The 40,515-nt window shown below is 47.6% G+C and carries 35 protein-coding genes, 1 tRNA gene, 1 rRNA gene and 1 pseudogene (1 of these 38 cut by a window edge); 8 read left to right on the top strand and 30 right to left on the bottom strand.

The features are described from left to right. The 14 genes from NSB25_RS18770 to NSB25_RS18835 all read right to left on the bottom strand — a co-directional run. On the bottom strand, positions 1–6 hold the 5' portion of the coding sequence (locus tag NSB25_RS18770; protein WP_103241260.1) for a hypothetical protein. It extends 210 nt beyond the left edge of the window; 6 of the gene's 216 nt are visible here — the first part of the coding sequence; the start codon lies at positions 4–6; its stop codon lies beyond the left edge, outside the window. 7 nt (positions 7–13) lie between these two features. Beyond that, complete coding sequence (locus NSB25_RS18775; RefSeq protein WP_103241261.1) at positions 14–676, bottom strand: hypothetical protein; 663 nt, start codon at positions 674–676, stop codon at positions 14–16. Continuing rightward, positions 673–1,245 carry a hypothetical protein gene (locus NSB25_RS18780; protein WP_103241262.1) on the bottom strand — a complete coding sequence of 191 codons (573 nt, stop codon included), beginning with the start codon at positions 1,243–1,245 and terminating at the stop codon, positions 673–675. Before NSB25_RS18780 ends, NSB25_RS18775 begins: the two co-directional genes overlap by 4 nt. Positions 1,246–1,256: 11 nt before the next feature. Further along, positions 1,257–1,553, bottom strand: a complete 297-nt coding sequence (locus NSB25_RS18785) for a hypothetical protein (RefSeq protein WP_103241263.1) — start codon at positions 1,551–1,553, stop codon at positions 1,257–1,259. 19 nt (positions 1,554–1,572) lie between these two features. Continuing rightward, positions 1,573–3,336 carry a DUF6094 domain-containing protein gene (locus tag NSB25_RS18790; protein WP_207656182.1) on the bottom strand — a complete coding sequence of 588 codons (1,764 nt, stop codon included), beginning with the start codon at positions 3,334–3,336 and terminating at the stop codon, positions 1,573–1,575. After that, positions 3,326–3,622, bottom strand: coding sequence for a hypothetical protein (locus NSB25_RS18795; RefSeq protein ID WP_172455209.1), 297 nt, complete (start codon positions 3,620–3,622; stop codon positions 3,326–3,328). Before NSB25_RS18795 ends, NSB25_RS18790 begins: the two co-directional genes overlap by 11 nt. 162 nt (positions 3,623–3,784) lie before the next feature. Continuing rightward, a complete protein-coding gene (locus NSB25_RS18800) occupies positions 3,785–4,567 on the bottom strand; it encodes a ThiF family adenylyltransferase (RefSeq protein ID WP_103241265.1) in 783 nt (260 codons plus the stop codon). Beyond that, positions 4,564–5,865, bottom strand: a complete 1,302-nt coding sequence (locus NSB25_RS18805) for a hypothetical protein (RefSeq protein ID WP_146040130.1) — start codon at positions 5,863–5,865, stop codon at positions 4,564–4,566. The genes NSB25_RS18800 and NSB25_RS18805 overlap by 4 nt, the downstream gene beginning before the upstream one ends. Positions 5,866–6,038: 173 nt before the next feature. Beyond that, positions 6,039–9,215, bottom strand: coding sequence for a helicase-related protein (locus NSB25_RS18810; protein WP_172455210.1), 3,177 nt, complete (start codon positions 9,213–9,215; stop codon positions 6,039–6,041). A gap of 330 nt (positions 9,216–9,545) precedes the next feature. Continuing rightward, entirely contained in the window at positions 9,546–10,988 is a 1,443-nt protein-coding gene (locus tag NSB25_RS18815) for a phosphoadenosine phosphosulfate reductase domain-containing protein (RefSeq protein WP_103241268.1), read from the bottom strand. Further along, positions 10,969–11,211: a hypothetical protein gene (locus NSB25_RS18820; RefSeq protein WP_103241291.1), complete on the bottom strand. Its 243-nt coding sequence runs from the start codon at positions 11,209–11,211 to the stop codon at positions 10,969–10,971. The genes NSB25_RS18815 and NSB25_RS18820 overlap by 20 nt, the downstream gene beginning before the upstream one ends. A 169-nt stretch (positions 11,212–11,380) precedes the next feature. Further along, the gene (locus NSB25_RS18825; RefSeq protein ID WP_103241269.1) at positions 11,381–11,659 is read right to left on the bottom strand and encodes a hypothetical protein; all 279 of its coding nucleotides are present in this window, start codon (positions 11,657–11,659) and stop codon (positions 11,381–11,383) included. Next, positions 11,656–11,802, bottom strand: a complete 147-nt coding sequence (locus tag NSB25_RS18830; RefSeq protein ID WP_172455211.1) for a hypothetical protein — start codon at positions 11,800–11,802, stop codon at positions 11,656–11,658. Before NSB25_RS18830 ends, NSB25_RS18825 begins: the two co-directional genes overlap by 4 nt. Positions 11,803–11,866: 64 nt before the next feature. Next, positions 11,867–12,091 carry a sporulation initiation factor Spo0A C-terminal domain-containing protein gene (locus tag NSB25_RS18835; protein ID WP_103241270.1) on the bottom strand — a complete coding sequence of 75 codons (225 nt, stop codon included), beginning with the start codon at positions 12,089–12,091 and terminating at the stop codon, positions 11,867–11,869. Positions 12,092–12,339: 248 nt separating this feature from the next. Here NSB25_RS18835 and NSB25_RS18840 point away from each other — a divergent pair, with 248 nt between their 5' ends. After that, complete coding sequence (locus NSB25_RS18840) at positions 12,340–12,669, top strand: helix-turn-helix domain-containing protein (RefSeq protein ID WP_172455212.1); 330 nt, start codon at positions 12,340–12,342, stop codon at positions 12,667–12,669. A 217-nt stretch (positions 12,670–12,886) separates the two neighbouring features. Here NSB25_RS18840 and NSB25_RS18845 read toward each other — a convergent pair whose 3' ends face one another. Then, the gene (locus tag NSB25_RS18845) at positions 12,887–14,707 is read right to left on the bottom strand and encodes a PsbP-related protein (RefSeq protein ID WP_172455213.1); all 1,821 of its coding nucleotides are present in this window, start codon (positions 14,705–14,707) and stop codon (positions 12,887–12,889) included. Continuing rightward, positions 14,694–15,560, bottom strand: coding sequence for a zinc ribbon domain-containing protein (locus NSB25_RS18850; protein WP_172455214.1), 867 nt, complete (start codon positions 15,558–15,560; stop codon positions 14,694–14,696). The genes NSB25_RS18845 and NSB25_RS18850 overlap by 14 nt, the downstream gene beginning before the upstream one ends. A gap of 129 nt (positions 15,561–15,689) precedes the next feature. On the opposite strand from NSB25_RS18850, the gene NSB25_RS18855 reads away from it, so the two are divergent. Beyond that, positions 15,690–16,037: a helix-turn-helix domain-containing protein gene (locus NSB25_RS18855; RefSeq protein WP_103241274.1), complete on the top strand. Its 348-nt coding sequence runs from the start codon at positions 15,690–15,692 to the stop codon at positions 16,035–16,037. A gap of 28 nt (positions 16,038–16,065) precedes the next feature. Here the strand turns inward: NSB25_RS18855 and NSB25_RS18860 are convergent, their stop codons facing one another. Continuing rightward, positions 16,066–16,392 carry a hypothetical protein gene (locus tag NSB25_RS18860; protein ID WP_242982550.1) on the bottom strand — a complete coding sequence of 109 codons (327 nt, stop codon included), beginning with the start codon at positions 16,390–16,392 and terminating at the stop codon, positions 16,066–16,068. A 465-nt stretch (positions 16,393–16,857) separates the two neighbouring features. Here NSB25_RS18860 and NSB25_RS18865 point away from each other — a divergent pair, with 465 nt between their 5' ends. The 6 genes from NSB25_RS18865 to NSB25_RS18890 all read left to right on the top strand — a co-directional run bounded on the left by NSB25_RS18865 (position 16,858) and on the right by NSB25_RS18890 (position 23,728). Then, complete coding sequence (locus tag NSB25_RS18865) at positions 16,858–18,210, top strand: hypothetical protein (RefSeq protein WP_103241276.1); 1,353 nt, start codon at positions 16,858–16,860, stop codon at positions 18,208–18,210. Between the two features lie 200 nt (positions 18,211–18,410). Continuing rightward, positions 18,411–20,414: a hypothetical protein gene (locus tag NSB25_RS18870; RefSeq protein WP_103241277.1), complete on the top strand. Its 2,004-nt coding sequence runs from the start codon at positions 18,411–18,413 to the stop codon at positions 20,412–20,414. Then, positions 20,389–20,781 (top strand): hypothetical protein, encoded by a 393-nt coding sequence (locus NSB25_RS18875; RefSeq protein WP_146040131.1) that lies wholly within the window; start codon positions 20,389–20,391, stop codon positions 20,779–20,781. The genes NSB25_RS18870 and NSB25_RS18875 overlap by 26 nt, the downstream gene beginning before the upstream one ends. Continuing rightward, complete coding sequence (locus NSB25_RS18880; protein WP_103241279.1) at positions 20,774–21,721, top strand: hypothetical protein; 948 nt, start codon at positions 20,774–20,776, stop codon at positions 21,719–21,721. The genes NSB25_RS18875 and NSB25_RS18880 overlap by 8 nt, the downstream gene beginning before the upstream one ends. A gap of 222 nt (positions 21,722–21,943) precedes the next feature. Next, positions 21,944–22,120 carry a hypothetical protein gene (locus NSB25_RS18885; protein ID WP_172455205.1) on the top strand — a complete coding sequence of 59 codons (177 nt, stop codon included), beginning with the start codon at positions 21,944–21,946 and terminating at the stop codon, positions 22,118–22,120. An 87-nt stretch (positions 22,121–22,207) separates the two neighbouring features. Beyond that, on the top strand, positions 22,208–23,728 hold the full coding sequence (locus NSB25_RS18890; protein ID WP_242982549.1) for a recombinase family protein: 1,521 nt from the start codon (positions 22,208–22,210) through the stop codon (positions 23,726–23,728). Between the two features lie 63 nt (positions 23,729–23,791). On the opposite strand, the pseudogene NSB25_RS29740 reads toward NSB25_RS18890, so the two are convergent. The 13 genes and pseudogenes from NSB25_RS29740 to NSB25_RS18955 form a co-directional block, all read right to left on the bottom strand. Then, positions 23,792–27,646, bottom strand: a pseudogene (locus NSB25_RS29740) (DUF6908 domain-containing protein); the annotation flags it as partial. 1,520 nt (positions 27,647–29,166) lie between these two features. After that, the gene (locus tag NSB25_RS29745; RefSeq protein WP_306817656.1) at positions 29,167–29,583 is read right to left on the bottom strand and encodes a TnpV protein; all 417 of its coding nucleotides are present in this window, start codon (positions 29,581–29,583) and stop codon (positions 29,167–29,169) included. An 822-nt stretch (positions 29,584–30,405) separates the two neighbouring features. Further along, complete coding sequence (locus tag NSB25_RS18905; RefSeq protein ID WP_103241281.1) at positions 30,406–30,615, bottom strand: hypothetical protein; 210 nt, start codon at positions 30,613–30,615, stop codon at positions 30,406–30,408. 8 nt (positions 30,616–30,623) lie between these two features. Further along, positions 30,624–31,358 (bottom strand): hypothetical protein, encoded by a 735-nt coding sequence (locus NSB25_RS18910; protein ID WP_103241282.1) that lies wholly within the window; start codon positions 31,356–31,358, stop codon positions 30,624–30,626. Between the two features lies 1 nt (position 31,359). Continuing rightward, complete coding sequence (locus NSB25_RS18915; RefSeq protein ID WP_207656183.1) at positions 31,360–32,031, bottom strand: hypothetical protein; 672 nt, start codon at positions 32,029–32,031, stop codon at positions 31,360–31,362. Beyond that, positions 32,032–32,655 carry a hypothetical protein gene (locus tag NSB25_RS18920; RefSeq protein ID WP_103241283.1) on the bottom strand — a complete coding sequence of 208 codons (624 nt, stop codon included), beginning with the start codon at positions 32,653–32,655 and terminating at the stop codon, positions 32,032–32,034. Then, complete coding sequence (locus NSB25_RS18925; protein WP_103241284.1) at positions 32,645–32,965, bottom strand: hypothetical protein; 321 nt, start codon at positions 32,963–32,965, stop codon at positions 32,645–32,647. The genes NSB25_RS18920 and NSB25_RS18925 overlap by 11 nt, the downstream gene beginning before the upstream one ends. Further along, complete coding sequence (locus tag NSB25_RS18930) at positions 32,958–33,296, bottom strand: hypothetical protein (RefSeq protein ID WP_103241285.1); 339 nt, start codon at positions 33,294–33,296, stop codon at positions 32,958–32,960. Before NSB25_RS18930 ends, NSB25_RS18925 begins: the two co-directional genes overlap by 8 nt. 194 nt (positions 33,297–33,490) lie before the next feature. Continuing rightward, positions 33,491–37,648: a SpaA isopeptide-forming pilin-related protein gene (locus NSB25_RS18935; protein WP_242982551.1), complete on the bottom strand. Its 4,158-nt coding sequence runs from the start codon at positions 37,646–37,648 to the stop codon at positions 33,491–33,493. A gap of 274 nt (positions 37,649–37,922) precedes the next feature. Continuing rightward, positions 37,923–38,840, bottom strand: coding sequence for a ParB/RepB/Spo0J family partition protein (locus NSB25_RS18940; RefSeq protein WP_257479296.1), 918 nt, complete (start codon positions 38,838–38,840; stop codon positions 37,923–37,925). Further along, positions 38,818–39,639 (bottom strand): ParA family protein, encoded by an 822-nt coding sequence (locus NSB25_RS18945; RefSeq protein WP_257479295.1) that lies wholly within the window; start codon positions 39,637–39,639, stop codon positions 38,818–38,820. Before NSB25_RS18945 ends, NSB25_RS18940 begins: the two co-directional genes overlap by 23 nt. 390 nt (positions 39,640–40,029) lie before the next feature. Next, a tRNA-Asn gene (locus NSB25_RS18950) sits at positions 40,030–40,101 on the bottom strand. Between the two features lie 308 nt (positions 40,102–40,409). Continuing rightward, a 23S ribosomal RNA gene (locus NSB25_RS18955) occupies positions 40,410–40,515 on the bottom strand; the annotation flags it as partial.

The raw sequence follows: 40,515 nt of genomic DNA on the forward strand, positions 1-40,515 counted from the left end.
AAACATATCCGTATCAACTGCTCCTTCCTTCTATGAAATCATTCAAAACCCTCCCGCTTGGTATCAGCACGTCACTGTAATAAAATGCCGGTTCCTTGTCCTTTAACAGTTCCAGCAGATCCCGCATTTCCAGCCCCGGCTTATTCAGAGAATGGTTAAAGTGGTCATTGTTGTTCGGCATCGCCATAATATAGTAGGGCAGGCTTGCCAGGGTATGCAGGCTTTCACATTTTGGAAATGTATTATTCCCTGTGCAGAGATAGAAGCCGCTGACATTTGACAGCGGGTAATGGAACATCTTTGTATCCGGCTTTAACCTGCCATCGTTTTCCACTACGCCAAGCCTGCAGCCACTTATGCGCCCTTCTGCCGAAAGCCTGAACCCGAATACCAGATGCGGCAGGGGAAAGTTTTTATATTCCGTGCCAAAATAACTGATATCCGCCCTGTCTTCCGTGTAGAGCAGCACAACGCCCCTGCTCCCGTCATCATATATGCTGGCCGATATACAGCCCTTCGGGAGCAGCCCGGTACGGACAGCCCCTCGGACCATGCTCTTATCAATACATTTTACTAAAGTATCCGGGGCAATCTGTTTGAAGTTCTTAATGCCCCCTGAATCCCGCTCAACCATAACCCTGCCGTCATCGCTGATCCGGATGACCGTTTCACTCATGCCGCCTTCACCTCCTCTCCCGGAAGCTGTACAATGTCTGCTTTCTTTTTCTGCAGAATATCCCTCAGCCGCATACAGGCATCCGAAAACCATTCATAGATTTCAACCAGCCCGTAGGCCAGCCACCCCAGGTCAACATAGTCATCCTGATAGATAAATATGCCGATCCTGCTGTGGAACGGGCGTTTCGGTTCCGTATGCACCATGAACCTCCAGTCCAGGCAGTATGAGAAATTTAAGTGCCTCCCTATTTTCTGTCTTGCCTCCTGGATATACGGATTCTGCCCATCAGGAATTTTATGGGCTTTGCCATACTCGCCTGCCAGTAGGCAGAAATCGACGATCACCGGGTCTGACAGCACATGGATTTCCATGCCATGCCTTTCATAATACTGGCAGTAATAGCTTTCAAAGATATTTTCTATCAGCCCGTACATATTTTCGTAATAGACATCATAATCCACCGTGTCAAAGAAGTTCGCCTCTGCCACCTCATACCTGCCCATATCATAGAGCCTTTTGGCGATGTAAAGGGTATTCAGTATTTCATCAAACCCGTCTATGACCATACGCCGCACCTCTATACAAATGCGGAAACGGCAGTATGCGGCGGTATATTCTGTAAAATATGTGCCAGCGAATCCGCCTTCCTTACATTTTCCTCCAAGGTTTCTGAATACAGCTCCCGTATGGAATCTATGTCGTCCACTTCAAAACTGCCGAAATCCACTTCCGACAGACGGACATCCCTGCCTTCTGACAGCCGCCCGTAAATCCTCTCATAAAGATACCGGGTGCCCCTGTTCATATCGGGTAGCTTAAAAGCATCCGCCTCCTCAATCGCGAACACAAGCTGTTTTACACTTACCGTAACCATTGCTTTTCCTCCATATTTTTTAATAATCTTCCGGCATCATCACCGTTGTATGTGACCGGTCGGACTCGGTAATGATCCAGAAATGCTTGCCGCCTTTACCGGTATAGGCGGACAGGATGCGTTCCCCAGATTTCAGCGCACCGTCATTCGCACGCCAGTCGGACCTGCTGACCTCGCCCCAGTCGCCGGACTGGTGGCGGGAAAGGCCGGCATTGATATCCGCACTCGATAAAATATCCTGTGCATGGGCTGTAATGACAACCCTGCCTAACGGCACTCTGGATTTTATCCCTGCTGATATTCTGCCCGGAACCACGTCCCTGTTGTTATCGCTGTCATTTTCTGTGTCCGCATTTCCTCCATAATCCGAAAGGGACAGGAACCCCTGCGGGGTCAGCAGGTTGAATATCATCTTGTTGGAGCGTGTTTCGTGGACCGTCGTTGAAGTCAGGTCGCCCCTGCTGTTCAGATTTTCTTCACTGCTGACACTGGTTTCTTTTATAATGCGCCCTTTGATGATATGCGGCGTATCACATTCCACCAGGCCGTTGATCAGCCCGGAACCGCCGATCAGGCCGACCTGCCCAAGATTCAGGGGCAGGAGAGGCCGCTTTTCGCCGCAGTCCAGCTTGTTCTTCTCAAACATCCTGGAAAAGCTGGTTGATTTCTTCATCTGTTCCGCCAACTCCGCCACATTAAACTCGGCGCCCTTGAACAGTTCCACTTTCTTTGCCACATCGGGAAGGGTGTAACGGTTCTCCGGCAGTTCCGTAAGTTCCGGCAACTGATCAGGCTGGAACGCCAGGGATGAAAGCCCTGCAGCCTTCTCAGAACCATCCTGCCGTTTCCTGCGGATACCCAGGACAGCTGCCTGCTTGAATCTCTGGAACTCGCCGCCTGTAAATTTCCATACCGTCAAATCCTCAAAATTATCACACAAAATTCGGCATATGTCAGGTGTCAGTCGATAATAAGGGATAATGTAGATTAATAACCCGCCGTAAAGCAGATGGGAAAGGGAATCAACCAGAAATCTTTTCTCATTCCGGGTATTTGCCCCTCCCTCTGTCATTACTGACAAATACGGCGGATTCAGCAGCATAAGATGGAACGCTTCATTACTGATCCGGGAACGGAAATAAGAACCGAAACCGACACGGTCCAGCCGTGCCAGTGACTCCTCCGCTCTGTGCCTGTCAAGCTCCACTCCGTAGGTCTTACAATTCTTCCCCTCTGCCAGCGTATGCAGCGCTAGCCCGCAGCCGCAGCACGGGTCCAGCAGGTTTGCTGTAACCTCCTCTGGAAATTCAATGCCGTGAGTCAGATACCTGACATGCTCCAGATCCGTAGGATAATAGCCCATCTTAACGCCTGCCATCAGATGTCCGATGACCGCAGCGCTGGTGGTCTTTGCTTCGGTATTTCCTGCAAGGGGCAGTTTTTCCAGATAATCAGACAGGAACCCGCACAGCCTTGTATAATCCGGCGTCATGAGGTTAAATGCCTTTACGGACTCACTCAATTTTACGGAATAATCCGCCATCTGCGCCAGCTCCATCTCAAGCAAAGACAGCGCCGCATAACGCAGGGCTGACAGTACCCTACCCTGCTGCTGTTTCAGGTCATTGTATGCTTCACGGGCTTTTGCCCTGTTTTCCTTATATTTTTCCATACGCCTGCGCAGTACCGGAAGCTCATTGACGGCCTGCCTGACAGCGCGGGCGGATTCTTCCAGTTTTACAAGGGCGTAATGCTGCCCGCCGTTTTCTTCATCATGCTGCATACTCTGCCTCCTCCTTTGACGGTTTCCGCAATGCCAGCAGTATGTCCACCAGCTCCGCATATTTCCCGGAAGCGAACATATCTGCCGGAAGCCACTGGTTTCTCTCTCCGGTGTAATCTTTCATATGGGAAATCTGCCTATATAAAAATGACTGCCGGCCCATAGAGGACTGAAACAGCTGAAGATACAGACCATTCCCTTTGCTCCACATGCCCATAAGGGTAATCTCCCCGGATACGGCAATGCCGCCATAGTTATTCGTTACTTTAAAATCCTGAAAGCCCAAATCCCTCCCAAGGGCACGTAAAAATACTGCCGACTTTGTATGGAACTGTTTTTTTGCGCCATTCGGCCCACTTTCCCGATCACCGAAAATGTATCCCAGATTCTGCGATACGAGGCCATGTATGGTTTTCATGTTTTTTTTCTGTGATTGTATTGACATCTTTTATGCCGCCTTTCTTTTTTGATTCTCCGGTTCCTTTCTTTTCCCTGACAGAACAGGCTTCAGGTTCACCGTCCTTGTGGAAAATGTGACGTTCTTTACCTCGATGCTGCCCAAGACAAGAATGTTATAGATGTATGCCACAACAGCCGCAGCCGCCATGATATTTGCCGTAATGCTCTGGGGAGCGGATACCGCCGCCTCCGCACATGACAGTTCCGTAGGAAATTTATCGGTCCTGTCCAGCACATCGGGATAAACCTCCCCGACGGGCTTATAGGAGGTCCTTCCCCCACGGCGTATCCCACATACCACCTGCCCGGTGTATTCCCCGTTGCCGCTGTCAATATAGACCAGCTCCTCTGATTTCCGAAATACCTGATGGCAGAGCTGGCGGCTTCTGTTGTTATCCACAGCGCCGATCAAGATAGGCAGTTCCTGCGGATATTTTTCGGAATCCATCCACACAGGGCGGCTCTCCGGCTTTACCAGTTCTGAAAGCATTTCCTCACTTTCAACAAATTCCGGAATGTACTGCGCTTCCATGCCAAAAGCGGAAGCATAGCGTTCCGCCAGTACCTGCGCCTTATTCTTCCCAAGGTCGGCGGCTATGAAGTTCTGCCGGACAAGGTTTTTCTCCTCAACAAGATCGCCGTCAGCAATGATTACTTTCACAGGCCGGTCAAGGGCATGGAGCAGCCTGTACAAATGCGGCGCAATATGCCCTCCTGTCCCGCCTGCCCCAAGCATGACGATTTTCACAGGCCTCTCAAGAGCGAACCTCATAAGATACCCACCTTCTTCCTGAGCTTTTTCCCCAGCTTCCCGCATTTGGAAGCCGCTTTATGGATCATTTTTTTATGGTGTTTTTTCACCTCCACATGCTCCTCCCACTCGTCCGGATACGGCTCCTCCATCAGCTCAAAGACTTCCGCAGGGTCGATATCCAGGAACTTTCCCCCATTGGAAATCCGTGTCCTGATTTCCGGCACAGGGCTGTCCATCCTTCCGACCACCGTGTACAGCCTGGTCGCCCTCTCGTCATGGTCGTCAATCGTAGAGAAGAATGCGTCCATCCGGTTATGGGAATGGATATCCATGTAATGGATATAGCGGTCGCACATATATTTCTCGCTGATCCGGCCCTCCACGGAAACTTCCGTCACAACCTGCTCCGGCGCATCGGCTATAAATTCCTGTTTTTCCTTATCCCAGTAGATATTGAGCAACGCTTCGCTCTCAGAATCATTGCTGATATAATGGCGGAAGAAAGCAAATACCTGCATCGTCAGCTTCAGCGGGATACGGGGCAGGGCAGGAGTGAACCCTGCCCGAACCTCAGAAAGCATGTCGCATCCGGCCGCCGTTGTGACAAACCTCCCCATCTCTGTATCCCGGATCTCATACACCCTGCCGTCACGGGACGGTACGATGGAAATCACTTTCCCGGCTTCCTCAGCCTCCTCCAGCGTAGCAAACACGCCTTTGTACTCTGCCGCTGTGCCTTTGCTCTGGGCGGTAACGCGGGGCTTTGCCTTGCAGACCGGATTCTTGTCCTTCGCTTTCTTCAAGCTGTCAAGGAACTCCTTGGATGCTTCCATGTCCGATTTCATTTTGCCGATACTGGTTCCCTTCGGGTCGGCAACGCTTTTGGTAATCTTGCCGTACTCCACCGTCCATGACACCCGCTTGCCGTCATCCAGTTCCGGGAAATCACCAGCTTTCTCAATACGCAGTTCATCAAAGGTCATGGAAGTATCGCTAATCGTCTCCGTTGCACCCGCATAGGCGAATACAGGCGGCTTTTCCTCCAGGTTCGGCTCTGCTTTCGCAGGTTTGGATTTCGGCGCATTTCCAGCCTCCGGAACAAGAGCCTTTGCCACTGATTCCTTGGATTCCTTCTCTGCCTGTTTGGAGGCTGTGCTGTCCGCTTTCGGCTGCTGGGCAGAAGCACTTTCCCCAGCATCATTTTTAACAGCAGTTCCCTCCTCAAGTAATTCCTCATCCATTGCAAACGGGTCAAAATCCTCGGCTACAGGTGCGCTCCCCAGGTCAAATAAGTTGTTGTTTTCCATGTTTTCCATATTCATTTGCTCCTTTTCTTATTTTTTATAATGACAGCGCTCCGGGAGAAGTTCCCTGAGCGCTGTTTTGATATGTTTTTTGTATGCTCCCTTGCAGATCATAGAATCAGACAGATATACGGTTATGTTCCTGCTATATAAGAATATCTCCCATAAGCAATATGCCGTTCCATTCAGGCCGCCATTGATTCCATAGCGAAATCATACAGCAGACTGTCTGTTCCCTTTACAATTCCATCCCATTCCGCCCTTCCCGGTCTGGTACTGTTTACAAAGGAAAGCAGAGCAACCGTTGGAACCGGCGCATTTGTACTGTATATGGTCATTTCCGATGTATCGTCTATGATATTGGAATATCCCTGATATACTGGCATATCTGCATGGATGACCGTATTATCATCAAAGCCATCATTTACATCCGCAGTATCTTCCGCAGCAACTCCGATATCTGCCTTTTTATCCGTGATTTCAAGCACAGCTTGTGGCTGGACAGGTTTCAGGATTGCCATCTTCTTAAATACGGCTCCCAAGTCCTCCACTTCATCTTTTATGCCCTGTGTCAGTTCACGGGCCAAAGCCGTTGTCATGTCCGCACAGTCAGACATTGCCGCAAGCCCTTCATCCGTAAAATTGCCCTCAATAATGCCAGCAACGGCCAGCTTTGACGCCATCAGCCTGACCGCACGGTTCTGCATGGTTCCCTCGTAATAAGAGAAATAAACCTCCACCCGCGGGGCTTTCTGGTTGATGCGCCACGACCGTCTGGAGGACTGCCGCAGGGTAAACAGGTTGTAGGAAATGTTGTAGTAATAAATCGTGGTAAAATCGTTTAAATCAAGGCCGGTTTCCACAAGGCTCGGATTGGTAATCAATACCTGAATCCCGTCCCTTACCTGGTTTTCCACCCATTCCTCCCTCTTATTCGGCGGGACGGCGACAGTCAGGATTCCCACCCTGTACCCGTTTTCTGTAAGGAGATTGAAAAGTTTTTCCTGGGTATCCGTCCTGATCCAGCTGGTGTAGATAAGGACACGCCCGCCTTCCTCAACTTTTTTCTGTACCACTTCCAGCACGGAATAATCTTTTTCATGCAGTTCCTGAAAGCTGGATGTGTCTTTCGGCACAATCAGTTCATCGCCGGTGACCGGATGCAGGATTGGCTTCTGTCCATAAGGCTGGTCAGGATAGACCGTCAGCAGCCCTAAATAAGCGGACATCACTTTCTTAGAAATATCCTTCTGAGAACGCAGGATATTTTTGAATCCAGCCTCCAGACGGCGGTATTCCCGTGCCACATCCTCATTCATCTGTAACTGTATGGGAATCTCCTCATATTCAGGCAGGTCTTTCCCCATATCATTCAAGCTTAAAAATGCCGCTGAATCCATGAGGAACCGGGAATACACCAGCGGGGACACGCCCGGAAGCTGCCGCTCCCTGAGCTTCCTTTTCGATGTGCGGCGGTTGGAATTGTAGTCCGGGGCCGCCACTTCGTAGATGCTCTCGGTCACGCCGTATTCCGAATTGAACTCCGTGGGCTTATCGTAACACTTGCCGTCCTTCAACATCAGGTCTGGGGAAATACGGTACAGCAGATGGAAGATGCCGGAGCTGTAGCCATTGATAAGCGTTGCCGTCATTCCAACTACTTTCTTTGCCGCCTGAAATAATTCCCCCATAGCATCGCCCTGGCCGGAATTATTGTTGTAATTGTGTAGTTCGTCAACAATCAGCCCGTCTATTTTTCCGTGCATATGACGCTTGATATAAGTTGACAGGGGGAATCTCCTGTATGCACCCGTATTGGGAAAGCATCCATCCGGATCATCCGCAACCGCCTGTACTGCACCATACAATGCCGGCTTCTTCTTCAATCCTTTCAGGTACTGGGCAGCCTGCCTGCGGTGGACGAAACCGAAGTTTGAAACCTTCACCCATTCCGTCTGCTGTTCCGGGCGCAGCGCTGTCCATAACAGGGAGCCGCAGTGTTCGCACTTGTGGTTCTGCTTATTTTCCCGCTTGAAGAATAATGCATCTGCCGGAACCCTGTATTTTGAACCATCGTCACTCAGTTCCATTTCTATTGTCCGGCTACAGTCAGGGCAGAGAAATGCCTTCCTCCGTTCATTCCATCTGACAGCGGGACGCTTCATATAGCCGTCACGGGCTTTCTCCTTCGACATAATCACATAGCATGTTTTACTGTCCCTTTCATATGCAGTGTAGGCGTTCTGCAGTTCCGTAATGCTGTTTATGACTACGGCGAACGTATCTGGCAGGGATTCCTCTATTTCCCGTACCCACTTCTTTGTCATATGGGAAGGGCACAGGACAATATTGAAATGCTTTTCCGGCCGTCCTCCAACATTTTTTCTCTGCTGGTAGGAATGAAGCGCGGCCAGCCCGATCTTTGTCTTTCCCGCCCCGCATTCCGCGATGCACAGGGTAGCCTTGCCCCGCTCTAAACAGCGTTTGTGCGCCTCGCATACTGCAAGCTGGGCGTCATACAGGCTGTACCCTGCATTCTTTTTGATGTTCCCATTCACTGCCAGTATCTCCGGCGACAGGGCTTCCACAGCCGGGTCAAACAGCGGCCGGAACTGGTTCTTGATGCGCTCCGCAATCATAACCCCAAATGCATCCAGATACTGTGTCACGGAACGGACAGCAGGGAATTTTCCTCCATCAGAGCCAGGGATTGCGATAGCGCCGGATTTCAGCCCGTCATTCATCACAGAGATAACATTCTCCTCACCCTTCGTTACAGAAAGCAGCCATACGTCAAACTTCTCCCGGCAGGAAATCACCTGCAGAGGCTTCAATATCTCCCTGTCCTGTAATTCTGACAGCACATATTCCTTGAATTCCGGTATCAGCGGGACGCCGGTTTTCTTGTCCAGCTCCTCAAACAGCCGGTCCCTGTCGCCCTGCTCGCAGAACAGGTAGCATTTACGGGGCATGTCCGGCTTATCTGCATTTTTGTCTTCTTCCCCGCCATTGCCGGCATTCACTTCCCCGTCACGGATTATCAGGGTAGCTTCTGCATAAATGCCGTCATGGGATAACTCCCTGCGGTACTGTTTCATACGGCTGCATAAAATAACAGGTTCACTGTCGATTTCTACCGTCACGGAACCGCCCCCATATATAGCGTCGCTCATGCCCTTGACGCTCTCAGGATACCCTCCGAACCGGACTGCCGTGATAAGGGAAGCATTTCCTTCTTTCTCAATCACTACCGTATCCGCATAGGTTTCCAGGCGTGTCTCCGCCTTTAGGTCGAAATATTCCATTTTCATCAGCTTTGCCCGCATGGTTCTGATCACCTCCTCATATTTTGGAGCATACAAAACAAGGCTCCCCAACATGGGCTGCCCTGCCGTATGCTGTCTTTTTGGTTTGTGGCAAGCCTACAAAGCTGCCGGTTTTATCTTTCCGATGATGCCAATAAATTTGATGATGGACATGGCGGAAGCGATTAACGCCGAAGCAGCCTTTAAAATATTTTCAAATAATTTGAGTTTCCCCAATGTAGCCCTCCTTTCTGTCATCCATTCATGGTCTGATAACGCTGATGTCTCAGGCGCTATTGATAGAATATATTGCTGTATTCCCTTCATATACGGCAGAATAGCAGTGAAGGCATTGGTCGTAATATATCCTGCCTGACAGTACCATACTCAGCACGGCCCACCCTCTGCGCCATGGAATGCCCCTGCCGGGTATTTCCATTCCTTCACATAAATATCCCCAACTGAAAAAACGCCAGTCTGTATGGAACGGACTGCCGCTTTATCTTCCCAATATACACATGATCCTGCATCCCCTACAAAGTCATCCAGGCACTTTTTATTATCAAGGGTAAATCCGAGTATCTCTTCATCCTGCCTTAATGACGCATATTCCTCCGGGTATATCTCCCTGATCCCGGCAAACAGTGACGGCGTAGAAAAGATGCACATAGCGCAGCTGCACCGGTTCCATCCGATACGGTAACAGGGATGGGGATTTACCTTATGGCGTTTCAATACTTCCCAGACATCTTTCTCGGAATAGTCAATCACCGCCCTCCACTGATGCACAATCCTGTGGGAGCGCTTCTCAGCATTGGTGCGGTGTATCTCCATCTCATTGTATCTTGACCGCCCAGCAGATTCCCCGCGCCGTTCGCCTGAGACAATCAGGATTTTCTTGTCCGTTCTAGTCTTTTCTAAATTGCTTGTCACACTGTCCTGCACCGCCGCTTTTAAACTGCCGGAACACCAGCGCCCCTGATGCGTGCCACCCTTTGCCGGAAATTTATGCCTCTTTCCTCCAATATCTTCCATCTTGTCAATATTCCTTATAACGGAATCCGCGACCTCCCTTTTTAGCTGCGCACTGCACCATCTTCCATTCCCAATGCTGCCCTTGCCCGGAAACTTCCGGCATTTCCCTCCCAGCCGTTCCAGTTCCCCCAGGCTATCCAGGTTCGCTATTACAGAATCAGCAACCATGATCTTTAAATATGCGCTGCACCACCTGCGGCTCAAATCCCCGGTCTTTGCGGGAAATTTCATTCTGTATCCGTATGCTTTTAACAGGGATTCCATTTCTTCCGTGGCTTGTTCCTTCAGTTTCTGGCATTTAATGTAGTTTGGGGAAAGCCTGCACTGCTTCACTTCCTGTGTATCAGGCTCAATCCATTCAACAGGCTCCGATGCCCCGATCCTGTATAATTCCCCGAAAAAGCCGTTCACACGGTAGGAGACACGCAGATCCACATTTTCCGCTTCTGCCAGCGCCCTGACATAATTCTGCGTACACCGCCAGTCCATGCGCCTTGAGGGATGCCCGCCGTCAATATCGTGATGCCAGAACTCAATCTTTGTTTTTGGCACGCCAAGCTCCAGCAGTTTATAATAGCAGGCTACGGAATCCTTGCCGCCGGACAGGAGGACTACGATCAGGTCATATTCCTCCAGCGGCAGTAATTCCGGCAGGTATGCTTTCTGGAAATGTTCGCTGTCTTTCCTGCCTTCTATTCGGGGCGTGATCCTGATGCCTTTCCCATATACCGGTTTGTCGGCGCAGCCTAAGACAACGGGAGTATCTCTGGTGCAGTCAATGTCTTTTATGAACATTCCTTTGGCTCCTTTCGTCATTCACCTGGTTATTTGGGAAGCTGGTAATTATCTCAAAATCCAGGATGCCTAAGCTACTGATAAATTTTTTTGTAGTCCGCAGGCCTCTTCCTATCTGACTGCCGCATATGTACTGGCGGAAATAATAGCCGCCATTCAGTTTCGCCACTTCCCACACTTTGTTACAATTATATCTGTCCCTGTAATATGTTCTTTTTACCATCCATTCAGCCTCCGTTTCAAAACCCAAAAAAGAACAGGAGCCCGAAAGCCCCTGTCCCTCTGTGATAATATCTTGATAAAATTCATTTCCAACAGCAACAATGTACATCTTTGAATGCCATTCCAAAATGCCGCCCTTCATAAAATAAATGTGCCTGTTACTGCCATTGCTAACAACATATGCTGTTTTCGCATAGTCTCTTTACTTCTTCCGCCGTCCATCCCTCTTTGAATCTGCCGCCAGACAACGCTTCTTCGGGATGGTCTTTAAAGTATGTACGGACTTTCTTAAATACAATATTCCTCATTGCATGGGCATCAGTGGAAGAATCATTGAAAGATTCCTCTAAGTCTTCCCACGTATATTGATATGTCCAATCCTGTGCGTCTCCTGTCACATACAGGGTTCTGTCTTTCTTTTCAATTCTTGGATATTTGATCTTTCTCATATATCAACCTCCTGCTTGAACTTCGCTTTAAGTAAGGATGATGTAAAAAGTGCAGAAAAATTCACCAGATAATTCTTCTCCGATGTATCGTCCAGCCGCTTTTCCATCCATCTGACGTTTTTCTTTGCGGCGGTAATCTCCATAGCATTCTCTCTCCCATCTTTTAAGAAAACTGTTATGCCCGCCAAGGAAGGCTCTGATAAATGCTTATATTCGATTGTTTATTCGGATTTCATTCACCATAAAACGGATAAATTCATCCGATGTCGGTATTTCTCCCGCACATGGCACCTTTCGTTGAAACGCTGCTGCCGCATCATCAGGTGGGTTTTTCCATGCCTCATTTATTGCAGCCTGTATTTCGGTCTTTACTTCTCTTACAGTAACACCGTTTGCTCTTGCGACTTTTTTCAGTATCTTCTCCATCTTCATATGCTTTCTCCTTATGATTCATTAGTACCATTTTTATGTTCTGTCAGTTTATGTGATGTAATCATAAACCATTTGACATGCAAAAGATGTCGAAACATGTAGTTTATAAAAATTTTATGATTTATTGGTTCATAAATCAGCAAATAATCACGTCTGATGAATCATTTTAGGATTAGCAAATGCTTCCTATACTTTATATGTACCATTAGTTCATGCTGTACGAACAAATTTTGAGAGAGGTGTTAATCATGGCAAATACATTTGATATGCTTTTAATGGGGGAACGGCTTCGGGCCTGCAGGGTAGCACGAAAACAGACAATGAAAGAATTTGCCGAAATATGCGGAATATCCGAACGGTATCTTGCAGATATTGAAAGAGGCGTAAAAGCCCCAAAGCTGGAAACCTTTGTAGGAATTGTAAATGCTGCCGGAATTTCCCCGGAGTATCTGCTGCAGGACAGCCTGAAAGCAGCAGATACAGGAAACCTTGTGCGAGATGCACTGGATATTCTTCCAAAAGAGCAGAGGGAGATATTTAAAACTTTTATTCTCCAGCTTGCCGACAGCATAAAATAAGACATTATAATTTTATTTTTGCAGGGGCAGTTATTTCTTGTGGCCATCTCCTGTATTTTATCGCCAAATTCCTTTCTACACAAAAAGGGCCCGGAATCGTACCAGGCCCTATATTTTGTATAAAATTTCTTCCTTACTTTAAAGAGAATATTTTACTATACTAATTTGTACCAGCATCTTCTCTTCCCATATTTTCAGAAACGGAGCCGGAAATTTTTTAGTTTCCTACCTTGGTATACATCCTGCTTCCATCTGAGAAGAATATGGTCAATACATCGCCGCTTACTGTATAATCAAAAGCTGCTTTTTGTTCTGCTGTATAGTACAGGTTTGATTCGTCCGCATACCATGTCAGGGGATTGTCTCCTATCATGCCAGTTCCATCAGCATAAAATTCTATATTTCCACCAAGCCCCTTCGAGTCATTATGTATCCATGTGCCGGTCAGGTCAGTACTACCCGTTTTTTCCCGATAATAGTAGCCATATTCGCTGGCCTCCGGAATTCGCGATTTGTCCAGATTCAACTCATCCGTTACCACATCTTCACCATTGATTCTCCTCTTGCCCTCGCCGAGTGCATATTTATATTCAGTATTGTAAATGGCAGTAAGTATCAGGCGGCCATTGGATGCTTCCCAGGCAACGCTGTCCGGTTTGCGATTACGGCTGTTCCAGAAACTGAAAACTTCAGATACAGTTCCGTTATCGTTCAAAGTAAGCGCATTCCCATCATATGCTCTCCATCTTCCCATCAGTTCAGGATCTAATTCCGCCTGACTGCCTTCATAATCCATGGCATTATCCTTCCAAATCTCTGTCTTGCCAGGCAATCCATCTTCATCCAATCCTAATAAGATGCTGTAACCGTCAAAAAACCATCTTACCTCAAGCAAATCAAATGTTTCCTCGTAATCTGGTTCCCGCCCAAAGATTTTGACCAGCTTATCGTAATCATGATTAAGGTCCTGGCCATTCAGCTCAAATTTCTCTGGATCTCCAGCAAAATATGAAACATATCCTGCGCTGTCAAAATTAGCCATTGCGACAAGACGTTCACCATCTTCGCTCAGGATTTGGACAAAATTTTCATCACTATATTCGTCTGCCTCACCGAAAGCGGCAATTACGTCTTCCGCTTTCATCTCCATAATTGTATCAACCGGAACACCATTATAGAGCAGATTGTCAGCAATTTGCTTTTCATTGGCCGAATCAATTTCGCCGGTATCGACAGCAGTAATCTTATAGCTGTCTATTATGGCATCAAAAAACCTTTGGTTGTTGCCAGGGTTTTCTCCAGCCCAGCAAAATTCCACCCTATATATATTAGAATTTGCAGAATAGAAATATACTTGAAATACAGTATCCCCTGAAGCCGCCATTAACATTCTTGCCGGTACTTTGTCCAATTCAACCACCGATGTCTCATTAATTTCTAAATCATCACCGGATGTGGTTCCAGCATCATTTTTAAAGCTTTCCGCAAATTCTTCATCATCGCCAAACAGATACTCAACATCTTCTTGGGACGCTTCAAATTTTGATACTAAAACGTAAGTGTTGTTCTCAGGTATATCTTTATTTTCATTTGCCAAAACAACCAAAGGTATTTGTGAATCATTAAACCACTCGCCATACTGATCTGCATTAACAGGAACCCATGCGCTTGGATATTGGAAGGATATCCCTTCTTCTTTATTTGTGTAAGTTTCAGAGAGCTTTACATTTGTAGAATCCTGCTGTGAATTTATATATTCCTCATCCTTTTCTGCCTGCTCGCCTCTCTCTTCTATATCCCCAGAATTTGCCACAATCAGTATCACAATAAAGGCAAATACGATAGCCAATATAATGAATACTTTCTTAGATTTCTTTTTCTTCTGGACAGCCGCTGGTGTCTTGCCTATCGGCTGTACTAAGCTTGCCGGATTTGATGCTGCTGACTGCGCAGAGGCATCCTTGATCAATTTCGCGCCGCATTTCTGGCAGAACTCTGCACCATCCAGTACCTTTTCACCACACTTAGGACAAAACATTTCCATTACCTCCTTCTATGCCGCTGTATTTCAAATAATATTCCATAACCGCCTGCAGTATGGGGGTAGTTTTAACCATACAGATATACTTTGACGGCCAGGGGAATTTCATAGCTGTGCTAAAATAGTATTTCATCCCATTAGAACCGGAAATTTCTCCATCAGGCTCTATCCAAATCACAACAAAGCACCTTTGCTTTCGCCCAAATCCAGTACCAACTTTAGCTGCTGAAGCTGTGATTGAGTTCAGTGTATGTGCAGTCACAGCACCCTGTACCCCGGCCCCTCTATAATTTATGTAGTTCCATTCATGGAAATAGGGGGACAAGTAACTCAAATGTCCATTTAGAAACTGAATCAACCCATCTGAATCAATTTTGCCACTGATTTTCTTTATAGAGCCCTTGACCCGGGAACCTTTCATAAAATCCGTCAGGAGTGCTGCCGGGTATCCAAAGAAAAGTCCGAACAGCAATGCTAATAAAGGTCCGCCTGCCAGAAAACCTACAATTGCCGGAATCCCAAAACATATCCATATGAATTTTTGCGATACACGGCTATCAAGTAGTTCCTCCGCTGATTGAAATTTTGTCGTCTGTTGAACATGATTGTCTACAAATGCTTTGAAATCAGTTCCATAATCAACATTCCCTTCGGTTGGCATAGCTACCTGAACAGATGCAGCATATGATTCGTATACCGGTTTCCCAACACTCTCCTCTTCCTGTTTGGTTCTTCCTGTAGTAGTTTTTAGGTCCTGCGGTTGAATATCCCCATTCGCTACTTTTGCGCCACATTTGTGGCAAAATATTGATCCTTCTTTTATTTGCGCTCCGCATTTATGACAATACATTATTTTCATCCTCCCTTTTAACTCAGGCATTACGCCTATAATAACTCATTCGCTTATGCAGTCCATTCTACCATAGCTCATTCGCCTATACAATACAAATATCAGAATTTTAGACGAGGAGATACAGATATGGATTATAAATTACTGGGACAAAGAATCCGTGCGGCCCGGTTAGCCGCAGGGCTGTCACAAGAACAGTTGGCCGAAATGGTTGGACTGACCAGCCAGCACATTTCCCACACAGAGGTCGCTTCAACCAAAATCAGCCTGCCGGCGCTTGTAAAGATTGCCAATGCCCTGCATACCAGTGTAGACAGGCTACTGTCCGACAGCGTACACGATTCAAAGCCGCATCTGCTGGGTGACGTGCAGAAAGTCTTTTCCGACTGTGACCCCGATGAGGTGTACGTTATGCTGGAAGCTGCCAATGCCGTCAAAAAGTCTATCCGGATACGGAAGCTGAAGCGCATGGAATAAGATGAGGCCTGCGTGTCTTTGCACCGCATTATTCATCCTCATCTTCATCCCTCCGCTTGCGCAGCATCGTCTCAATAAATTTGACCGTATATCCGGCAGCTCTGGCAATCTTGGCACGCTCACGCCTGTCTGTTGTCTGTTTTGCCAGGTCTGCCACGAACTCCGGGCGATAGAGCCGCATGGGGCAGTCAATTTTATCGCCCCGGAAGTATTTGAACAGTTTGAGCATACCGTCGCGACCGATCAGTTCAAAAAGTTCCAGATAGATGTCATTCAGGGCTTCACCTTCATTCCCATCAACCCCAAAGGCTTCGTAAACCATTTCTTCATTCAGATTGTCCAGGTCAATGTTCATCACACTGCCACCTCCTCTTACACAAACATGCCTAAACACAGTTTACCAGCGCATAATGTCCGAAATCCAGTCTTTAAAAGGTTCTTTTCAGGAGCCTTTATCATCCCCTTTTGAAGAACCTTTTTGCGAACCGTTAAAAGGTTCCTTGTGCTGTTTGAAAATCGAATATTCGCTTTTTAAACCAGTAGATTCCATCATTATATATTTCTCACCTCACTTTCTGTACTGCAAAAAATCCCTGTGCCATAAGCGGCACAAGGATTCTTATGCTATAAGAATATATAGTTAATGCGATGTTTCATACGTCCAGAGAGCCATACGCTATTAAAAAATGTATTAGAAATCCTTATGGGAATATGGTATACTTAACTCTACGAATAACACCATCCTACTAACTGTCTTTGCACATAGCAAAATCGAAGTTCTCAGACAAATATCAATCAGCAGTGAATTAGAGGATAAAAAATGAATGGAATTACTCAACACGATATAACTAATGTTAAATACATCACCGTTAATGACGGGACTTTTTTTGATCTAATTGATAAAGATGGGTATTGCCTAATTACAGATTACCATGCCTTAAGCAGAAAGATTATACTATCTGAAGGTAATGTGCCGCCAAGACTTGGCGAAGAGAAAAAGCGACTGCGAATTGATTCCATTGATGGCCTAAAGAACGTATTAGATGGATATATATCTGCGGCACAGCAGATATTCGAACGCTTTTATTCTATTGATTTCAGCGATATAGACAAAAATCTTTTAATGGAACAATTAATATTCGATCTCCTTTTTGATAAATACAGACAGGAATCAGTAGAAATGACACAACATGGATATTCATCCTCTGATTATTTAATGAATATATTGGAGCCTGATGCAGTTCGGAATATTTTTGCAGATAAAGTCCGCAACTGTATAAAACGTGGAATGAATATTTATTCCGAAATGATAAAGAATTCCCCAGAGCTTCAAGAGGAACTAGAGACACTAGGCATAAATCATAACATATATGAAAAATATTTCTCCCCTAAAGCAAATGAGAATGCTAAAAAGAAAAAGGCAAGATATGTATGGAATTATATGTACTGTAATCAATATATGATCACATCCAGACAATATCGGAGACAGCTTAAAGAGGACGGAAACTATACTTGCGAAAGATTTGTTGATGACCTTAAAGATTATCACAGCTTTGTTAAAAAAATATTACCCGTGGAAAATGAATCTCCAAAAAAATATTTTGAAAAATCAATGGATTATTATTTTATAGAATCTTATAAACGAATAGACTTTATTTTTAAGCTTATGAACATTATTCCTAAAATCGAGGCTGAGAATGCTGACTATACTTTCTTAGTTAAACGATTCCATCCCGCAGTCTTAGTACCTCATGAAAACAATAATGATTTGTACCTAAAAATTAAATGCAACTATTATAGGCCTCTTTTTATGGTAGAAAACGAATTGCACAAACAGATACAAGGCGATGATAAATTTGATCTAAGTTCTTATTGCATCCAGCTGACCCACCATCAGTTTATCCGGGCTAAAGTATATGAACTCTGCCGATACCACTTAGAGTACACCTCATCTGATTACAAGGATATTAAAAATTTTATCAGCCAACACTATAATATGTTATCTTACCATCAATCAAATGAAATATGGTCTAAGCTTCCTGTTAAACTATGGGAAAAACTGGATAAAGAAACGCAGGCTTATTTTAGGAAGCTAAAAAAGACTTTCACTTTGATTAATGACTCTTTATTTCCGGAATCGCCTAAAAGAAAACCTGCCACATCAAATGAATAAATCAAAATTCTCAAATAAAACCCGGCTAAGCCGGGCTTTATTTTTTTGCGTGAAAGTCAAAACGTCCAATTTTCATATGTCTTCATCTGATATCATTGGTGCATATCCATTCAGAAAGAACGTTTTTATGACAACAGTACTTTGGATAATGATTTTATTTAGCCATTAACAGATACACATTTGCAGGAGGAGCAAACTATATGGACGAAAATGAAAATGTACAACAAGAAAAATTCGGCTTTAAACCTATCTGCCGACCAACACCAGAACAGAATACCAGATCTGAAACACAGAGCGCCAAGAATGAAACTCAGGATGCCAGAAACAAAGCTTCTTATCCTACCCTAAAGCAACAGTACCAGAGGGTAGCTTCAGAAATACAAGGGAACACAAGCATTTTGCCAGAACATGTGGAGTTGTTGAATTATGTTCTTCAGCATTATGCAAGACACGATGCGGAATTATGTGTTTTGAAACATAACAACAACGCCTCCTTTATGATCGATAAAGACCCGTTCACAAACTTTGGCGCTATTCCGTTAAAAGTAATCATCCGCCACTCCAGGGAACAGCCGCAAGTCTTCATTGAACTGTTGATTTTAGGACGCGATACTGCTCCAAAGATTATCTGTCTGGAAGCACAGAAACTGAATTCTGGTCGCTGGATTGATGAAATGGGATTTGAGTACTCATATTTGAAAGGGGGAGAAAAACTCCTAAAAGCGTTGATACGGGCTATGGCCAGGTTTGCGCCAACGGAAGACATATATGAATATTCCGGCTGGATGCAAGACGATGAGGATGCTTACATTTTTGACGGTCAGAAACTGACTGGCAGGGAGCAGGATTTGTTCAATGCAAAATCGCATTGTAAACATGCTCTCGAAATGCTTAATGTGGCTCCACATACGACTACTATACCCTTGCTGGCAACCGAACTTTTATCTCTGATTCACAGCAGGATGGTAGAAAACGGCATTTATTTTAAAGGCATTATTTGTCTCCTTGCCCCTACGCAGTCTTTCAAGACAACCATTGCCACTTTGTTTTTTGACCATGTTCATGGCAGAAAAGCAGACCTTAATTTCGAAGCGACATCAGCAGCATTTGACAGGGTGGTTGGAAATACCTGCGATAAAACAGTTATTGTAGACGACCTTAAGCCGGGAGCCACAAAAACTGAAAGCCGGAATATGCTGTTAAAACTAAGCAAATTGATCCGCATGTGCAGCGATGATTCCGGCGGAATTCAGAAAGCAAATGCCAAAAACGGTACAGTTGAAAATATTGCCAGATGTTTAGCCGTTGCGACAGCAGAACAGATTCAAATCGAAGTCCAATCCACACTTGCGCGGTTATTAATTTTAGAGATGGAACGTAACCACGTAGACATAGATAAATTAGCCTATTTCCAAGACAGCCACAGTGAGTACCAGGCATTTATACGCGACTATATCATGGATATCAGCTGTCATGGATTGGACGCATATTGCAGGAAGATAGCTGGAAGATTTTTGCAGGAACGCAATGTCCTGCGGAAAGATTCTCTTAAACAGGATATCCTGGTAGATAACCGCACAAATGACATGTGTGTCTGGCTGTATCTGTCATTTTCGGAGTTTTTAAGCTATGCAAGACGAATTGATGCCATTGATGAAAAGCAGCAAAAGGATTACTTAGCAGAATCCTTATCGATATTTCATAAACTTATGATGAGGCAGACCGAGCGTGTCTCCGAGTTGGATGATATAAAGCTATTTTTCAATGGACTGCAATATCTTCTTGATACCAAGGAAGTAAAAATCCCCCAACTACAAGCGCGGAATTCTGATTATATCGCTGATAACGACGACTCAACGATTGGTTTCACTAAAACTGGATTTGTATATTTGAAGAACAATATCGCACTCCAAAAAGTTGCATCATACTATCATCGCTTTGGGAGGGAATTCACGATTAATGAAACTGTATTAAGAAAAAAATTAGCGAATAGCAACTATATCCTTCCCGAAAGCAGAGGTACATATATCCACCGCCTAAATGTGTGCGGAAGGCGATACCAGTGCATTAAATTTGAAGCAAATACTTTTAGTAAACTTTTATCAGGAGGCAAAACATATGATTCGGAAAAAGAATCTCCAAGTGATCGGAGCCTGCGTCGAAATGCAGAAAATATCTTTGGAAGAGGAAATGCAACTAATTGATGGGATTCCATTTGATATTGATTTCTCTCAGGATTTTTCAAAAGTGTGTCTGAACGGCCATACCATTACAAATATGGCCATATCTGAAATTGTTGCTTACCTTGCCAGTGTTGCCGATACCGAAAATGTTCCTGTTCCTTATGATACGAACAATCACGATTCCGGCCTCACGCAATGGAAATTTAATGAAATGCTGGAAAAATGTGAAAAAGAAAATAGAAAGACAACACGGAAATGGAAGAAAGATAAGAAAAAAAGAAAAGAGCATTGCAAGGAACTGTGGGAAGAAATCGAAAATGGTAGCTTTTTTCTAAACAGTAAGCAGAAAACTGAACTGAAAAAGAAATGGGGGACTCAAAATGCATGATACATCCTATTTACATCATACAAGTGCCGCTTATAGCTATTTGGGATTCAAAGCTTTAAATGGAAATGTTGAAGCCCTGAAGTTCTTGTATGCTGACATCCAGAAAGAAGCCCCTCCTGTAATCCGCACGGTATGTCAGCTCCAAGAATGTTTGACATCTGTTGAAATTGAAAACGATACTACCAGAATATACAATGATGAATTTCTATATTACTGGGGTATGGTTTGCCTTGGAGAATTGTCACGCCTGATTCAAAAAGATTTAGGAACCGCAACATCCTGCTTCGAGAAAATTAAAAATACGGTGTCTCATGCATCAGCACGCTTAGCCTATATCAAGCTACTGCAAAGCAGAGAGCCAACCATGAGCGAAAATAACATCAGAAGTTTGGATATCCTGCGAAAATGGGCAACGCAACGGGATTTATTTTCAAGCATAATCATGGCGAAGATCCTGTTTTATCAGTTTTTATGTGAAAATGAGGAACAGCCCGATGGTTATCCAGGAACTCCCAATCGAGTACTGAACCTTTTGCAGCTTCCGCTTCAGAAAGGGCATCCGGTAGCAGTCCGGCTTTATAAAGAAATACTAAATTATGAATGTAATTCTATGATTGCAGAGGTTCAGACAAATGAGCCTTACATCAATCCAAAAGTTTTGTATGACTTTGAAGGACCTTCTATCCTTCGCCGCAACACACTTTGTCCGGCAACAAATATTATCGTTGTAAATGATAACGATAATCCACCAAGTTTGGCAAAAGGTGCTGTATTAGCTAACAACAATGTTACCCAGCCTACAGATCCGGCTCCGTACATTTCTGAACAGACAATAAGAATCTTTGCAAAAATGAGTCCTAAGTCTTTCAAACACAGAGGGATTAAACCGGAATCCTCCACAAAAAATGATGATTTGATTTTTATGGCTTTAAAGAATTAATCAGCTATTACACTGTTTATACCGCAATAAGATTTTAACTGATTCTGCTATATACCAAATTATCTGCAAATATGCAAATAATGGCTAAAACCCGCATAATACATGGGTTTATATTTGCAAATGCTCCATGCAAATAGCACAGACTTATTTGCAGACTGCTCAAGGAATGAATCGATACATAGTAGGTTTGTATGAAAACCATTTGTCTGGGAGGTGAGGAAATTGAGCGAACGTAACGCTGATGTAGGACTGACAAAAAAGGGCGGTTGTACTATAGAACCAAAATCCCTACAGGGAATAAAGCTTGTAGTACATATCCCCGAAAATGTCCACGAAAGCACCCGACAGCAGAAGATAAACAGAATCTACGATATACTGAATCCTGAAATTTCTCAATGATATATTCTCAATGTAAGCCGGTATATGTTATACTGTAAACGGATAACGTGTTATCGGCTTACATTTTATTTTATGGAGGCTGACAACATGAAAAAAATAACAGCAATCTATGTACGGCGCTCGGTAAGCGATAAGGACAAGGACAACAATTCCCTCTCCATTGACAGCCAGATAGCGGATTGCAAAAAATCATTAAACGCTGGGGAAGATTACTGTATCTATTGTGATGACGGCAAAAGCGGCAAAGACATTGAGCACAGGCCGGACTTTCAGCGCATGATGGCTGATGCCAAAGATGGGCTGATTGGGCGCATCTTTGTGAAAAAATACGACCGTTTCAGCCGCAACATGAGGGAATATCTCAATGTAACTGATACTCTCGACAGCTACGGTGTCAGTGTAGTTTCCCTTACAGAGCCGTTTAACACGGCAACAAAGGAAGGGCGCATGATGCGGAATACCCTGCTGAATTTCGCGGAGTTTGAGCGTGAGACGATAGCGGGACGTGTGGCAGATGCCTACAGCACTCGCTCACTGGAAACAGGATTTTACCAAGGCGGCAAATTCTATTACGGCTATATACCGGAGCGTAGGACTGTAAATGGGAAAAATGGTTCCGTTTTGGTTCCATCTGATAAAGCTGATGTGGTCAGAACCGCATATCAGCTTTACAAAGACCCTGAAACTTCTTTAACTGACATCTTGTTTTACTTCCGCAATAATGGTATTGATGTCAACAGAACGCCAAAAAGTAATATGGATAGAAGTCATTTCTCCAGGTTACTTGAAAGCCCACTGTATGTCAGGGCAGATAAAGATGTGTACCAATATCTGATATCCAAAGGTTTTGAAATCATTGATGACATCGATGCGTTTGATGGTATTCATGGATTATTCCGGCATAAAAGGCGGGACGGTACAGAATATGTCAAGATCGGTTATCATGAGGGACTTGTGGATTCTAAAACATGGCTTGCCGTTCAGGACAAGAAATCACATAATTCACAAATACCAAACAACGGTGGCGCAAAGAACTCCTGGCTTGTCGGGCTTGCCAAATGCGGACATTGCCATTATGCACTGGCACTTTCATATAGATGGAATGCATCCAGGACAAAACAATGGCGGTACTTCGATGATCACGGAGCATACAAAGCAAATGGATGCATTAAAAAACGACTCCAGACTAGGCCGGATGATGTTGAGGATATCGTTTTCCATGCCATGAAGGAACGGATTGAAAACCTTGTGATCGCTAAATCAGAGTGCCACAAACCAGATTCCGAATCAGAGAATATTAAAGCTGAAATCATACGGATTGAAGATGAGATCCGCAAGTTAATGGAGAAGCTGGCAGATGCGGACAATGTACTTTCTGAGTACATCCGGCAACGTGTAAATATGCTCCATGATAAAAAATCTGAATTGGAAACCAAACTGCAGGCAAAAGCCCGGAAATATAAAGAGATTGACGCAGCTCCGTTAGTAGATCCAATGAGCCGCTGGGCTTCTCTTACTGTTGAAGAAAAACACGCTCTGGCTGCTACTATGATTGATGTCGTGTACATTTCTGATGAAAATGGAGTTGAAATTAATTTTAGTATTTAATGGGACTTACTTGGTAGCCCCTTATAGATACCTTTGACATTCTATAGGGGCTACCGAAACTTCTTATTTTAACCATGTATAGGGTGTGTATACCGGCGTTCCGGTGGCAAATATCACGCCTTTCCCGCCCGTTATCCCGTCCAGATAGCGGCACTTCATGAACATATCGGAGGATTTCTGCGCCTCCGTCTGTGCAATGCCGCCCACGTTCCGCATTTTTGTGTAAAGGTAAAGGTTTTTGTAGCCGTCCGCCTCGTCCACAAACAGACGGTCAACGCCCAGTTCTTCAAAGAATACCACGTCATCTTTCCGGCTCTGGTCGTTTAATTTTGACAGTTTGGTTTGCAGGGATTTCTTTGATTTCTCCATCTGCTTGATGGTGAACCTGCTCCCTCCGTTGCGCTTCGCCTCCGCTATCCCGTCTATGATTTCATCAATCTGCTCCTCCAGCATACGCTGCTGCCTCTCTGTGCTGAGCGGCACTTTCTCAAATTGGCTGTGGCCGATGATAACTGCGTCAATGTCGCTGGTCGCAATCCTCGCACAGAATTTCTTCCGGTTCTTGGTTTCAAAATCCTTTTTGGTGGCCACAAGCAGGTTGGCGGCAGGGTAGAGCTGGAGCCACTCGGCGGCAAACTGCTCTATGATGTGGTTTGGAACCACAATCATGGATTTGTTGCAGAGTCCCAACCTTTTGCACTCCATCGCCGCCGCAACCATCGTATAAGTTTTTCCAGCCCCCACCACATAGGCAAGCAGGCTGTTCCCTCCGTAAATGATGCGGGCAGCCCCGTTTTTCTGGTGCTGCCTTAACTTAATTTCCGGGTTCATGCCATAGAAATTCAAATGGCTCCCGTCATATTCCCTCGGCCGGATGGCGTTGAAATTCTCATTGTAATAGGCCGTCAATCTCTGCCTGCGCTCCGGGTTCTGCCAGATCCAGTCCTGGAACGCCTGCTTGATTAAGTCCTGCTTGCCCTGTGCTATGGCGGTTTCCTCTTTGTTTAGGACTGCTTTTTTCTTCCCGTCCTCGGTGGGGATATAGTCATAGACACGGGTGTCCCGCAGGTTTAACGTATCCTCGATAATCTTATAGGCGTTGGCACGGTGCGTCCCGTATGCGTTGTTCGCCTTCGGGTTCCCCTTGTCATTGCTCTTTCCCTCAATGTTCCACTCCCCGGTGAATTTGGAGAAATGGATTTTGATATTCCATCGGTTGTAGTTGGGCGTGTCCAGCAGTTGGAACATAAATTCAGACACGTCGCTGATGGGAATCCATGTGGCTCCTAACCGCACACTGATTTCCGATGCGGTCAAGTCCTTCGGCTGTACCTTTTCCAGCGCCTCCACGTTGCTTTGATAGGCTTCGGACGCCAGCGCCGCCAGCTTCGCCTCTTTCAGCTTTTCCCGGACATTGCCGGATAAATATTCATCTTCCGAAACAAATTCAGGCTCCTCTCCCGCCACATTTGGCAGGCGGAAAATCACGCCGGACAGCTCCCGCTCGATTTCCTCCGCACTTTTTCCGGTTAGGGAACACATATAGTCCATGTCCACTCTGGCTTTCTCGGACAAAGATAACGACAACGCTTCGCTGGCTGTGTCCACCTTTGTCACCGCCTGATGCGGCTTGATGGTGCGCTTATGGAACATATCGGCTTTCCGTGCGTGTATGCCGTCCTCCGCCACAATCTCTAAAGAGCAGAGCAGCGGGTAGCTGTTATCGTCCGAAAAGACCATGCTGTTTGCCCTGGCATTGAGTATCCCGTACTTCTTCTGGAACGCATCGTACAGTTGGTTTAACTTCCTCTGCTGTTCTTCGATGACCGTATCGGCGTACCCTTCCGTCTGGTAAGCAATCAGCTCCCGCACACAGTCACGGATGGCAGCCATGCCTTTTACCCTGTTTGCGGCGGTCACGGACAGCTCCACGGGTTTCATGCGGCTGTTCTCCCGGTAGTAGATTTTCCCGTTAGAAACGGTGAAGGAGAAATTGGCAACGGACGGATCGGCGGGGATAGAGTTATCTTCTTCCTCCACTAATTCGTCCGTTTCCTGTTCCGCAATCTCCGCCTGAATGTTTTCCACCGCCCCTGCAAGCAGGGTTTCAAGGCTGGCGTCCTCATACGGGCGGCAGGCGCTGTCCATGCCGTACTTCGTGCTTTCCATCACCATCTCGCCCAACACCATCTCCGGGTGTTCCACAAAATAGCGGTTCTGCGTAATCCCGTTTTCATCAACATCAAGGTATAACCAGTCCGGCTCCGTTTCCACCATGCGGTCACGCTTCTGCAAAAATAAAATATCAGAGGTCACTTCCGTCCCCGCATTTTTCTTAAACGTATCGTTGGGCAGGCGTATCGCTCCCAAAAGCTCCGCCCGCTGTGCGATATATTTGCGTATCGCCGGGTTCTTCTTGTCCATCGTCCCCGATGACGTGATAAACGCAATCACGCCGCCCGGCCTGACTTTATCCAGCGTCTTTGCAAAAAAATAGTCATGCACAAGGAAGTTGTTTTTGTCATACCGCCTGTCGGATAATTTAAACTGGCCGAACGGGACGTTGCCGATTGCCACGTCAAAAAAGCTGTCCGGCAGCTCCGCTTCTTCGTACCCCTGCACGGCAACCGTGGATTTCTGGTAAAGCTGCCCTGCAATCCTGCCCGATATGCTGTCAATCTCCACCCCGTATATCTTGCAGTCTGATAAGCTCTCCGGCTTCATGCCGATGAAATTGCCCACCGCACAGGACGGCTCTAAGATGTTGCCGGATTTTAAGCCCATATTCTCCAATGCCTGATACATGGCACGGATGACAACGGGCGGCGTGTAAAATGCGGTCAAGGTTGACTGCCTTGCGGCGGCGTATTCCTCCTGCGTCAATACGGTTTTCAGTTCCAGGTACTCATATCCCCATGCGGATTTGGTTTCGTCAAATGCGTCCGACAAGCCGCCCCAGCCCACATACTTTGATAAGATTTCCTGCTCCTCCGGCGTTGCGTACCTGTCCTCTTCCTCGCACTTCTTCAATAGCTGGATGGCGGCAATGTTCGCCCGGAACTTCTCTTTTGGCGTCCCATGCCCCAGCTCGTCATTGGTAATCCGGTACTGGCTCCGCTGCTCCTTTGGGATTTCCGGGTGCAGGTCAAAGCCCCGTATCCTGCCCGCTGGCTTTTTCTTCTCCCACGCCGGCGCAAGGTCTGCCTGTTCATTGCCTTCTTTTTCCGTGCCGATTGGGACGTCGCTTTCCGTTAGCTGCTTTTCCTCTCTGGTCGGCAAATATCCCTGTTCCCGGATATTCTGGAACCACTGGCTTGCAAAATCATTCAATTCGCTCTCCAGTGCCTCGTCCACAACGCCGTCTGTCACTACCTGCTCAAAACGGTTTAAATTATCCTGCTGGAATGTCCTTGCGTTTAAGGTCTTAGCCTCATGGTCGAACACAAACTCCATATCCGGATCGGCAAGGGAATCCCCGTTCTGCGTGTAATAATGGGAGATTGCAATGCGGTTCTCCCCGATGCCCTCCACGGTAAGCGGCATAAAAGACTGTCCCGCTTCAAATGATTTTGACTCCGTTTCCCCACGCAGCACCTCCGGCGCAAGCTCCATGAGGGCACGGTAATTTTTCTGTGCCACGGTAAGGCTTTCTTCTGGGATTTCCTCTTTTTTTGTCTTTGGTGAAGCGGTTCCCTGCCCGTCCCCTGCGGGAAGGGGTTCTGTGTTTTTCTTTTCGGCTGGTGGTTCCGGCAATGGCCGTTTGGTTTTCAAATGGTCATTTGCCGGGTTTTCACGCAGCTTGCGGTCAAATTCCTCACGGGGCATATCTTTCGTGAACAGCGGGTAGGTGAGGTCATGCAATACTACCATGCTGTCGGTCATGGTAAGGATTTCATATTTCTCCATGCCGATATACACCACGGTTTCCGGCTGAAGGTCATAGGGCTGGTTCATGGCCGGAAGCCCCTGCACTTCCTCAATCAGTCCCGCAAGCTCCAGATACGCTTCCACATCCGGCTCCGTTGCCTGCTGGACGCTGATAAGGTAATCTAAAATCGCCCCAACCTCGTCCGGGTTTGAAAACTGCTTTTCAATCTGTGCTATCGTTTCCTGCTCGGATTCCCCCTGCTCCACGTTTGCCTCATATGCCCGCAGGTCGGTTTCCTTATAAAGTTCATTGAGCCTTTTTGCAAGGCTGTCCGGCTCTGCCTTTTTCCCCTCCGGGGGAATGGGCGGCTCCGGTTCCGGCAGGGACGGTGTTTCTGTTTCGGCTGGTATGGGGGAAATCAGACTGAATTTCCCGTCCTGGTAGTCCGTAAGGTCACGGTACACCTTCTGCATGAATGGATAACGGTTGTCATAATCTGCGGTATTATTAAGCACTTCCGCCATTACGGTCAAGATTTCTTCCACACGCTCCGGGATGTCAATCTGCGGCCGGATTGCCTTCACGCCTGCACGGTACTCTGAACCAAACGGATAGGGGCGCGCCACTTCCTCCGGCTGGTTCGTATAAAAATGGTAGATTTCAGCCGTAAGGACGCTTTTTTCATACTCCGGCAGGTACTCCATTTCTTTTTCCGTCATATACCGCCCTGCGGCAATCAGCTCGTCAATGCGCTTTGCAACCTTTCCCCATTTCAGCAGGATTTCCGTTTCACCCTTTATAATCTGCATCCCTTCACTGCTGGCAAGCATATCAATCCCGGTTCCCGTAATTACCGGATAAGCGCCGACAAACCCATAGGCATTTTTGAGATAGTCCGCCTTCTGCTGGTTCGTGCGGTTTTTCAGGAAATAGACATAAATGCCGTATTTCCCCGGCTTCAAATCGGCGCTGGTCTTGATGACGGTATCAATGATTTCCTGGGAAAAAGAAAAAGCAGAGGTCTTTTCCTCTGCTAAATCTTCCATCAGGCTAAGCTGCCCTTCCACGGTCGGGAGCGGGTTCATCTTATCTTTCAGCTCCCCCAAAAGCCGCATACCCTCAAAATATCCTGCGATTTTTCCCCAGTCAAAATAGGACTGTGAAGTGCGGGAAAGGTAGCTCCCCTCCCACATATGGAGCACGTTCTGGTAGGTTTTATATCCTACACGCCTGCCGTCCTCCAGCGTGATTTCCGTGTACTCATTGTTGAATATCCCTTTGATATACTCCGTCCGTTCTTTTTCGTCCTCATGGCTTTCAAAAAATGCCCGGATTTCCCCTTTGTCCGCTTTCAAATGCGGGGTAGACAAAAGCAGCGATTTGATGTCCTCATCCTCCCCGAAAAAAGGAAAAGAGCTGTCCTCGCTGCTTCTGTCATAAACCGCTAAAACTTCCGCTGGCTTATCTTCTGTGGGCAAGTCACCGTCCGCCTGCGGCTCCGGTTCCTGTGCCTCTGGCATCCCTTCCGCCGACAAACCGCCTTCTGCCTGCGGCTCCGGTTCTTTGGACGTTATGCGTAAACCAGTTCGTTCATCACGATTTCCTCCGCCGCCTGCCGGATGTTGTTCATCATCGAAAGCCACAACATCTGGTCTTTCGCTTTCAGTTCCTCCGTCACCTCCTGCGACTGTGCCATCTGCGACACGATCTGCTCCATCCTGCCCTGCGCCTCCTCCTGCGTTTCCTTCAGGTGCTGGTTCAGCTTCCCTTGCGTCAGCAGGCTTAAGAATATCCCGTAATGCTGCTCTTTCAGGTAATTCCGGCGCAGTGAGCCGTACTTCCCAAGGTGTACTTCCGGTTCGTCCGGTACGGTGATGTCCGGCAGAAGGTAATCGCCCTGTTTGCTGTAAGCTATCTCTCTCATCATCAAAACCCCTTTCCGAAGCGTTGTTTTTGTCTTTCTCGCTTTCATTATACCTGCCTGCATTTTCCCCGGCAAATGTGCGGCTCCTTCTTTTTTCCTCTTTTTGCAGTTTCAGGATGGTGTCGGAGATTTCCCCCAACGCCATTTCCGCCACGTCGCTGGTGGCTGTGCCGAACAGGTTCACAAGCTCCGGCGTGTTGAAATCCGTGATGTTTCGGAAATCGTCTTTATCCAGATAGGTTTCCGTGTCTATGCCGCACCGCACCATTACCATGTAGGCTATGCTGCTTGATAAAAGGCTCTTTGCCTGCACTTCCACGCTGTACTCGTCCAGTTCCTCTAAAAAGCTGCCCGTGCGGTAAGCTAAAATATCCTTTAAATAATCTGCGATGTTGTCATCGGCTGCGTTTTCCGCCGCCTCCAGTATGGTTCCCGCAAAATCTAAGCTTTCCCCGGACACGCCGAAGGCATTTGCAAGGGTTTCCTGCACGTCCTGCCTGTATTTCTCCCCTACCTCCCACAAAGGAACGGGGCGCACCAGACGGCGGTAGCGTCCCTCCTGCGTGTCGGAAATGTCAAAGTAGTGCTTTAAGCGCATGGTTTTTGCATTTTTGTCAATGACCACAATCCCTTTGGAGTCCCGCTTCACCCAACGTCCAAACTTCCTGTTCCAGTCCTCCATCTGTAAGACTGCGGTGGCATCCGGACGCTGCACATGGACTAACAACTGCTCGTCAAAGGGCAGGCGGTAATTGCGGCAGGCAGAGTTTAAGAAAGCCATCCAGTTTTCCGGCGTTGCGGCCACTTCCTTTACGGCTTCTGCGTAAAGCTCCGTGATAATATCAAATCTCTTTTTTGCCAATGTGTCTGCACCTGCCTTTCCTGCTATACTTCTCCGCCGCCCAAAAACGTGATGACCTTGTTTGCCTTCACCGCTTTCTGAATCCCGTTTATCATCACAATCTCCGCCACGGAAATACCAGGCAGTGCCAGAATATCGTCCATCGTCATGGCAAGGATTGCCTTTTCATCGCTAAATCCCGCCTCCATCAGCTTTGAGAGGGAACGGACATATTTATTGTTTATCTGCGCCATAAAATTACCTACCTTTCCTTATGATTGTGCGTCTTTTTGCACATAGAGGGATACCCGGAGGGTGTTTCCATATTTTTGTTCTTTTGCGGCTCCGCCTGCACTGGCTCACAGGCTGCCCCGCTCCGCTCCATGCGCTCGGCAAATTCGCAGATATGGTATATATTGCTGCCAATCTCGCTGTGGTACTCGTCGATAAACCTGCAAACCCGCTCATTCTTTTCGCCCCATCCGGTCGTAATGAGAATCTTTTCCCCGTCCGGGATGCGGAACAGCTCTTTGTAGTGCGGATCAATGAAGCGTATGCCCTGCCTTGCCTTTTTCATATGGCTGTCCAGCCATTCTTTTACATAGCAGAAACAGTAAAAATTATAGTCCCCTTTTACGGGGTTGCACCGTATCAGGTAGGCGTGTTTCTCTGTATCCACCCGGAAGCCGTACTCTGTGCCGCAATTCCCTGAAAATGAACTGTCGGGGAAACTTCCTGCATAACTTCTCATTCTGCTCCGGCTCTCTAAAAGCCCGTATTCTTCAGAACGCAACGCATTGATAACCCCGTCAAATTCCGCCTGAAATTCTTCCGTTTTCAATGACTGCCTGTGGTCGTTCCATGTGGTGTAAAATTCATTCCCCCGGCTCCCAAAATCGCCACGGAGATACCCGATGCTCCCGGTCTGCCCCTGAATCTGCATACTCTGCCTGTAAGTGTATTTCTGTTCTTCCTGCTCCATTGCCCGGATTTCCATATCAGCGTTCCTCCCTTCCGCCTGCCTTTTTCTGTTTATGGGAGACGTCCTTTAAATATTTCCCATAGTCCACTGCGTCACGCAATACGTCCTCCACGGATTTATAGCGGTCATCCCGCAGGTTCTTTTCCACCCATTCATATACCCGGCAATCAGAATGGAACACTGCTTTTGCAACCTCGTTCACCATGCGGAGCGAATTGTCGTCCCGGAACAGCCGCACCAGTGCGTCGGACACTTTATTCCCGCCATTCTGCAACTGCACTTCTATGTCGGAATACGCTTTGAGATATACCTTTTCCGGTGGCTGCGTGATTCCAATGCTCCCCAGCACATCCGCCAATTCCGGCGTTGGGAACTGGATCACCGCACTGCTGTCCCCGTATTTTACGAATGCTTCCAGATGATACCCGCTGTCCGGGTTCCTCTGCGCCGCTTTTTCCTCCCTCTGCTCCAGATACAGAATTTCATCCATTGCCCGCTGGCATAAGTCTTTTGTAGCTTTCAGCAGGCTGTCCGTATAATGCCCCCAAAAGTAATCCGTCTGTCCCTTGCACTCCCATGTGACGAAAGAATTGGGGTTCTTCATGTTTACACCCAAAACAAACTCGGCATTTCCCACGGGGATGGATGTTGTGATGACAAACCCCGCATTGGTTCTGAAACTATCCATTTAACGCACCTCCATATCCTTATTCTGATTCTGGTTCGGGGCAGCTTTCGCCGCCTCCTGTTTCTGAATTTCCGCAAAGCGTTCCTTTGCCCATTCCGGCAGGCACTCCGGCTTTACCTCGCCCGCAAGGTCATACCGCTCCCACCTCTCACGCTCGCCGGAATAAAGGGTGATACAGTAGCAGGCGCTCCCAAAGGAACGCTCCCTCGCACCGTTCCCGCCTGTCACTAAGATTAACTGGTGTTCCGCAGAACGGTACTCCGGCCTTAACGCCTCCGGCTTGACCGCCATTACTTTTCCTACGATGTCCCCGCACTGGAACGTGGGGATACACCTGTCCGCTGTGATTTTTTCCCTCGGCACATCCACTTTTTCCTGCTCCCCATGCACCTTTACGCATTGTGCCTTCACCCGGTCGGCAAACAGCTCCATAATCTCGGCGTAATCATCGCCCACCATGCACTCCTGATAGGATTCCATAATGCTGTTGCTGACATAAAAAGCGCAGAGATACGGCATTTCTGCCTTTTCATCCACACCGAATATGACTTCCTTGTCCCCGATCTGGATTCCCTGCGTAATCTCATAGCTTTCTACCATCCGCTTCTCTTTTTCATCGCTCATAGCCTTTCCTCCTCTCCTGCTGTGGCAGCTCGCCGTATTCCTGCAACTCATATTCACACGGGACATACAGCCTTCCATTTTCCACGCACCGGAAAATATCGCAGGTTTTGTCCGGGGACGCCGCATAAAATCCCTCATGGCTGTATTCCGCTTTCTGCCCGTCCTTCCCATAGCAGTCTGACCGGAAAAAGCCAAACTCCAAATCCCTCTTAAGCCTGCGTGTAATCTGGTAAAAGTCCCCGTCTTTTTTCTCAAACTTCCTCACCGGGACAAAATGTTTCCCGCCATATGCAAAAGCCCTGTTATCCATGCGCCCCGTCCTCGCTTCCTTCCATGACTTTCTTTCCATATTCGGTAAAGGCATACCATGCCGTCCGGTCAAAGCGGCTCCCATTGTGTTCGCCCTGCACCAGAATCCCGGCTTTTTTCAGCCTGCCAATCCCGCACGTTATCATGCCCCTGCTGAGATAGGGCATATGCACGGTAAACGCCTTTCTGCTGCATCTCATCCATGTGTTCCCCTCATAGCAATGTCTATGGTGGAACTCGTTTTCTTTCACTTCCCTCCAGATATGCTCCAAAAGCAGGGCGGCGGTTATGCCGAACCTCTCTGCCATCCCGGAATTAAATCTCTCTGCCATTCGAAAACCTCCTTTCCTCCGGTATGTAAAGGGCGGCTTACCGCCGCCCCGTAACACTTCCTACATAGATTCGCCTGAATTACCGCATGGGTTTGTTTTACCCTTTCTTCCTGCGGATTTTTAAGAATACCGCTGCAACCACGATAAATGCCACAAGCGCAATACTGATTCCTGTCTTTGCTTTCATAATAACCTTAGTCCTCCTTCCTTTTCCTGCTCATTGCCGCCAGAACGCCGAACACGCCGATTCCCGCCACGGATAAGGCGGATAAGGCAATCCACAACCCCACGTTGCTCTCATCGCCCGTCTTTGGCGTGGTGATAATCTCCACTGGCTTTTTCTCATTGGTCATGGCCGCTTTCACAACCTGCCCGTCCTCTTTGATTTCAAACGGGAACTCCCTTTCGTCAATCAGGTAGCCTTCCGGTGCGTCATATTCCTGATAGGTGTACTTGCCATAGCGGAGCGTAAATGTGGCAAGCCCGTCCTGATCGGTCACGCCCGTTGCAGCTACATTCCCGTCCTCATCCTTAATGCGGAACTTCGCATTGGGGAGCAGCTTCCCGTCGGATACGTCCGTCTTTGTCAGCTCCAGCTTTCCGGTAATCGGCTTATTGATAAACCCTACACCTGCCTCATTCTCCACATCCACAATCTTCCCGTCCTCGTTTATCTCAAAGAAATAGACATTTTCATCCAGCACAAACCCTTCCGGCGCTGTCTTTTCTTTTACAAAGTAACCGCCATACAATAACCCGTCCGTCTGGTAAATGCCTTCGGAAATTTCCGGGATTTCAGCAACCAGTGCGTCTTTCTTCGGGTTGAATTTCTGGTTTCCGTCTGTGTCCTGATACAGCTCAAAGACTGCGCCTGTCAGCTTGTTTGCCGGGTAGTCTGCGTCAACCTTTGTCAGACGGACGCTGCCGATAATCAGCTTATCCGTGATTTTAATCTCAATCACTTCTTCATTTACCGTAACAGAAACATAATGCAGTGCTTCGTTCAGCACATACCCTGTCGGTGCCGCAATCTCCCGCACGATATAGGTTCCAAACGGCACGTCCTCAAAGGCAAATGCCCCGTCTGCGTCTGTTACGGACACCAGCAGTGCGGTATCTTCGGTAAATTCCTCTGTACCTGCCGAAAACAGGCCGATGGTGGCATTTTCCAGCGGCTTGTCCTCCGTGTCCACCTTGATTCCCTCGATTCTTCCACGGAGCAGCTCATTTTCAATGGGTTCCCCGTCCTGCACATGGATGCTCACAAGCGCCGCATCCTGCCCCTGATAGGAGAACTCCACCGGGTACTTCTCATCGGAAAGGATATAGTGCTGGTCGGTGCATACTTCTTTCACATAATAATTCCCGAAAGGCAGGTCGCTTGTAAAAAATGCCATGCTGTCCGTGTTGCAGAATACAATCTCAATGAGTCCGTCTGCCGGGATGACGTCACCATTGGAAGCGGTCAAGTCCTCTGCCGCATACAGTCCAAAGGCTACGTTCTGGATTTCCCCTTTGTTCCCGATGCCAAAGGCTTCGTCCTGCTCCAGTGCTTTTGTTAAGTCAACCGTCACTTTCTGGCGCTCATTGTAAAAGGCGGTGTCGGTTTCCGTCACGGAAACTTCCTGCCCCGCATAGACCAGCTCGATTTCATGGGCTTCGATATTCAGCACACATCCATCGGGCGCAGTCACTTCCACGACTTTATATTTTCCCAGATACAGCTCTTTCGTCTCTGCGTTCCCGTCCTCATCGGTGGTGACGGTGTCCACGACTTCCCCTGCGCCTGCCCGCACAGTTCCGTCCTGCGTCACAATGTCCTCTGCGGCGATGATTTCATATACCGCCCCCGCTTTCCCGGCCACTTCATAGACCGGGGTATAGATGCTGCCGTCCTCGGTTAAATCCCCGTCTTTGTCGATGAAGCCGTCACCGGAAACCTGCACGCCAGCAAACTCCTCGGCGGTCTTTGACACAAGGATTTTTCCTTTCTGCGGCACGTTCTTCTGCTCCGTCACCACAACGGTGACGCCGCTTTCCTCGGTGGAGTTTTCCTGCGCCACGGTGAACGGGATGGGCGTGGAATCCAGCACATAGCCATAGGGAGCCTGCACCTCAACCATTGTGTACTCCCCAAAAGGCAGCTCCTCCGGCGTAATCAGGTATCCGTCCGCCCCGGTGTAGAACGTATCCAGCACCGTCACTTCCGGGTAGGTGTACTTCATGGTGACAAGCTCCCCTGCCCCGTCGTAAATCTGGTAGCCTGCGCCTGCAAGGGGGATGGTGTTCCCGGTTTCAGCGTCTTTCTTCACAATCTTGATATAGGACGCAAACGGCCTGTTGTTGATCAGGTAGCGGTAAACCTCCCCGTCCCTGCTGACATACACGTCGAAATCCTTCATCAGCTCGCTGCCTTCCCACCCTTTGGTCTGGTGGACGGTGTAAACGCCGTAAGGCAGGTCTTTTGTTTCCGCATATCCATATTCATTGCATACCAGTGTGTCCCGCTCGCTCTCTTTTGCATTGTCAAAACTCCCGGAACGCTTTAAATACACCTGGAACTCTGCGCCTTCCTCCGGCGTTTCAATCTGCGTGCTGCCGTCATCGGTATGCTTGATGATGGAAATGCGCCCTTTGATGACCTGCTCCTGCACGTCATTGGACGTGGTGTTCAGCTCCACCGTGTAATTCTTCGCCTCCGCCCCTACATGGTGTACGGTTTCGTCCAGCAGGTAGCCTTCGGACGGCGTGATTTCACGGACGCTCCAGTTGTCGCCGCAGATATAATATTTCGTGGTGAATTTCCCCTCGCTGTCGGTGGTGTAGGTGTCGATCAGGGTGTCCCCGTCATAAATACCATATACTGCGCCTGCCACTGTTGCGTCGCCCTGCGGCTCCCCGGTTTCCTTATCCGTTTTTGTCACGTTGACACGGAACTTCTTTAAGATGTTTGTCACGGTTGCGTTTGTGACCTCTTTCCACTTAATCGTAACGCTCTGTTTCTCCGGGATGACATAGCGGACTGCGGTATCCACTTCCTCAAGGGTATATGGTGTGGAGCCGGAAATGAGGATGTTAGAGAACATAGCGACACCGTTCCTGTCGGTCACTGCATACTCATCTACCGTTGCGCCAGAGAGGGAAGTCCCGTATAAATGGAACCTCACGCCTTCCACCAGATTGTCCTCTGAGCCTTTGATTACTTTCAAATCCCCACGCTTTAAGATGTTGGAGAACTCCACCTTTGCGGTCTGCCCGCCTGCAACGGTCACTTTCTGTGATTTCTGCGGCTCATAGCGATCCTCTGTCAGTTCGGTCACGGTGTAGGTTCCCGGATTCAGGTTCTCCACCTTAATCTTTCCATTCTTCCCCGTAACCACTGTTTTGTTGATTCCGTTGCCCGTAATCTGGAACCTTAAGCCCTCCACGATCCCGTCCTCGGATGTTTTGACAATCTGCACATGACCATAAGGGATTTTCACGCTCAGGTAAACCGTGATGTCGGCTGCACTCTCCACGCCCACCACGACGTCCTGCAAGGACGCATCGCCATAGGCTACCAGAGTCCCGCTGACTGCCGGGCTTCTCTTGGTTGCGGATAAAAGCACGTCCTCCGTCACCGCCTTTTTGGAAGTGATGGTTAAGGTATTCCCGGACGCACTCACGGACACGTTGCTGTTGGATGAAGTGAAGTTATATTTTGACAAAACCCCGTTCGTATCAGTCAGTTTCACAACGTATTTGTCCCCGTCCCATGAAAGCTCCTTTACAACAGCGTTCCTGTCGGTGGACGCAAAACTTGGGATTGTCCCGTGTTCCTGCATACCCGCCACGATCTGGCTGTACGCTGCGGACACGCCGCCATTCGCCCCATTTGCACAGATGCTGTTATAAAACTTGCTGTCCGTCTGGTTATACGGGGCATTGGCGTTCCTGCACCCGGTCACAATCTCCCATATGACCATCTGCGTGGCAACCACCTTTTCATCCTCGGAACCGGGAAGGCTCCCCATGCTGCCCTGCGAACCGTACAAAAGCGCAAGGTTCACGGCGTCCCTCTGGCTCCCGCTTAAGGCGTTCCATGTTTCGGACGCATTTGCCTGCAATGTGTTCCCGGTGTGCAGCGACACGCCCGGCTGGATACAGAAGGCAGGCTCCCCGTCCGCATAGATACGGGTTCTTGCCTCCCCCGCCTCTCCGCATACCCTCCCGTCGTGGGTGACGGTCTGCTGGTAACGGATGGCGTTGCCTGCCCCGTCATGGCAGTACGCAAAGGTAATCTTCGCTGTTTGGGACGCCGCCGACACATTCATGGACGGAAGCACGGAAACAATGGATGCCGCCGCAATCATCAGGGCAAGCCCTCTTTTCAATCTTTCTTTTAACTTCTTCAATCTACTTACCTCCATTTTATTTTTTGGCATAAAAAAATCCCTGCAATGTGCAGGGTTAGTAAACTGTTGGTTCTGTTGTGCCAGCCAGAAAAAGGATAGCCACCGGCTCCTTATTGTTTTTTCGGCTGGTATTCGGCTGGTAACGAAAAGGGGTAGGGTGTGGGAAGGGGGAAACGGTGAAAAAGGCTATCCGCAAAAGGGCATAGTTGCCCCACGGTGGAAAGCCTCAATGTTACCGTTCCCTGTCCTTGCTCCGTTCCCGTTTCCGGTACAGCTCCAATGCCTTTACAATCGTATCTTCCATCTGTTTCGCAGGCGTCCCCGGTGAAAAATATCTGCTGATACGCTCTTTCGGCATACGAAACTGTTCCTTCTGGTTCCCCTTTTCCTCTGATAAAATAGAGAGGATGACGTCCCCATTCAGCCTCCCCTCGTCTGCAAATTTACGCATTTTAATCGCCTGCGCATGGCTCGGTGTGCAGTCCTCTAACTGCATGGTGTCAAGCAGGATTGTCTGTTGCTCTTTCGGCAGGTAAGACAACTCTACCGCTGGACGTATGGCGATTTTACCGCTGTCAACCATATCCAGTATCGGTGTGATTAGCTCGGTTAAGCGGATATATCGCTGAATTTGGGTATTGCTGTCTGGTGATTTCTCTGCCAAAAGCTCTCTTGATGTCTGTCCGAAATTCTGTCCCACTGGGACAGAATTATTTTTACAAGGTCTGCCCGCCTGCCTTTTCATTGCGTCCAGTTTCATCTTATAGGCAAATGCTTTTTCTGATGGTAGTATCTGCTCCCTTTGCAGGTTGGAATCCACCATAATCAATACTGCTTCATCATCTGTCAAGTTACGGACAATGCAGGGTATCTCTTTTTTCTCTGCAAGCTCACTCGCCATTTTACGCCTGTGTCCGGCTATCATTTCATAACCACCCTCCGGCTTTTCCCTGACAAGGGCAGGCACCAGAACGCCATACTGCTTTACGCTCTCCGCCATATCCGCCATGCTTTCGTCCATCTTCACCTTAAACGGGTGGTTGGGAAAATCGCTGATTTCCTCTAATGGGATTTCCCTGACGGATTCCCGGCTTTCGTTGTCCCGTTCCTCCTGCGTGCTGAACAGGTCAGCGGCTGAGGGAAGCGGCATTTTTATCTCTTTCGCCACTGCGTACCACCTCCCTCGTAAATGCTCCATACGCCTTTGCCGCCGCACCGTTCTTGTCATAGCTGTAAATGCTCTGCCCTGCGGCGCTGGTTTCCGCCGCTTTCACCGCAACGGGGATGACCGTCTGGTACACTTTGATTACCCTCCCATAATTCTGCCTTAGATTGTCGGCTGTGGCACGGGCAAGGTTTGTCCGCATATCTGCCAGCGTCAATAACACGCCATCTACCTTTAGTCCGGGGTTAATCTGCCTCTGTACCTTTCCTATGGTTTTCATAAGCTGTGTCATTCCCTTTAAAGGCAGATAATGCGCCTGCACCGGGACAATCACGCTGTCCGCTGCCGCAAGCGCATTGATGGTGAGCATACCCAGACTCGGCATACAGTCAATCAGGATATAGTCATAATCCTTTTTCAACCCGCTAAGATAGGATTTCATGGTGAACTCCCTGCTCATGGCGTTTACAAGCATGATTTCCATGCCTGACAGCTCGATATTCGCCGGAATTAAGTCTACACCCTCGTCATGGTGTAAAATCCCTTCGCCCACTTCCATCGGTTCGTCACGGATAATCTTTTCCATCTGCGTTGCCAGCGTGACAGAAAGATTGTCCTGGTCTGCCCAACCCAAAGAGGTTGTCAAATCCCCCTGCGGATCAGCGTCCACAAGCAGCACCCTCTTTCCCTCGTTTGCAAGCCCTATCCCTAAGTTTACGGCAGTCGTGGTCTTGCCCGTTCCGCCTTTCTGGTTTGCAAGGGTGATTACCTTACATTTAGACATCACGGTTTACCTCCTTTCCTGAAAAATTTAATAGCCACTCTGCATAATACAGAATGGCTATGTATGGGTTTTGGGCAATAAAAAAACCGACTGATTCTCGTTTTGAAAATCAATCGGCTATGTAACAGAAAAAATATTTTCTATAATCAACTGACAAATATCAATCTTATAATATGTTATGTGGGGAAAACAAAAACCCCATACAGATATGTATGAGGTCTTGACGGATAGCACGAACAATTTCTGTGCATCCCGTAGATATGTATTGATAAGTATTTGGTTTCGGTTCACAATCGCATTGCGCATGGAACCTTGCTTTTTTTAATTTTTAAATGAAATGATTGATAACAAAAAATCCTGCAAACGCTGATGTTTACAGGACTTTTCAAGCTCCCCGAGTTGGGCTCGAACCAACAACCCCACGGTTAACAGCCGTGTGCTCTACCATTGAGCTATCGAGGATTATTCTGTTTTTCTGCACTTTTTCTTCGGTGTGCGACCGTGTCGTTGCTCTACCATTGAGCTATCGAGGATTATTGTACAACCTGCACAAATCTACAGATTGACTTTTGTTTATCCTGTATAGCTCTTTCCGGTACGTAACCGCATGGGCTGCTCTACCATTGAGCTATCGAGGAAAAAAACTTGCTCTGCTCGTTCCTGAAAAAAGCTTCGCTTTTTCCACTCTACTGCAGAGACTGACTTTCTAAGGACTGTACCCTCAAAACCGAACACTATATCCAAACATACAAAACTCTCTTCTTACCTTCCTGGTTAAGCTTTCGTCCGATTAGTAAGTATCAGCTCTGTACATTACTGTACCTTCACCTTACCCCTATCTACCCTGTACTCTCCAGGGGGACTTCCGGTATTTCT

Origin of the sequence: Acetatifactor muris, assembly GCF_024623325.1 — a bacterium.
Classification (GTDB): Bacteria; Bacillota; Clostridia; order Lachnospirales; family Lachnospiraceae; genus Acetatifactor; species Acetatifactor muris.

What these genes read in the sequence shown, in the direction of transcription:
- NSB25_RS18775 (WP_103241261.1), bottom strand. Translation starts at nt 676, where the DNA reads ATGAGTGAAACGGTCATCCGGATCAGCGATGACGGCAGGGTTATGGTT.
- NSB25_RS18780 (WP_103241262.1), bottom strand. Translation starts at nt 1,245, where the DNA reads ATGGTCATAGACGGGTTTGATGAAATACTGAATACCCTTTACATCGCC.
- NSB25_RS18785 (WP_103241263.1), bottom strand. Translation starts at nt 1,553, where the DNA reads ATGGTTACGGTAAGTGTAAAACAGCTTGTGTTCGCGATTGAGGAGGCG.
- NSB25_RS18790 (WP_207656182.1), bottom strand. Translation starts at nt 3,336, where the DNA reads ATGCAGCATGATGAAGAAAACGGCGGGCAGCATTACGCCCTTGTAAAA.
- NSB25_RS18800 (WP_103241265.1), bottom strand. Translation starts at nt 4,567, where the DNA reads ATGAGGTTCGCTCTTGAGAGGCCTGTGAAAATCGTCATGCTTGGGGCA.
- NSB25_RS18805 (WP_146040130.1), bottom strand. Translation starts at nt 5,865, where the DNA reads ATGGAAAACATGGAAAACAACAACTTATTTGACCTGGGGAGCGCACCT.
- NSB25_RS18815 (WP_103241268.1), bottom strand. Translation starts at nt 10,988, where the DNA reads ATGTTCATAAAAGACATTGACTGCACCAGAGATACTCCCGTTGTCTTA.
- NSB25_RS18820 (WP_103241291.1), bottom strand. Translation starts at nt 11,211, where the DNA reads ATGGTAAAAAGAACATATTACAGGGACAGATATAATTGTAACAAAGTG.
- NSB25_RS18825 (WP_103241269.1), bottom strand. Translation starts at nt 11,659, where the DNA reads ATGAGAAAGATCAAATATCCAAGAATTGAAAAGAAAGACAGAACCCTG.
- NSB25_RS18830 (WP_172455211.1), bottom strand. Translation starts at nt 11,802, where the DNA reads ATGGAGATTACCGCCGCAAAGAAAAACGTCAGATGGATGGAAAAGCGG.
- NSB25_RS18835 (WP_103241270.1), bottom strand. Translation starts at nt 12,091, where the DNA reads ATGAAGATGGAGAAGATACTGAAAAAAGTCGCAAGAGCAAACGGTGTT.
- NSB25_RS18840 (WP_172455212.1), top strand. Translation starts at nt 12,340, where the DNA reads ATGGCAAATACATTTGATATGCTTTTAATGGGGGAACGGCTTCGGGCC.
- NSB25_RS18845 (WP_172455213.1), bottom strand. Translation starts at nt 14,707, where the DNA reads ATGTTTTGTCCTAAGTGTGGTGAAAAGGTACTGGATGGTGCAGAGTTC.
- NSB25_RS18850 (WP_172455214.1), bottom strand. Translation starts at nt 15,560, where the DNA reads ATGTATTGTCATAAATGCGGAGCGCAAATAAAAGAAGGATCAATATTT.
- NSB25_RS18855 (WP_103241274.1), top strand. Translation starts at nt 15,690, where the DNA reads ATGGATTATAAATTACTGGGACAAAGAATCCGTGCGGCCCGGTTAGCC.
- NSB25_RS18860 (WP_242982550.1), bottom strand. Translation starts at nt 16,392, where the DNA reads ATGAACATTGACCTGGACAATCTGAATGAAGAAATGGTTTACGAAGCC.
- NSB25_RS18865 (WP_103241276.1), top strand. Translation starts at nt 16,858, where the DNA reads ATGAATGGAATTACTCAACACGATATAACTAATGTTAAATACATCACC.
- NSB25_RS18870 (WP_103241277.1), top strand. Translation starts at nt 18,411, where the DNA reads ATGGACGAAAATGAAAATGTACAACAAGAAAAATTCGGCTTTAAACCT.
- NSB25_RS18880 (WP_103241279.1), top strand. Translation starts at nt 20,774, where the DNA reads ATGCATGATACATCCTATTTACATCATACAAGTGCCGCTTATAGCTAT.
- NSB25_RS18890 (WP_242982549.1), top strand. Translation starts at nt 22,208, where the DNA reads ATGAAAAAAATAACAGCAATCTATGTACGGCGCTCGGTAAGCGATAAG.
- NSB25_RS29745 (WP_306817656.1), bottom strand. Translation starts at nt 29,583, where the DNA reads ATGCAGGCAGGTATAATGAAAGCGAGAAAGACAAAAACAACGCTTCGG.
- NSB25_RS18905 (WP_103241281.1), bottom strand. Translation starts at nt 30,615, where the DNA reads ATGGCGCAGATAAACAATAAATATGTCCGTTCCCTCTCAAAGCTGATG.
- NSB25_RS18910 (WP_103241282.1), bottom strand. Translation starts at nt 31,358, where the DNA reads ATGGAAATCCGGGCAATGGAGCAGGAAGAACAGAAATACACTTACAGG.
- NSB25_RS18915 (WP_207656183.1), bottom strand. Translation starts at nt 32,031, where the DNA reads ATGGATAGTTTCAGAACCAATGCGGGGTTTGTCATCACAACATCCATC.
- NSB25_RS18920 (WP_103241283.1), bottom strand. Translation starts at nt 32,655, where the DNA reads ATGAGCGATGAAAAAGAGAAGCGGATGGTAGAAAGCTATGAGATTACG.
- NSB25_RS18925 (WP_103241284.1), bottom strand. Translation starts at nt 32,965, where the DNA reads ATGGATAACAGGGCTTTTGCATATGGCGGGAAACATTTTGTCCCGGTG.
- NSB25_RS18930 (WP_103241285.1), bottom strand. Translation starts at nt 33,296, where the DNA reads ATGGCAGAGAGATTTAATTCCGGGATGGCAGAGAGGTTCGGCATAACC.
- NSB25_RS18935 (WP_242982551.1), bottom strand. Translation starts at nt 37,648, where the DNA reads ATGATTGCGGCGGCATCCATTGTTTCCGTGCTTCCGTCCATGAATGTG.
- NSB25_RS18940 (WP_257479296.1), bottom strand. Translation starts at nt 38,840, where the DNA reads ATGCCGCTTCCCTCAGCCGCTGACCTGTTCAGCACGCAGGAGGAACGG.
- NSB25_RS18945 (WP_257479295.1), bottom strand. Translation starts at nt 39,639, where the DNA reads ATGTCTAAATGTAAGGTAATCACCCTTGCAAACCAGAAAGGCGGAACG.